General features: G+C 60.0%; 29 protein-coding genes. 18 read left to right on the top strand and 11 right to left on the bottom strand.

Going from position 1 to position 44,364, the window contains the following annotated elements; genetic code table 11:
* Positions 1–115 precede the first annotated feature (115 nt).
* From KGB25_RS25375 to KGB25_RS25360, 4 genes are all read right to left on the bottom strand, one after another.
* Positions 116–2,962, bottom strand: coding sequence for a valine--tRNA ligase (locus tag KGB25_RS25375; RefSeq protein ID WP_008042478.1), 2,847 nt, complete (start codon positions 2,960–2,962; stop codon positions 116–118).
* 223 nt (positions 2,963–3,185) lie between these two features.
* The gene (locus tag KGB25_RS25370; protein ID WP_223437194.1) at positions 3,186–3,575 is read right to left on the bottom strand and encodes a DNA polymerase III subunit chi; all 390 of its coding nucleotides are present in this window, start codon (positions 3,573–3,575) and stop codon (positions 3,186–3,188) included.
* 8 nt (positions 3,576–3,583) lie between these two features.
* Entirely contained in the window at positions 3,584–4,012 is a 429-nt protein-coding gene (locus tag KGB25_RS25365; RefSeq protein ID WP_008026678.1) for a DNA polymerase III subunit chi, read from the bottom strand.
* Between the two features lie 60 nt (positions 4,013–4,072).
* Complete coding sequence (locus KGB25_RS25360; protein WP_192228538.1) at positions 4,073–5,563, bottom strand: leucyl aminopeptidase; 1,491 nt, start codon at positions 5,561–5,563, stop codon at positions 4,073–4,075.
* A gap of 311 nt (positions 5,564–5,874) precedes the next feature.
* On the opposite strand from KGB25_RS25360, the gene lptF reads away from it, so the two are divergent.
* The 8 genes from lptF to pdxJ all read left to right on the top strand — a co-directional run bounded on the left by lptF (position 5,875) and on the right by pdxJ (position 14,408).
* The gene (gene lptF, locus KGB25_RS25355) at positions 5,875–6,993 is read left to right on the top strand and encodes an LPS export ABC transporter permease LptF (RefSeq protein WP_008042482.1); all 1,119 of its coding nucleotides are present in this window, start codon (positions 5,875–5,877) and stop codon (positions 6,991–6,993) included.
* Positions 6,986–8,047, top strand: coding sequence for an LPS export ABC transporter permease LptG (lptG, locus tag KGB25_RS25350; RefSeq protein WP_008042483.1), 1,062 nt, complete (start codon positions 6,986–6,988; stop codon positions 8,045–8,047). Before lptF ends, lptG begins: the two co-directional genes overlap by 8 nt.
* A gap of 251 nt (positions 8,048–8,298) precedes the next feature.
* Positions 8,299–10,098 carry a translation elongation factor 4 gene (gene lepA, locus KGB25_RS25345; protein ID WP_008026688.1) on the top strand — a complete coding sequence of 600 codons (1,800 nt, stop codon included), beginning with the start codon at positions 8,299–8,301 and terminating at the stop codon, positions 10,096–10,098.
* A gap of 5 nt (positions 10,099–10,103) precedes the next feature.
* Entirely contained in the window at positions 10,104–10,958 is an 855-nt protein-coding gene (lepB, locus tag KGB25_RS25340; protein ID WP_008026689.1) for a signal peptidase I, read from the top strand.
* A gap of 184 nt (positions 10,959–11,142) precedes the next feature.
* Positions 11,143–11,832, top strand: coding sequence for a ribonuclease III (gene rnc / locus KGB25_RS25335; RefSeq protein WP_032828632.1), 690 nt, complete (start codon positions 11,143–11,145; stop codon positions 11,830–11,832).
* Positions 11,825–12,727: a GTPase Era gene (gene era / locus KGB25_RS25330; RefSeq protein WP_008026691.1), complete on the top strand. Its 903-nt coding sequence runs from the start codon at positions 11,825–11,827 to the stop codon at positions 12,725–12,727. Before rnc ends, era begins: the two co-directional genes overlap by 8 nt.
* Positions 12,728–12,886: 159 nt before the next feature.
* On the top strand, positions 12,887–13,570 hold the full coding sequence (recO, locus tag KGB25_RS25325; RefSeq protein ID WP_008026692.1) for a DNA repair protein RecO: 684 nt from the start codon (positions 12,887–12,889) through the stop codon (positions 13,568–13,570).
* 91 nt (positions 13,571–13,661) lie between these two features.
* Positions 13,662–14,408, top strand: a complete 747-nt coding sequence (pdxJ, locus tag KGB25_RS25320; RefSeq protein ID WP_223437192.1) for a pyridoxine 5'-phosphate synthase — start codon at positions 13,662–13,664, stop codon at positions 14,406–14,408.
* Positions 14,409–14,535: 127 nt separating this feature from the next.
* On the opposite strand, the gene mltF is transcribed toward pdxJ, so the two are convergent.
* On the bottom strand, positions 14,536–15,996 hold the full coding sequence (mltF, locus tag KGB25_RS25315; protein WP_032828633.1) for a membrane-bound lytic murein transglycosylase MltF: 1,461 nt from the start codon (positions 15,994–15,996) through the stop codon (positions 14,536–14,538).
* Between the two features lie 274 nt (positions 15,997–16,270).
* On the opposite strand from mltF, the gene purL reads away from it, so the two are divergent.
* On the top strand, positions 16,271–20,167 hold the full coding sequence (gene purL / locus KGB25_RS25310) for a phosphoribosylformylglycinamidine synthase (RefSeq protein WP_223437190.1): 3,897 nt from the start codon (positions 16,271–16,273) through the stop codon (positions 20,165–20,167).
* A gap of 5 nt (positions 20,168–20,172) precedes the next feature.
* Entirely contained in the window at positions 20,173–20,484 is a 312-nt protein-coding gene (locus KGB25_RS25305; RefSeq protein ID WP_032828634.1) for a YqfO family protein, read from the top strand.
* Positions 20,485–20,724: 240 nt separating this feature from the next.
* Here the strand turns inward: KGB25_RS25305 and KGB25_RS25300 are convergent, their stop codons facing one another.
* Together KGB25_RS25300 and KGB25_RS25295 are read right to left on the bottom strand one after the other, a co-directional pair.
* Positions 20,725–23,133 carry a glucose/quinate/shikimate family membrane-bound PQQ-dependent dehydrogenase gene (locus KGB25_RS25300; protein ID WP_223437188.1) on the bottom strand — a complete coding sequence of 803 codons (2,409 nt, stop codon included), beginning with the start codon at positions 23,131–23,133 and terminating at the stop codon, positions 20,725–20,727.
* 211 nt (positions 23,134–23,344) lie between these two features.
* Positions 23,345–24,727: a carbohydrate porin gene (locus KGB25_RS25295; RefSeq protein WP_317850756.1), complete on the bottom strand. Its 1,383-nt coding sequence runs from the start codon at positions 24,725–24,727 to the stop codon at positions 23,345–23,347.
* Between the two features lie 387 nt (positions 24,728–25,114).
* Between KGB25_RS25295 and KGB25_RS25290 the strand changes: the two genes are divergently transcribed.
* Entirely contained in the window at positions 25,115–25,345 is a 231-nt protein-coding gene (locus KGB25_RS25290) for a VF530 family DNA-binding protein (protein WP_008043269.1), read from the top strand.
* A gap of 2 nt (positions 25,346–25,347) precedes the next feature.
* The gene (locus tag KGB25_RS25285) at positions 25,348–25,998 is read left to right on the top strand and encodes a Pr6Pr family membrane protein (protein ID WP_032832785.1); all 651 of its coding nucleotides are present in this window, start codon (positions 25,348–25,350) and stop codon (positions 25,996–25,998) included.
* Between the two features lie 103 nt (positions 25,999–26,101).
* On the opposite strand, the gene KGB25_RS25280 is transcribed toward KGB25_RS25285, so the two are convergent.
* Positions 26,102–26,887, bottom strand: a complete 786-nt coding sequence (locus KGB25_RS25280) for a siderophore-interacting protein (RefSeq protein ID WP_207286052.1) — start codon at positions 26,885–26,887, stop codon at positions 26,102–26,104.
* Positions 26,884–27,459 carry a PadR family transcriptional regulator gene (locus KGB25_RS25275; protein ID WP_223437185.1) on the bottom strand — a complete coding sequence of 192 codons (576 nt, stop codon included), beginning with the start codon at positions 27,457–27,459 and terminating at the stop codon, positions 26,884–26,886. Before KGB25_RS25275 ends, KGB25_RS25280 begins: the two co-directional genes overlap by 4 nt.
* 506 nt (positions 27,460–27,965) lie before the next feature.
* Between KGB25_RS25275 and KGB25_RS25270 the strand changes: the two genes are divergently transcribed.
* The 5 genes from KGB25_RS25270 to KGB25_RS25250 all read left to right on the top strand — a co-directional run bounded on the left by KGB25_RS25270 (position 27,966) and on the right by KGB25_RS25250 (position 33,685).
* Positions 27,966–28,457: a CS1 type fimbrial major subunit gene (locus KGB25_RS25270; RefSeq protein WP_223437183.1), complete on the top strand. Its 492-nt coding sequence runs from the start codon at positions 27,966–27,968 to the stop codon at positions 28,455–28,457.
* A gap of 109 nt (positions 28,458–28,566) precedes the next feature.
* Positions 28,567–31,089 carry a CS1-pili formation C-terminal domain-containing protein gene (locus tag KGB25_RS25265; RefSeq protein ID WP_223437181.1) on the top strand — a complete coding sequence of 841 codons (2,523 nt, stop codon included), beginning with the start codon at positions 28,567–28,569 and terminating at the stop codon, positions 31,087–31,089.
* A gap of 39 nt (positions 31,090–31,128) precedes the next feature.
* Positions 31,129–31,869 (top strand): hypothetical protein, encoded by a 741-nt coding sequence (locus KGB25_RS25260; protein ID WP_008043444.1) that lies wholly within the window; start codon positions 31,129–31,131, stop codon positions 31,867–31,869.
* A gap of 5 nt (positions 31,870–31,874) precedes the next feature.
* On the top strand, positions 31,875–32,366 hold the full coding sequence (locus KGB25_RS25255; protein WP_008043445.1) for a CS1 type fimbrial major subunit: 492 nt from the start codon (positions 31,875–31,877) through the stop codon (positions 32,364–32,366).
* Between the two features lie 89 nt (positions 32,367–32,455).
* A complete protein-coding gene (locus KGB25_RS25250) occupies positions 32,456–33,685 on the top strand; it encodes a hypothetical protein (protein WP_223437179.1) in 1,230 nt (409 codons plus the stop codon).
* Between the two features lie 44 nt (positions 33,686–33,729).
* Here KGB25_RS25250 and KGB25_RS25245 read toward each other — a convergent pair whose 3' ends face one another.
* Entirely contained in the window at positions 33,730–38,556 is a 4,827-nt protein-coding gene (locus KGB25_RS25245; RefSeq protein WP_411740740.1) for an NEL-type E3 ubiquitin ligase domain-containing protein, read from the bottom strand.
* Between the two features lie 408 nt (positions 38,557–38,964).
* Positions 38,965–42,081: a transglycosylase domain-containing protein gene (locus KGB25_RS25240; RefSeq protein ID WP_223437175.1), complete on the bottom strand. Its 3,117-nt coding sequence runs from the start codon at positions 42,079–42,081 to the stop codon at positions 38,965–38,967.
* A 600-nt stretch (positions 42,082–42,681) separates the two neighbouring features.
* Here KGB25_RS25240 and KGB25_RS25235 point away from each other — a divergent pair.
* Complete coding sequence (locus KGB25_RS25235; RefSeq protein WP_223437173.1) at positions 42,682–44,103, top strand: amino acid permease; 1,422 nt, start codon at positions 42,682–42,684, stop codon at positions 44,101–44,103.
* The last annotated feature ends 261 nt before the right edge of the window (positions 44,104–44,364 follow it).

Below are 44,364 nucleotides of genomic sequence, written 5' to 3'. Positions count from 1 at the left end.
CGGTGGATCAGATGCACCGCGCCGCCTGGATCGCCAGCAAGCCGGCTCCTACAGGACTGCGGGGGAATGAAAAAGGGAGGCCACTTGGGCCTCCCTTTTTCATTGCGATCTGCCGTTACAGGCTGGCAATCCGCGCATGCTGCTCGGCCAGTTTGCCCAAAGCCTGTTCGGCTTCAGCCAGCTTGGCGCGTTCCTTCTCGATGACTTCGGCCGGAGCCTTGTCGACGAAACCTGCGTTGGACAGCTTGCCGCCCACGCGCTGGACTTCGCCCTGCAGACGCAGGATTTCCTTGTCCAGACGCGCCAGCTCGGCGTCCTTGTCGATCAGGCCGGCCATCGGCACCAGCACTTCCATCTCACCCACCAGCGCGGTGGCGGACAGCGGTGCTTCTTCGCCGGCAGCCAACACGGTGATCGATTCGAGACGCGCCAGTTTCTTCAACAGGGCTTCGTTCTCGGTGAGACGACGCTGATCTTCGGCGCTGACGTTTTTCAGGAAAATGTTCAGCGGCTTGCCCGGGCCGATGTTCATCTCGCCACGGATATTGCGCGTGCCGAGCATCAGTTCCTTGAGCCACTCGATGTCGTTCTCGGCCGCCGGATCGATGCGCTCTTCATTGGCCACTGGCCAAGGTTGCAGCATGATCGTCTTGCCTTCGATACCGGCCAGCGGCGCGATGCGCTGCCAGATTTCTTCGGTGATGAACGGCATGAACGGGTGCGCCAGGCGCAACGCGACTTCCAGTACGCGCACCAGCGTGCGACGGGTGCCGCGCTGGCGCTCGACCGGTGCGTTTTCGTCCCACAGCACAGGCTTGGACAGTTCCAGGTACCAGTCGCAATACTGGTTCCAGATGAACTCATACAAGGCTTGTGCCGCGAGGTCGAAGCGGAACTGGTCGAGTTGACGGGTCACTTCGGCTTCGGTGCGTTGCAGCTGCGAGATGATCCAGCGATCCGCCAGCGACAGTTCGTAGGCTTCGCCGTTCTGGCCGCAGTCTTCGCCCTTGTCCAGCACGTAGCGCGCGGCGTTCCAGATCTTGTTGCAGAAGTTGCGATAGCCTTCGACGCGGCCCATGTCGAACTTGATGTCGCGACCGGTGGACGCCAGCGAGCAGAAGGTGAAGCGCAGGGCGTCGGTGCCGTAGCTGGCGATGCCGTCGGCGAACTCATCGCGGGTCTGCTTCTCGATCTTCTTCGCCAGTTTCGGCTGCATCATGCCGGAGGTGCGTTTCTGCACCAGGTCTTCCAGCTCGATACCGTCGATGATGTCCAGCGGGTCCAGGACGTTGCCCTTGGACTTGGACATTTTCTGGCCCTGGCCGTCTCGCACCAGACCGTGAACGTAAACGGTCTTGAACGGAACCTGCGGCGTGCCGTCTTCGTTTTTCACCAGGTGCATGGTGAGCATGATCATCCGGGCAACCCAGAAGAAAATGATGTCGAAGCCAGTCACCAACACGTCGGTGGAGTGGAATTTCTTCAGGAATTCGGTCTGCTCAGGCCAGCCGAGCGTCGAGAATGTCCACAGGCCCGAACTGAACCAGGTGTCGAGTACGTCGTTGTCCTGTTGCAGCGCAACGTCCGGACCGAGGTTGTGCTTGGCACGCACTTCGGCTTCGTCGCGACCGACGTAGACTTTGCCCGACTCGTCGTACCAGGCCGGAATCCGGTGGCCCCACCACAGTTGACGGCTGATGCACCAATCCTGGATGTCGCGCATCCACGAGAAGTACATGTTTTCGTACTGCTTGGGCACGAACTGGATACGGCCGTCTTCAACAGCGGCGATCGCCGGTTCAGCCAAAGGCTTGGTGGACACGTACCACTGGTCGGTCAGCCACGGCTCGATGATGGTGCCGGAACGGTCGCCTTTCGGCACTTTCAGCGCGTGATCGTTGACGCTGACCAACAGGTCGGCAGCGTCGAACGCAGCAACGATTTGTTTGCGCGCTTCAAAGCGGTCGAGGCCGACGTATTCAGCCGGGATCTTGCCGTCGATGCTTTCGTTCAGCGTGCCGTCGAGGTTGAACACCTGGCAGGCCGGCAGTACGGCGGCGTTCTTGTCGAAGATGTTCAGCAGCGGCAGGTTGTGGCGCTTGCCGACTTCGTAGTCGTTGAAATCGTGGGCCGGGGTGATTTTCACGCAACCGGTGCCGAATTCAGGGTCGCAGTAATCGTCGGCGATGATCGGGATGCGGCGGCCGACCAGCGGCAGCTCGACAAATTTGCCGATCAGGGCTTTGTAGCGTTCATCGTTCGGGTTAACCGCGACGGCGGCGTCGCCGAGCATGGTTTCCGGGCGAGTGGTCGCGACGATCAGGTAATCATTGCCTTCAGCGGTCTTGGCGCCGTCGGCCAGCGGGTATTTCAGGTTCCACAGGAAACCTTTCTCGTCGTGGTTTTCCACTTCGAGGTCGGAAATCGCCGTGTGCAACTTGGTGTCCCAGTTGACCAGACGCTTGCCGCGATAGATCAGGCCGTCTTCGTGCAGGCGCACGAACGCTTCTTTCACCGCTTCCGAGAGACCGTCGTCCATGGTGAAGCGCTCGCGGCCCCAGTCCACCGACGAGCCGAGACGGCGGATCTGACGGCTGATGTTGCCGCCGGACTGATCCTTCCATTCCCAGACTTTCTCGAGGAATTTTTCACGGCCCAGGTCGTGGCGATTCTGGCCCTGGGCTTCGAGTTGGCGTTCCACCAGCATTTGCGTGGCGATACCGGCGTGGTCGGTGCCCGGCTGCCACAGGGTGTTGCGACCCTGCATGCGGCGGAAACGGATCAGGGCGTCCATGATCGCGTTGTTGAAGCCGTGACCCATGTGCAGGCTGCCGGTGACGTTCGGCGGCGGGATCATGATGGTGTAGGACTCGCCCGCGCCTTGCGGGGCGAAGTAATTCTCAGACTCCCAGGTGTTGTACCAGGAAGTTTCAATGGCGTGCGGCTGGTAGGTCTTATCCATGCGCGGCGGGACCCTATTGGCATTAATTCAGGAAAAGCCGACGAGTATAGCGGGGCATGGGGCGCAGGGCGAGCGGGGGCGGACAGGGCGCAGTATCAAAAACGGCACGAAACCAATGTGGGAGCGGGCTTGCTCGCGAAAGCGGTCTGACATTCAACATTTGTGCTGACTGATACGACGCCTTCGCGAGCAAGCCCGCTCCCACAGGGGATTTGTGTCGGGTTCAGTCGTTGTACTGGCTTAGCAACCGCTCAAGACGCGCGCTGAGGCGGCGTTTGATTTCGGTTTCGATGTGCGGGGCGAAGTCGTCGATCACGTCTTGCATGATCAGTTGCGCGGCGGCGCGCAGTTCGCTGTCCAGGTGCAGCAGGTCGTCTGGACCTTTGGTTGCAGCGGGTGCCGGTTGCGCGGCAGCGGCGACTGGCGTCGGTGCGACGGTGGGCTGACTGGCGCTGACCGTGTCGAACAACATCGGAATCTGTTCCTGCTCTCCATCGTCGACCGTGTCGGTCAGCAGCGGTGGTTGCAGGTTGTCATCGCCGAGCAATTGGCGGATCGACTCAAGGTCGTCCAGCAGGTGCGCGGACTTTTGCAGCGGTTTTGGAGTGTCCATCGGAATGCTCAGAGTCGCTGTAAACGGTGATCTTGCAGAGGATAGCCCTGTTCGCGGTAGAAACGGAAACTCTCCCGCGCAGCCGTGCGTATCGCCGGATCCTCCACCACCACTTCCGCCACCCGGGCGAATTTGTTGGCAAAGGCCGGGACTTTCAGGTCGAGATTGACCAGCAAATCCTGATGTTGACCGCAGTCATCGCCAAGACCCAGCACAATCAAACCGTCCGGCTCGCTTTCGGCGGGGCCGTGGGGCACGAAGCTTTCGCCCTTGAAGGCCCACAGGCGCGCATCGAGATCGTCACGCTGGGCGGCATCGCTGCAATGCAGGTAGATGCGATGGCCCATGCGCCAGGCTTTATCGGTGAGCTTGCAGGCGAAATCCAGCCGTGCCGAAGGGTCGGCGCTGGGCAGGATATAGAAGTCGACTTTGGTCATTGCGGTTCCTGAGCCCCAGGCGGCGTCGCCCGAAAGCAACGCCGCCCGAGGTCATCGGTTTCAGGCTTTGGCGCGGTCCAGCAGGTACTGGGTCAGCAATGGAACCGGACGGCCAGTGGCGCCCTTGTCCTTGCCGCCGCTGGTCCAGGCGGTGCCGGCGATGTCCAGGTGCGCCCAGTTCAGGTTCTTGGTGAAGCGCGACAGGAAGCAGGCAGCGGTGATGGTGCCGGCTTTCGGGCCGCCAATGTTGGCGATGTCGGCGAACGGGCTGTCCAGCTGCTCTTGATACTCGTCGAACAACGGCAGTTGCCAGGCGCGGTCGTCAGCCGATTGGCCGGCGCTCAGCAGTTGGCCGATCAGTTCGTCGTTGTTGCCCAGCAGGCCGGAGGTGTGCGCACCCAATGCAACGACGCAAGCGCCGGTCAGGGTTGCGATGTCGATCACGGCTTGCGGCTTGAAGCGCTCGGAGTAGGTCAGGGCGTCGCACAGCACCAGACGGCCTTCGGCGTCGGTGTTGAGGATTTCCACGGTCTGGCCGCTCATGGTGGTGACGATGTCGCCCGGACGCGAAGCGTTGCCGCTCGGCATGTTCTCGGCGCAGGCGAGGATGCACACCAGATTGATCGGCAGCTTCAGTTCGAGCACGGCGCGCAGGGTGCCGAAGACGCTGGCGGCGCCGCCCATGTCGTACTTCATTTCATCCATGCCGGCGCCCGGCTTCAGGCTGATGCCGCCGGTGTCGAAGGTGATGCCTTTGCCGACCAGGGCGTACGGCTTCTCGGATTTCTTGCCGCCGTTGTATTGCATGACGATCAGGCGCGGCGGCTGGGCGCTGCCCTGGCCGACGGCGTAGAACGAGCCCATGCCCAGTTCCTTGATTTTCTTCTCATCAAGGACTTCGACTTTCAGGCTTTTGAATTCTTTACCGAGGTTTTTCGCTTGCTCGCCGAGGAACGTCGGGTGGCAGATGTTCGGCGGCAGGTTGCCCAGGTTGCGGGTGAACGCCATGCCGTTGGCGATCGCGGTGGCGTGGGCCACGGCGCGCTCGACTTCAGCCTGGGCCGCCTTGATGGTCACCAGGGTGACTTTCTTCAGGGCGCGAGGTTCGGCTTTCTGGCTCTTGAACTGATCGAAGGTGTATTCGCCGTCCACCAGGGTTTCGGCCAGCAGACGCGTCTTGCCGTAGCTGTCGCGCCCCTTGACGATCACTTCGTCCAGCGCCAGCACAGCATCGCTGCCGCCCAGGCCTTTCAGGGTGTTGAGGACGCCGGCGATGATTTTACGGAACGGGCGGTCACCCAGTTCTTCGTCCTTGCCCACGCCGACCAGCAACACGCGCTCGGCTTTCAGGTTCGGCAGGCTGTGCAGCAACAGGCTCTGGCCAACCTTGCCGGCCAGGTCGCCACGCTTGAGCACTGCGCTGATGGCGCCGCCGCTCAGTTCGTCGAGTTGTTTGGCAACGGCGCCGAGCTTGCGGCCTTCGCCGACGGCGACTACCAGGGTGGAGGTTTTCAACGTTTCTGGGTTAACGCTTTTTACAACCAGTTCCATGTCCGGGTCCCTGAATGATGGGTCAACACGCAAGTGCTCGACGACAGACGTTCGAGCCTGCTTATTTATAGAGTGAAAGACGCAAGTCACGGCTTGCGACAAAGGCCGCAGTTTGAACCTCGCTACCGGCGCCTGACAACCCTCGGTTGTACGATCTTCTGCGCTTTGGCCGCCTGCGTAACCATGCGCAGTGACAGGCGCGTCCAATCACAGGATAATGCGCCAACTTTTTTCGGCGGCTCTGTCTTGCGGGCTGCCTGATACGTTTGCTTGTTTGGCCGCCTTAGCCTGACAACCCTGGAGTGTCTGGTTTGATCGTCTTCCGTTACCTATCCCGCGAAGTCCTGTTGACCTTGAGCGCCGTCAGTGCCGTGCTGCTGGTCATCATCATGAGCGGACGCTTCATCAAATACCTCGCCCAGGCGGCGGCTGGCCTTCTGGATCCGGGCTCGCTGTTCCTGATCATGGGCTTTCGCCTGCCAGGCTTTCTGCAACTGATCCTGCCGCTGGGCCTGTTCCTCGGGATCCTGCTGGCCTACGGTCGCCTGTACCTTGAAAGTGAAATGACCGTGCTCTCCGCCACGGGCATGAGCCAGCAGCGCCTGTTCACCATGACCCTGTTTCCGGCCACCCTGGTGGCACTGGTGGTGGCATGGTTGAGCCTGAGCCTGGCGCCACAAGGGGCCAATCAGTTTCAGTTGCTGCTGAACAAGCAGGACGCGCTGACCGAGTTCGATACCCTCGAGCCGGGCCGCTTCCAGGCCCTGCGTGACGGCACCCGGGTGACCTACACCGAAACCCTGTCGGATGACCGCATCCACCTCGGCGGCGTGTTCATTTCGCAAAAGAACGTCTCGTCGGACAAGAAGGATCGCGGGATTTCCGTGCTGGTGGCCGAGAAGGGCCGTCAGGAAATCCGCCCCGACGGTAACCGCTACCTGATTCTCGACAACGGTTATCGTTATGACGGTAATCCGGGGCAGGCCGACTATCGTGCGATCAAGTACGAAGAGTACGGCGTATTGCTGCCTAAGCCGGACGTCAGCGACGAAGTCACCGACCGTGATGCAATGCCCACCAGTTCGTTGCTCGGCAGTGATGACCTGCGTTCGCGCACCGAGCTGCAATGGCGCCTGTCCTTGCCCTTGCTGGTCTTCATCGTGACCCTGATGGCGGTGCCGCTGTCGCGGGTCAATCCGCGCCAGGGCCGTTTCCTCAAGCTGCTGCCGGCGATTCTTCTTTATATGGCTTACCTGAGCATCCTGATTGCCGCTCGCGGCGCCCTCGAAAAGGGCAAGATCCCGCCCGCGCTGGGCTTGTGGTGGGTTCACGCAATCTTCCTGGCCATCGGCCTTGGCTTGCTCTATTGGGAACCCTGGCAGTTGAAGCGGGCGAGTCGCCGCAGCGCGCTGGAGGTGGCCCGTGGTTAAGCTCGATCGCTACATCGGTAGCAGCGTCTTTATCGCGATCCTGGCGGTACTGGGGATTATTCTCGGTCTGGCCACGCTGTTCGCTTTCATCGACGAGATGGGTGAAGTCAGCGATACCTACACCCTGGTCGATGTCTTGAGTTACGTCCTGCTGACCGCGCCGCGCCGTCTTTACGACATGTTGCCGATGGCAGCACTGATCGGCTGCCTGATCGGCCTCGGCAGTCTGGCCAGCCACAGCGAGCTGACCATCATGCGCGCGGCGGGCGTGTCGATCGGCCGGATCGTCTGGGCCGTCATGAAGCCGATGCTGATCCTGATGGTGGTGGGCGTGTTGATTGGCGAGTACATCGCGCCGGCGACCGAAAGCACCGCGCAGGCCAACCGCTCGCTGGCTCAAGGCAGTGGTGATGCGCAAAGCGCCAAGCATGGCCTGTGGCACCGTCAGGGCGAGGAGTTCATCCACGTCAACTCGGTACAACCCAACGGCGTGCTGTACGGCGTGACCCGCTATCGCTTCGACGATCAGCGGCACATGCTGTCCTCGAGCTTCGCCAAACGCGCGAAATTCGACCAGGATCACTGGCAGTTGAGCGATGTCACGACCACGCTGTTCCATGACAAGAGCACCGAAGTGGTCACGGCCCCGGTCGAGCGCTGGAACGTGGCGCTGAGCCCGCAACTGCTGAGCACCGTGGTGATGTCGCCGGATTCGCTGTCGATCACCGGCCTGTGGAGTTACATCCACTACCTGGCGGATCAGGGGTTGAACAATGGCCGTTACTGGCTGGCATTTTGGGTCAAGGTGTTGCAGCCGCTGGTCACTGCCGCCCTGGTACTGATGGCGATCTCCTTCATCTTCGGTCCGCTGCGCTCGGTTACCCTCGGTCAGCGGGTATTCACCGGCGTGCTGGTGGGCTTCACCTTCCGTATCGTCCAGGATTTGCTGGGGCCTTCGAGCCTGGTGTTCGGGTTCTCGCCGCTGTTTGCGGTGCTGGTGCCGGCGGGTGTATGTGCCCTGGCAGGTGTCTACCTCCTGCGCCGAGCCGGTTGAAACACGCGAACCTGTAGGAGCCGGCTTGCTGGCGATAGCGCATCACCGCGGTCATCCAGACCTACCGCGACGCCCGTATCGCCAGCAAGCCGGCTCCTGCAAAAGCCTTCAAAAACGCCCCTGTCGCAAGACCGGGGCGTTTTTTGTAGGTGCCGTCTGACCTGCGAACGTGACGCTTGCGCCGTGGATCAGGTACAATTCCCGGCTATTTTTCGGCGGGCCATGCCTGCAGCCTTTTTGAGTGTTGATCCGTGAGTGATTTGAGTCATATCCGCAATTTCTCCATCATCGCCCACATTGACCATGGCAAGTCGACGCTGGCCGATCGCTTCATCCAGATGTGCGGCGGCCTTGCCGAGCGCGAAATGGAAGCCCAGGTGCTGGACTCCATGGACCTGGAACGTGAACGCGGGATCACCATCAAGGCCCATAGCGTCACCCTCTATTACACCGCTCGCGATGGCATCAAGTACCAGCTGAACTTCATTGACACCCCGGGCCACGTTGACTTCACCTACGAAGTCAGCCGGTCGCTGGCGGCCTGTGAAGGTGCCTTGCTGGTGGTCGATGCCGGTCAGGGCGTTGAAGCGCAGTCGGTTGCCAACTGCTACACGGCGATCGAGCAGGGCCTGGAAGTCATGCCGGTCCTGAACAAGATCGACCTGCCACAGGCCGATCCGGACCGCGTCAAAGAAGAAATCGAAAAAATCATCGGCATCGATGCCACCGACGCGGTCACTTGCAGTGCCAAGACCGGTCTGGGCGTCGATGAAGTGCTGGAGCGCCTGGTCACCACCATTCCGGCGCCGACCGGCAACTACGACGATCCGCTGCAAGCGTTGATCATCGACTCCTGGTTCGACAACTACCTGGGCGTTGTGTCCCTGGTGCGCGTGCGCCACGGTCGCGTGAAGAAGGGCGACAAGATTCTGGTCAAGTCCACCGGGAAGATCCACCTGGTGGACAGCGTCGGTGTATTCAACCCGAAACACACCCCTACCGCCGACCTGAAGGCCGGTGAAGTGGGCTTCATTATCGCGAGCATCAAGGACATTCACGGTGCGCCAGTGGGCGACACCCTGACCTTGAGCTCCACCCCCGACGTTGACGTGCTGCCAGGTTTCAAACGCATTCAACCGCAGGTGTACGCCGGTCTGTTCCCGGTCAGCTCCGACGACTTCGAAGATTTCCGTGAAGCCCTGCAAAAGCTCACGCTCAACGACTCGTCGCTGCAGTACACCCCGGAAAGCTCCGACGCCCTGGGCTTCGGCTTCCGTTGCGGGTTCCTCGGCATGCTGCACATGGAAATCATCCAGGAGCGCCTGGAGCGCGAGTACGACCTGGACCTGATCACCACGGCGCCGACGGTAATTTTCGAGCTGTTGCTGAAAACCGGTGAAACGATCTACGTCGATAACCCGTCGAAGCTGCCGGACCTGTCCACGATCGAAGACATGCGCGAGCCGATCGTGCGGGCCAACATTCTTGTGCCGCAAGAACACCTGGGCAACGTTATTACCCTGTGCATCGAGAAGCGTGGCGTGCAGCACGACATGCTGTTCCTCGGTACTCAGGTTCAGGTGACCTACGATTTGCCGATGAACGAAGTGGTCCTGGACTTCTTCGATCGTCTGAAATCCACCAGCCGTGGCTATGCTTCGCTGGATTACCATTTCGATCGTTATCAATCGGCTAATCTGGTGAAACTGGATGTGTTGATCAACGGTGACAAAGTCGACGCCCTGGCGCTGATCGTGCACCGTGACAATGCGAACTACAAAGGTCGCCAGTTGACCGAGAAGATGAAAGAACTGATTCCACGGCAGATGTTCGACGTGGCAATCCAGGCCGCCATTGGCGGTCAGATTGTGGCGCGGACAACCGTCAAGGCACTCAGAAAGAACGTATTGGCCAAATGCTACGGTGGTGACGTCAGCCGTAAGAAAAAGCTGCTGGAAAAGCAAAAGGCCGGTAAGAAACGCATGAAGCAAGTCGGCAACGTGGAAATTCCACAAGAAGCCTTCCTTGCAGTGCTCAGGTTGGATAGTTAGGTCCTATGTCACTAAATTTCCCGCTGTTGCTGGTCATCGCCGTGTTCGTCTGCGGCCTGTTGGCGTTGCTTGATCTGGTTTTCCTGGCGCCGCGTCGGCGTGCCGCCATCGCCTCCTATCAGGGCAGCGTCAGCCAGCCGGATGTGGTGGTGGTCGAGAAGCTGAACAAAGAGCCGCTGCTGGTCGAATACGGCAAGTCGTTCTTCCCGGTGTTGTTCATCGTGCTGGTCCTGCGTTCGTTCCTGGTGGAGCCGTTCCAGATTCCTTCCGGCTCGATGAAACCGACGCTGGATGTCGGCGACTTCATTCTGGTGAGCAAGTTTTCCTACGGGATACGCCTGCCGGTGATCGACAAGAAAGTCATCGATGTCGGTGACCCGCAGCGCGGCGATGTGATGGTGTTCCGTTACCCGAGTGATCCGAACGTCAACTACATCAAGCGTGTGGTCGGCCTGCCGGGTGACCAGGTTCGCTACACCGCCGACAAGCGCCTGTTCGTCAACGGCGAGTCGATTGCCGAGCAACTGGTCGGCTCCGAGCCGGGCACGCTGGGCAGTGCCGAGCTCTACAAGGAAAAACTCGGTGCCGCCGAGCACCTTATCCGCAAGGAAATGAGCCGTTATCGCGCATCGCCTGACCATACGTGGACCGTGCCTGCCGGGCACTACTTCATGATGGGCGACAACCGCGACAACTCGAACGACAGTCGTTACTGGGATGATCCGACTATTCCCAAGGATCTGCTGGGCATGGTTCCCGACAAGAATATCGTCGGCAAGGCCTTCGCAGTCTGGATGAGCTGGCCGGAACCCAAACTCAGTCACCTGCCGAATTTCTCGCGGGTTGGCCTGATCAAGTAATCACACACGGCGCTGTTGAACACAGCGCCGAATGCATTTCTGGAACTGCCACAATCGGCGCCAGACGCATGAAAACAATGATATTCAGGACGTAATTTTTGAACACAGCGTTAATTGTCCCAAGCCTGCGCCGCACCACGGCGATGGCGGTGGAATCCAGCCACGAACTCAGCGTGGGTAAACCGTGAGCGTCTCCTTAAGCCGTCTAGAGCGTCAGCTCGGCTACACCTTCAAGGATCAGGAACTGATGGTCCTGGCCCTGACTCACCGCAGCTTTGCCGGGCGCAACAACGAACGCCTGGAATTCCTCGGTGATGCCATCCTCAACTTCGTCGCTGGCGAGGCGCTGTTCGATCGCTTCCCGCTGGCCCGCGAAGGCCAGTTGTCGCGTTTGCGCGCACGTCTGGTGAAAGGTGAGACTCTGGCTGTACTGGCCCGCGGTTTCGATCTGGGCGATTACTTGCGTCTGGGTTCCGGCGAGTTGAAAAGCGGCGGTTTCCGTCGCGAGTCGATTCTGGCCGATGCCCTGGAAGCGCTGATCGGTGCGATCTACCTGGACGCCGGCATGGACGTGGCGCGCGAGCGCGTGCTGGCCTGGCTGGCCGGCGAGTTCGAAGGCCTGACACTGGTCGACACCAACAAAGATCCAAAAACCCGCCTGCAGGAATTCCTGCAGTCCCGTGGTTGTGAGCTGCCGCGTTACGAAGTGGTGGATATCCAGGGTGAGCCGCATTGCCGGACGTTCTTCGTCGAATGCGAAATCACCTTACTGAATGAAAAAAGCCGAGGTCAGGGTGTGAGTCGTCGTATTGCCGAACAGGTAGCGGCCGCCGCAGCACTGATAGCCCTGGGTGTGGAGAATGGCAATGACTGATTCAACCGCAACACGCTGTGGCTATGTTGCCATCGTCGGCCGTCCCAACGTGGGCAAGTCCACGCTGCTGAACCACATCCTCGGCCAGAAGCTGGCGATCACTTCGCGCAAGCCTCAGACCACCCGCCACAACATGCTGGGCATCAAGACCGAAGGCGCCGTCCAGGCGATCTACGTCGACACCCCGGGCATGCACAAGGGCGGCGAAAAGGCCTTGAACCGCTACATGAACAAGACCGCTTCGGCGGCGTTGAAAGACGTCGACGTGGTGATCTTCGTGGTGGATCGCACCAAGTGGACCGACGAAGACCAGATGGTGCTCGAGCGCGTCCAGTATGTGACCGGCCCGCTGATCGTGGCGTTGAACAAGACCGACCGCATCGAAGACAAAGCCGAGCTGATGCCGCACCTGACCTGGTTGCAGGAACAGCTGCCGAACGCGCAGATCATGCCGATCTCGGCCCAGCACGGGCATAACCTCGACACGCTGGAACGAGTGATCGCCGAGCACCTGCCGGAAAACGATCACTTCTTCCCGGAAGACCAGATCACCGACCGCAGCAGCCGCTTCCTCGCCGCTGAGCTGGTGCGTGAGAAAATCATGCGTCAGCTGGGCGCCGAGCTGCCATACCAGATCACCGTGGAAATCGAAGAGTTCAAGCAGCAGGGGAAAACCCTGCACATTCATGCGTTGATCCTCGTCGAACGTGACGGCCAGAAAAAAATCATCATTGGCGACAAGGGCGAGCGCATCAAGCGCATCGGCACCGAGGCGCGCAAGGACATGGAGCTGCTGTTCGACTCCAAGATCATGCTCAACCTTTGGGTGAAAGTGAAAGGCGGCTGGTCCGACGATGAGCGCGCATTGCGTTCGCTGGGTTACGGCGACCTGTAAACCTGAGCCCAGGTGATAAAACTGTGGGAGCGAGCCTGCTCGCGATAGCGGTCTGTCAGTCAACAATGTTGTTGAATGTCAGTCCCTCATCGCGAGCAGGCTCGCTCCCACAGTGGTTTTGGGGTGTTAGTAAAATCGCGATCCGTCATTGAGAGCTCCATGTCCCAGCCCATCGGCCAACCCGCCTACGTCCTCCACTCCCGCGCCTACCGCGAAAACAGCGCATTGGTGGATTTCCTCACGCCGCAAGGTCGGCTGCGGGCGGTGTTGCGCAGTGCGCGGGGCAAGGCCGGGACGTTGGCGCGGCCGTTCGTGCCGCTGGAAGTCGAGTTCCGGGGGCGGGGCGAACTGAAGAATGTCGGGCGCATGGAAAGTGCCGGTACGTCGACATGGCTCATCGGTGAGGCGCTGTTCAGCGGGCTTTACCTCAATGAGCTACTGATTCGCCTGTTGCCATCAGAAGATCCCCATCCCGCTGTCTTCGATCACTACGCCGCGACTTTGCTTGCGCTGGCCGAAGGCCGTCCGCTGGAGCCGCTGCTGCGTTCCTTCGAATGGCGCTTGCTCGACGATCTCGGTTACGGCTTCGCGCTGAACACCGACATCCACGGCGAACCCGTCGCGCCGGACGGTCTGTACCGTCTACAGGTGGATGCCGGCCTGGAACGGGTCTACCTGCTGCAACCCGGTCTGTTCAACGGCACCGAACTGCTGGCCATGGCCGACGCCGACTGGTCGGCCCCCGGCGCGTTGTCCGCCGCCAAGCGTTTGATGCGCCAGGCATTGGCCGTTCACCTGGGCGGTCGTCCCCTGGTTTCCCGAGAGTTGTTTCGAAAGCCGTAGGGGCTTGATCTTCGCTCCCACCAAGGATCAACAGACCTTGTTGCCCCGTGTATGCTGTGCGCCGAACTTTCTCTTCTTCTGGAGCGCTTCCGTGACCACCAGCAATCGCATTCTTCTTGGCGTGAACATCGACCACGTTGCCACCCTGCGCCAGGCCCGGGGCACTCGCTATCCCGATCCGGTCAAGGCCGCACTGGACGCGGAAGAGGCGGGCGCTGACGGCATCACCGTGCACCTTCGCGAAGACCGTCGGCACATCCAGGAACGTGACGTGCTGGTGCTCAAGGATGTGCTGCAAACCCGCATGAACTTCGAAATGGGCGTCACCGAAGAAATGATGGTGTTCGCCGAGCGCATCCGCCCGGCGCACATTTGCCTGGTGCCGGAAACCCGCCAGGAACTGACCACCGAAGGCGGTCTGGACGTAGCGGGGCAGGAAGCGCGGATCAAGGCGGCAGTGGATCGCCTGGCGAAGATCGGTTGCGAAGTGTCGCTGTTCATCGATGCGGACGAGCGGCAGATCGAAGCGTCCCGTCGTGTCGGTGCTCCGGCGATTGAATTGCACACCGGTCGTTATGCCGATGCCGAGACACCGACGGACGTGGCTGAAGAGCTCAAACGTGTGGCCGATGGCGTGGCATTTGGTCTGGCGCAGGGTTTGATCGTCAACGCCGGTCACGGTTTGCACTATCACAACGTCGAAGCGGTCGCGGCGATCAAGGGCATCAACGAACTGAACATCGGCCATGCGCTGGTGGCGCATGCGTTGTTTGTCGGGTTCAAGTCGGCTGTTGCTGAGATGAAGGCATTGATCCTGGCCGCAGCGCTAAAAGGCTAAGACCGCGGCGCTGCTATCGCCGGCAAGCCGGCTCCTACAGGATCGTGTTGTACACATAATTTGCGCAACGACACGGTCTTGTAGGAGCCGGCTTGCCGGCGATAGCGTCCTCAAACATCACACAAATCTAAAGCTGCGGGGTTTCCTGGCTCGGCTTGGTCTTGTCGACCCCCGGCACATGCAGATTGCCTTCGGCCACCTGATTGCCTTCCAGCTGAGGCTGCGTCACCCAGGTCAGGATGTCGTAGTAGCGACGGATGTTCGCCACGAAATGCACCGGCTCGCCGCCGCGGGCGTAGCCGTAACGGGTTTTGCTGTACCACTTCTTCTCGGACAGGCGCGGCAGGATTTTCTTCACGTCCAGCCACTTGTCCGGGTTCAGCCCTTCCTTGGCCGCCAGTTTGCGCGCGTCATCCAGGTGACCGCTGCCGACGTTGTAGGCCGCCAGCGCAAACCAGGTACGGTCCGGTTCCTGGATCGACTCATCCAGCTGTTCCTTCATGTAGGCCAGGTACTTGGCGCCGCCCATGATGCTCTGCTTCGGATCGAGGCGATTGGACACGCCCATGGCTTGCGCGGTGTTCTGGGTCAGCATCATCAGGCCACGCACGCCGGTCTTCGACGTGACGGCCGCTTGCCACAGGGATTCCTGATAACCGACCGCCGCCAGCAGGCGCCAGTCGACCTTCTCTTTCTTGGCGTAGGTCTTGAAGTGTTGCTCGTACTTGGGCAGTCGTTGCTGCAAATGCTGGGCGAAGGTGGTGGCGCCCATGTAGCCGAGTACGTCGACGTGCCCGTAATAGCGGTCCTTCAGGCGTTGCAGCGTGCCGTTCTTCTTCACCTTGTCGAGGTAGGCGTTGATCTCGTTGAGCAGGCTGTTGTCGTCGCCGGCGGCCACGGCCCAGCTCTGGTCGCTGGCGTCACCGAGGTCGAAGGCGACCCGAATGTTGGTGAAGTAGACCTGGTTCATCGCCACTTCGTTGGAGTCGACCAGGGTCAGGTCAATCTGGCCTTCATCGACCATGCGCAGCAGGTCGACGACTTCAACCGCGTCGGACTCTTCGTATTCAATGCCGGGAAACTTCTGTTTCAACTCCGCCAGTTGCCCGGCGTGGGTGCTGCCCTTGAGCACCATGATCTTCTTGCCCACCAGATCCTTTGCATCGGTCGGCCGCGACTGGCCGTTGCGATAGATGATCTGCGGGGTGACTTCCAGATAAGAGTGGGAAAACCGCACCTGCTGTTTGCGCGCTTCGCTGCTGACCAGGCCGGCCGCAGCGATCACCGGACCGTTGGGCTTGCCCACCTGGCTGTACAGGTCGTCAAGGTTGTCGGCGGTTTCGATCTTGAGTTCGACCCCCAGATCGTCGGCGAAGCGCTTCACCAGCTCGTATTCGAAGCCGGTTTCACCGTTGCGATCCTGAAAGTAGGTGGCGGGGCTGTTTCGGGTAACCACCCGCAGCACGCCATCCTCCTTTACGCGCTCCAGCGTGTTGGGTTTATCAACACAGCCACTGAGCATCAGGAAGAGTCCGGTTGCGATCAGCCATTTGGCGTACCGCGGACGCAAAGCCGTTGGGGAAAACATCTGCGCAGTATACGCAAAGGACCACGAGCGCCATATCTCGACAGCGAAGGCCTTGTCTGCTAGGGAGCGAAAAACCGCTCTGGAGCCCGCAGGAATGGGCTCGAACGGCTTTTTGTGACACAAAAAATAACACCTGGCCGGCCGCTGTTTCAGGTCCGGATACCCGGCCCGACGTCCGGGTGACGCCGCCCGTACCGTTTCGGGTGATGTCGCGGGCGGTTTAGGCTAGAATGCACGGCCTCAAAGCACACCCCTTCCCGAGGCTGTCCCGAAGATGTTGATCCTGCGCGGCGCTCCTGCCCTTTCTGCCTTTCGCCACAGCAAACTCCTTGAGCAACTGAGCCAGAAGGTTTCGGCTGTCAGCGGCTTGTATGCTGAATTCGCTCACTTCGCCGAAGTTACCGGCGTCCTGACCGGCGACGAACAGCAGGTGCTCGCGCGCCTTCTGAAGTACGGTCCAAGCGTACCGGTTCAAGAACCGACCGGTCGCCTGTTCCTGGTGTTGCCGCGTTTCGGCACCATCTCGCCGTGGTCCAGCAAGGCCAGCGACATCGCTCGCAATTGCGGCCTGAGCAAGATCCAGCGCCTGGAGCGCGGTATCGCGTTCTACGTCGCCGGCCAGTTCAGCGACGCCGAAGCGCAGCTGATCTCCGATGTTCTGCATGACCGCATGACCCAGATCGTCCTCGCCAACCTTGAACAGGCCGCCGGCCTGTTCAGCCACGCCGAACCGAAGCCGCTGACCGCGATCGACGTGTTGGGTGGCGGCCGCGCCGCGCTGGAAAAAGCCAACACCGAGCTGGGCCTGGCCCTGGCCGAAGACGAGATCGACTACCTGGTCAACGCCTTCGTTGGTTTGAAGCGCAACCCGCACGACATCGAACTGATGATGTTCGCCCAGGCGAACTCCGAGCACTGCCGTCACAAGATCTTCAACGCCAGTTGGGACATCGACGGTCAGAGCCAGGAAAAAAGCCTGTTCGGCATGATCAAGAACACTTACCAGATGCACAGCGAAGGCGTCCTGTCCGCTTATAAGGACAACGCTTCGGTGATCGTCGGTAATGTCGCCGGCCGTTTCTTCCCGGACCCTGAAACCCGCCAGTACGGCGCGGTACAGGAGCCGGTGCACATTTTGATGAAAGTCGAAACGCACAACCACCCGACCGCGATTGCCCCGTTCCCGGGTGCGTCCACCGGTTCCGGTGGCGAGATCCGCGACGAAGGCGCTACCGGTCGTGGCGCCAAGCCAAAGGCCGGCCTGACCGGTTTCACCGTGTCGAACCTGCAGATCCCTGGCTTCGAACAGCCGTGGGAAGTGCCGTACGGCAAGCCTGAGCGCATCGTCACCGCGCTGGACATCATGATCGAAGGCCCACTGGGTGGCGCCGCGTTCAACAACGAATTCGGTCGTCCGGCCCTGACCGGTTACTTCCGTACCTTCGAACAGTCGATCACCACCCCGCGTGGCGACGAAGTTCGCGGTTACCACAAGCCGATCATGTTGGCCGGCGGCATGGGTAACATCCGTGCCGAACACGTACAGAAAGGCGAGATCACCGTCGGCTCCAAGCTGATCGTGCTCGGCGGCCCGGCGATGCTGATCGGTCTGGGCGGCGGCGCGGCTTCCTCCATGGCCACCGGCACCAGCTCGGCTGACCTGGACTTCGCTTCGGTTCAGCGCGAAAACCCTGAGATGGAACGTCGCTGCCAGGAAGTCATCGACCGTTGCTGGCAACTGGGTGACAAGAACCCGATCAGCTTCATCCACGACGTGGGTGCGGGCGGTCTGTCCAACGCCTTCCCGGAACTGGTCAACGACGGCAACCGTGGTGGCCGCTTCGAACTGCGCAACATTCCAAACGACGAGCCGGGCATGGCCCCGCACGAAATCTGGAGTAACGAATCCCAGGAACGCTACGTTCTGGCCGTCGGCCCTGCTGACTTCGAACGCTTCCAGGCGATCTGCGAGCGCGAGCGTTGCCCGTTCGCCGTGGTCGGCGAAGCCACTGCCGAGCCGCAACTGACCGTCACCGACAGCCACTTCGGCAACAGCCCGGTGGACATGCCACTGGAAGTGCTGCTGGGCAAAGCCCCGCGCATGCACCGTTCGGCCGTTCGTGAAAACGAGCTGGGCGACGATTTCGATCCGTCGACCCTTGAGATTGCAGACTGCGTCGAGCGCGTTCTGCATCACCCGGCCGTGGCGAGCAAAAGCTTCCTGATCACCATCGGCGACCGCACCATCACCGGCCTCGTGGCCCGTGACCAGATGGTCGGCCCGTGGCAGGTTCCGGTGGCCGACGTTGCCGTCACCGCCACCAGCTTCGACGTCTACACCGGTGAAGCCATGGCCATGGGCGAGCGCACTCCGCTGGCTCTGCTGGACGCTCCGGCGTCGGGCCGCATGGCCATCGGCGAAACCCTGACCAACATCGCCGCTTCGCGCATCAACAAGATCTCCGACATCAAGCTGTCGGCGAACTGGATGTCCGCTGCCGGTCACCCGGGTGAAGACGCGCGTCTGTACGACACCGTGAAAGCGGTCGGCATGGAACTGTGCCCTGAGCTGGGCATCACCATTCCGGTGGGCAAGGACTCCATGTCCATGGCCACGCGCTGGAGCGACAACGGCGAAGACAAGACCGTCACCTCGCCAATGTCCCTGATCGTGACCGGTTTCGCGCCAGTGGCTGACATCCGTCAGACCCTGACCCCGGAACTGCGCATGGACAAGGGCACCACCGACCTGATCCTGATCGATCTGGGCCGTGGCCAGAACCGCATGGGCGCCTCGATCCTGGCCCAGGTTCACGGCAAGCTCGGCTCGCAAGCGCCGGACGTCGATGATGCCGAAGACCTGAAAGCCTTCTTCGCAGTGATCCAGGGCCTGAACGCCGACGGTCACCTGCTGGCCTACCACGACCGTTCCGACGGTGGTCTGCTGACCAGCGCCGTGGAAATGGCCTTCGCCGGTCACTGCGGCCTGAGCCTGAACCTCGACGGTCTGGCGGAAACCTCCGCTGACATCGCCGCGATCCTGTTCAACGAAGAGCTGGGCGCCGTGATCCAGGTTCGCCAGGACGCGACCCCGGACATCCTCGCGCAGTTCAGCGCCGCTGGTTTGGGTGAGTGCGTGTCGGTGATCGGTCAGCCGATGAACAACGGCGAGATCAGCATCACCTTCAACGGCGAAACCGTGTTCGAAGGTCAGCGTCGTCTGCTGCAACGTCAGTGGGCTGAAACCAGCTACCAGATCCAGCGTCTGCGTGATAACGCCGACTGCGCCGAGCAAGAGTTCGACGTGCTGTTGGAAGAAGACAACCCGGGCCTGAGCGTCAAGCTGAGCTACGACGTCAACCAGGACGTCGCCGCGCCTTACATCAAGAAAAACATCCGCCCACAGGTTGCCGTGCTGCGTGAGCAGGGCGTCAACGGTCAGGTGGAAATGGCGGCCGCGTTTGACCGCGCCGGTTTCAACGCAATCGACGTGCACATGAGCGACATTCTGGCCGGCCGTGTCGACCTGAACGACTTCAAGGGCATGGTCGCTTGCGGCGGCTTCTCCTACGGCGACGTACTGGGCGCCGGTGAAGGCTGGGCCAAGTCTGCGCTGTTCAACAGCCGCGCCCGTGATGCGTTCCAGGGTTTCTTCGAACGTAGCGACAGCTTCACCCTTGGCGTGTGCAACGGTTGCCAGATGATGTCCAACCTGCACGAGCTGATTCCGGGCAGCGAGTTCTGGCCGCACTTCGTGCGTAACCGTTCCGAGCAGTTCGAAGCCCGTGTGGCGATGGTTCAGGTCCAGGAGTCGAACTCGATCTTCCTGCAAGGCATGGCCGGTTCGCGCATGCCGATCGCCATCGCACACGGTGAAGGTCATGCCGAGTTCTCCAGTGAAGAAGCGTTGCTGGAAGCCGATCTGTCGGGTTGCGTGGCGATGCGTTTCGTCGACAACCATGGCAAGGTCACCGAGAAGTACCCGGCCAACCCGAACGGCTCGCCGCGCGGGATCACCGGTTTGACCAGCCGCGACGGTCGCGTGACGATCATGATGCCGCACCCGGAACGTGTGTTCCGCGCCGTGCAGAACTCGTGGCGCTCGGAAGACTGGAACGAAGACGCGCCATGGATGCGCATGTTCCGTAACGCTCGCGTGTGGGTGAACTAAGCGCCGTGTACAAGCTCAGCTTCTTTGTTCCGACCAGCCATGTCGAAGTGGTCAAAAGCGCTGTGTTCGCTGCCGGTGGCGGGCGAATCGGTGCTTACGAGCACTGCGCATGGCAGGTGTTGGGCCTGGGTCAGTTTCGTCCAATGGAGGGCAGTCAGCCGTTCATTGGCGAAGCAGGGCAGGTCGAACAGGTTGAGGAATGGAAAGTTGAGCTGGTGGTGGCGGATGAGTTGATCCGTTCGGTGGTGGCGGCTTTGAAACAGAGCCATCCCTACGAGACACCGGCTTATGAAGTGTGGCGGCTGGAGGATTTCTGATCCGCTGGCCGCTGTAATGAAAAACCCGCTACGGCGGGTTTTTTGTTGCCCACAAATTTATAGATCAACATGCAAACCCTGTAGGAGCTGGCTTGCCAGCGATAGCGTCCTGTCAGCCAACATCAATGTTGAATATCAAACCGCAATCGCCGGCAAGCCGGCTCCTACAAAGGATTGCGTCACCCACAAAAAAGGCGACCCCCTCGCGGGAGTCGCCTTTGCTTTAACCGTCGCTAAAACCTACTCGGACAGTTTGTACGCAATCACATAGTCACCTTGCTTGGTGCCCAGCGATCCATGACCGCCCGCCACGACGAGCACGTATTGCTTGCCGTCCTTGCCGGTGTAGGTCATCGGGGTGGTTTGCGCGCCCGCAGGCAGGCGACCTTCCCACAGTTGCTTGCCGTTTTTCACGTCGTAGGCACGCAGGTACTGGTCGAGGGTGCCGCTCAGGAAGCCAACGCCACCGGCGGTGGTGAAGGTGCCGCCCAGGCTAGGCACGCCCATGCTCAGCGGGATCGGAACCGGCGAGCTGTCGCGCACGGTGCCGTTCTTGTGTTTCCACAGGACTTTGGTGGTGGTCAGGTCGATCGCCGCCACATAACCCCATGCCGGCGCCTGGCACGGCAGGCCCATTGGCGACAGCAATGCTTCGAGGACTACGCCGTACGGCGCGCCTTTGTTGGGCTGCACGCCTTCGGTTTCGCTTTTGCGCGGGCCTTGGGCTGCGATTTCGGCGGCCGGGATCAATTTCGATTTGAACGCCATGTAGCTCGGGTTCACGAAAGCGATCTGACGCACCGGGTCAACCGAGATGCCGCCCCAGTCGAACACGCCGAAGTTGCCTGGATACACGATCGAACCCTGCAGCGACGGCGGGGTGAACGGGCCGTCGTAGCGCATGGACTTGAAGTCGATCCGGCAGATCAGTTGGTCGAACGGCGTCACGCCCCACATGTCGCGCTCTTGCAGCGGCGGCGGCATGAGGTTGAGGTCGGATTTCGGTTGGGTCGGCGAGGTGTGATCACCTTCGACAGCGCCTTGCGGAACCGGCACTTCGTTGATCGGCACAATCGCCTGGCCAGTGCTGCGGTCCAGTACGTAGATGCTGCCTTGCTTGGTGGACGCGAGTACCGCCGGCTTCACGCCGTCTGCGGTTTTCAGGTCCATCAGGGTTGGCTGGCCACCAACGTCCATGTCCCACAGGTCATGGTGGGTGAACTGGAAGTGCCAGCGCACTTTGCCGGTGCCGATGTCGAGGGCGGTCAGGCCGGCGGCGTGCAGTTCCGATTCCGGGGTGCGAGCGCCACCGAACTGGTCCGGCGTCTGGTTGCCCATCGGCAGGTACAGCATGCCGAGTTTTTCGTCGACGGCGAACATGGACCACATGTTCGGCGAGTTGCGGGTGTAGACCTTGCCTTCGGCAATCGGCGTGGTGTCGTCCGGGTTGCCGCTGTCCCAGTTCCACACCAGTTTGCCGGTGTGCACGTCGAACGCGCGGATCACGCCGCTCGGCTCGTCGGTGGAGACGTTGTCGGTGACGTGGCCGCCAATCACCACCAGGTCCTTGGTGACCGCTGGAGGCGAGGTGGAGTAGTAACCGCCGGCGGTGAAACCACCGATGTTGGCGCGCAGGTCGACCTGGCCTTTGTCGCCGAAGTCTTCGCACATCTTGCCGGTGTCGGCGTTCAGGGCGATCAGTCGGGTGTCGGCGGTCGGCAGGAAGATCCGGCGTGGGCAGACGCTGGCGACAGGCGCGCTGGCGCTGCCGGTCGGGCTCTGCTCGGAGGCGTAAGCCGCGTCATCGTGATACGTCACGCCACGGCAGGTCATGTGCGCCCAACCCTTGAAGTTCGCCGCGTTTTGCGTGGAGAGCTTCGGATCGAAACGCCAGATTTCCTTGCCGGTGTCCGGGTCCAGTGCGATCACCTGGCTGTGCGGCGTACACACATAGAGCATGCCGTTGGCTTTCAGCGGAGTGTTTTCAGCGGTGGTTTCACCCGGATCGTTCGGCCCCGGCAGGTCGCCGGTGCGGTAGGTCCAGGCCGGAACGAGCTTGTTGACGTTCTGCGGGGTGATCTGCGCCAGCGGCGAGTAACGGTCACCGTGAGCGCTGCGGCCGTAGGAGTTCCAGTCACCGTCGGGCATGGCCGGGGCGGTGTTGGTCATGCCCGGTACGCTGTCGCGGTCCAGTTGGCCTTTGATTTCACCGGGGTTGGTGAATTGGCTGGCCAGTGCGGTCACGCCCGCGAGCACCACGGCCACGCTCAGTGCGCCGGTGCCTTTCGGTGCAGCGCCTTCGCGCAGCAGCGGACGACGGAACCACGGCAGCAGCATGACGATGCCCAGCGCGAACAACATTGCCAGACGCGGCACCAGTTGCCACCAGTCGAGGCCGACTTCCCACAAGGCCCAAACGGTGCTGGCGAACAGCACCAGCGCGTACAGGCCCAAGGCTGCGCGGCGGGCAAGGATCAGCAACACGCCGGTCAGCGCCAGGCCGATACCGGCCAGCAGGTAATACAGCGAGCCGCCGAGCATGCTCAGCTTGATCCCCCCGGCCAGCATGGCCAGGCCCATTAGCAGAAGCAGAATGCCGAGCAGGGTCGGCAATAGACGGCTTCGACTCAAAGCACCATCAGTGCTCATAGTGTGGTTCTCCGTGACGTTTCAAGTAGTCCCGCGCAAGTTCACTGTAGATGACGATCTGGCGCGGGCAGGGTTCATGTAAAGAAGTTCGGCTGATGCGGTCCCTGTAGGAGCCGGCTTGCCGGCGATAGCGGTGTGTCAGTCGACATCTGTTTGGCTGATACACCGCCATCGCCGGCAAGCCGGCTCCTACAGGGTTTTGCGGTGTTTGTTAGAACTGCGACTGGATCTTGATCCCGCCAATCAGCGCGTCATCGACCTTGTCCACGCCACCGGGGTGGCGGATGTATTGCAGGTTCGGGCGCACGGTCAGCCAGTTGGTGACGTGCACCCCGTAATAGAGTTCGGCGCTGTATTCGGTGTCCTGCGGCGGCAGGAAGGACGGATCGTCGAAGTCGGAGACCGCATGGGCCTGATTGCTCGCCTCGGCGTTCTTGCGATAAGCCGGGTTGACGTGAACACGGGCGAGGGCGAAACCGATGTCGTCCTTGGCGCGCGCATCGAACAAGCCTTTGTAGACGACGCCCGCCTGGACATAGTTGTCGATGGCGTTGGTCTTTTTGTCGTGCATCGTGCCGTTGGCGAACACGCTCAGGCCACGGGAATAGTCGCTGGCGCGGCTGGTGATCTGCTGCTGCACACCCAGCCAGACGCCGTGTTTGCTCGACGCGCTGCGGTAGGCCTCGCCACTCAGGGCGGCGGGCTGGCCATTGCTGTCCTTGTAGGCATCGGTAGCGTTGGCGTTGCTGTAGTAGTAACCGGCGCGGTATTCGCCCGGCAGGCCGTTGAGCTTCGGCGTCCACACCAGCTCCACCGGCAAAATTGCGCCTTGGGTGCCGCTGCCGCTGAGCTTGAAACCATTGCCGCGATCAAGGTTCGACGGGTTCTGCTCATACGCGCCGACCTGCGCGTACAGCTCTGGTGTCAGGTGATACTTGACCCGCATCGCCCACTGGCTGACCGGCCAGTTGTACCAGATGCCCCCGACCCAATTACCGACCTGGGAGCCGCAGAACGCCAGGTTCTGGAAGTCGCAGGGGAAACTGTTGAAATCTTCGCCTTCGCCGAAACGACCGACCTTGATGTCGAGTTTCTGGTCGAAGAATTTCTGCTGATACCACATCTGCGTCAGGCGCCAGGTTTGCCCGCGACCCCAGACTTCTTGCGCTGAAGTGAAACCGCCGACCCGCGGATCGTTGATCCGGTCGTTGCTGATGTTGTTGCCGTTACGTTCGGTGATGGTCAGCTGAAATTCAGCGTCGTCCCAACCGAGGATCTTCTGCAGATCGAGATGCGTGCCGAGGCCGAACTGATCGCTGTAGCGCGCGGTGCGATCATGGTCGTAGCCGCCGTGCAGATTGCTGCCCATTTCACCGGTGTAATCGACTTTGAAGTCGTAGCCTTTTTCCGAAAGTTCGGTGCGCGTACCGTTCCAGTCGCCGAGCATCCACGGCGATTCGCTATCGAAGGCCGGGGCGGCCTGAGCGCAGGTGGCGAGGCCCAGCGCGGTGAATCCGCCGATCAGGTTGAGGACTTTTCGCTGGGAAACAGGCATGCAGACAGCGCTGTCTCGCAAAAATTGAACATAAGGCATAGAGGAGAAATTCTTGATCTTTTTCTGGGGAGTGAGGGGCGAAGCGGCTAGCGGAAGCGTTTCAGCAAGTTCGGGCGTAAGGATAATGTTCTGTTACAAATAGAGAAAGGCCTTTTGCCGAGATGAATTTTTGTTGATTCGGTAACAGTCCACAGATCACCGCGACCTGTAGGAGCCGGCTTGCTGGCGATAGCGGTCTGTCAGGCAATATCAATGTTGATTGACACACCGCCATCGCCAGCAAGCCGGCTCCTACAATGAATTGCGTTCAGATGATCCGTTACCTTTGACCTACATTTAGCAGATAGCGCACAGACGCCTTTCCCCCAAGGCGGCCCTCGGCTAAGGTGCGCGGCTTCCAATTCATCTATCGCTCGAAGGCCCGGCATGACCGAACAGAACAACAACCCGCTGCATGGCGTGACACTGGAGCAGATCCTCAACGCGCTGGTTGAACATTACGAATGGTCGGGGCTGGCCGAGCGCATCGATGTCCGCTGCTTCAAGAGTGATCCGAGCATCAAGTCGAGCCTGACCTTCCTGCGCAAGACCCCGTGGGCGCGGGAGAAGGTCGAACGCTTGTACGTCAAGTTGATGCGTACCAAGCGACCGCTCTGAACATGATCATGCAACCTGCCGTGCGCCGTCGTTTTGTGGCCGTGGCTGCTGTCCTCGGCTGGGCGGGATTGAGCATTCAGCTGTACCTGATTTTCTATTCGCGCTGGACGCTGGGCGCCAGTCTGCTGGGCGGTCTGGTGAGTTTTTTCAGCTACTTCACCGTGCTCAGCAACACGCTGGTGGCGACCGTGCTGACCTGCGCGCTGACGTCCCGCGAGTCGGCTGCGCGACGCTGGTTTTTGCAGCCGTGGGTGAGCAGCGGGGTTGCCGTGAGCATCGCCGTGGTCGGCCTTGCCTACAACATTCTGTTGCGCCATCTGTGGCATCCCGAAGGCTGGCAATGGCTGGCCGATGAGCTGATGCACGACGTCATGCCGTTGCTGTTTCTGGCCTGGTGGTGGTTGTGTGTGCCCAAAGGCACCCTGCGTCTGCGGCATATTGCGCTGTGGGTGATTTACCCGTTGCTGTACTTCGCTTACGCGCTGCTGCGCGGGCATCTGCTGGCGGTTTATCCCTATCCGTTCATAGATGTCGACAAGCTGGGTTATCCACAGGTGTTTGCGAATGCAGGCGGATTGTTGGCGGGGTTTGTGGTTATTGCGTTGTTGGTGATCGCGCTGGATCGGTGGCGGCTGAGTCACACGGACCTGTAGGAGCGGCCGGGCGGCGTTCCGTTTGCCGGCGATGGCGGCCTCGAGATTGATACAAGATTCAAGGGTCCCATCGCCGGCAAGCCGGCTCCTACAAGGTCTGTGTTTATTCCTCGTCGCTGTCGTCCAGGCGCCAGTAGCCGACGGCTTTGACGAACTGCTCGTTCAGCCCGTGCTCGTCCAGCAGCACCCGACGAATCTGCCGCGACACTTTGGTCTCGGTCGCCACCCACGCGTATAGATTGCCGCTGGGCACTTGCAGCTGTTTCACGGTGGTCAGCAAGTTGTTCTTGCCACCTTCGCGCAACACCCAGATCACATTGACGTGCGCCGGGCTTTCGAGCTTTTGCTGTTCCGCGCCGTTCTCCACTTCAATGATCACCAGCGCCTGGCGATTGGCCGCCAAACCCTCCAGCCGTCGCGCAATCGCGGGGATTGCCGTCTCGTCACCAATCAGCAAATAGCTGTCGAACATGTCCGGCACGATCATCGATCCCCGTGGCCCGCCAATGTGCAGGAACTGTCCCGGTTTGGCCTGTTCCGCCCAGGTCGAAGCAGGGCCGTCGCCGTGCAACACGAAATCGATGTCCAGTTCCAGCGTGTCGAGGTCGTAGCGACGCGGCGTGTAGTCGCGCATCGCCGGCATCGGGCCGTTGTCCTTGCCGGCACCGAGCACCAGGGTTTCCAGCGCCGCTTGTTCTGCCGCGTTCTGCGGGAACAGCAGTTTGACGTGGTCGTCTGTGCCGAGGCTGATGAAACCTGCCAGCTCTGGCCCACCCAGGGTAATCCGGCGCATGCGCGGGGTCAGGTCAACCACGCGCAACACTTGCAGGCGACGGCGTTTGATTTCATGCATGACGCGGTGAATGGTGTGCTCGATCACTTCAGTCATTCAGCTTTCTCCTGAGCGGGTTGAACCAAGGGGCCGTCGACGATGGCTTTGGCGGTGTTGTTGAGCAGGGCGGCGACCCGGATGATTTCATCCGCGCTCCAGCGACCGTGGTGCAGTTGCAACGCATGACGCAGGTTATGCACCGCTTCGTGGATCTCGGGCGGACGGTCATGGCCGCGCAATGAGCGCTTGCTGACATCGATGCGCATCCGCACACCGTCCAGTGCAACCGCTTGCTCACTTAAAGACAGACGACCGGCGTCGGTCACGCTGTAGCGTTTTTTTCCGCCTTCGGCATCGCCCTGGATCATTTCGCTTTCTTCCAGAAAGGTCAGGGTCGGGTAGATCACGCCGGGGCTGGGGCTGTAGGCGCCGTCGAACATGCCTTCGATCTGGCGGATCAAGTCGTAGCCATGGCAGGGCTGTTCGGCAATGAGCGCCAGCAGCAGCAATTTCAGATCGCCGGGGGCAAACACCCGTGGGCCGCGACCGCCGCGTTCGCGGCCGGGGCGTTTCTCGAAGCCGTCGCGGCCGTCACCGTGTTCGCGGTGTGGGGAATGATGGTCTCTCATTTTTCCTTCTCTCTGTCGTGTTTAGATACAACTTAAGATATATCTTATCGAGAGGGCAAGCGAACAGGACCAACGGTCGTCGGCGAAGGACGTCGTGGCGGATTTCAGTGCGGGACGGGAAAAAGCCTTTTTGTGGCTTGCTGTTTTAGAGTGATTGATCTAATTATGTGTAACTAACAGAGACTGATTATTAATAATTAGACCTAAGTAGTCTTTGTCTTACAGAGACTGTATTTAGTTTGACTGTGTGCTTTTTTCGTTAAAACTGTTTGTAGTATGTTTCTGTCGGGTGAACGGTTTAATTATTGATTTTTCGGGTTTTTTCTACTGGGCCGCGGGCGGTTGTTACTACATGTTCTTCGGAAGTTGCGTACTTACTTTCTCAAGTAATTGGCCGATCATTCTCCTCGTCGAAAGTTGAGCCAAATTGCCACTATTTAAACCGGCGATAGGGACGATTCACGCTTTCCACGGACCAATCCTTTGAAAAAGACAGGTACTAAACAATGTTCAAGAAGTTTGCAATCGCCGTTCCGATGACCCTCCTGGCCCTGAGTGCTTCGATGGCGTTCGCTGCGGATGAATCGCGCACCTCCATCAACATCACTGCGGAAATCCCGAGCAAAGTGTTTCACGCTCAACCCGTGGACCTGAACTTCGGTAAAGACGAAAGAATGCAGTACCAAATTGGCGCCGGCACCCTGTCGGAGGTCCGTGGCACCTACGATATCCAGCACACCAACGGCTCGGTGGGGGCATACGTCGTCGGCGGCCCGACGCCGCTGTTCAACGGTAATGCGACCTTGAACATTCCGCTGACCTACACCTTCAACGGCACCGTACTGACTGCCGATTCGAAGGAAGTGGTCGGCGACGTCGAGTCCAACGGTGGCATGCGCGCCGACCTGGTGATTACTGCAGAAAAGCCGGGCAACAATCAGGTGGGTATTTACACCGCCAACCCCGTCGTCATGTTTGATGCCATTCCGCGCATCTGAATGACAGCGTTCTGTCAGCAAGTTCTTGCTTGATAACGCGCACCGATCGATAGGGTTGTAATCCCTGTCGATCGGGTTTCACCGTCTTTATCCACAGAGTATTTCTTTCATGTTCCCGATGACTCCCATCGCGACGGCGCTTGCCTTGTGTTTTTGCGCAACTGCCCTGGCCGCGCCAGCGGATAACGGCCATACACCTCGAAGTTTGCTGGCGCAGGCCAAGGGTTTACCGAGCGAGTTCGAAGAACACTTCTTCGATGTACCGTTGGCGGTGCGCGTGGAACTTGATCAACAATTTCTGGGGGAGGCGATGGTCGTATTAACCCGCGACGACCGCATCACCCTCGTTGACTTCACCGATGTCAGTGACAGCGCGATCAAAGCCAGTGAACGCGACACCTGGTCTAGCTATTTGAAGCAAGGCGTGGCGCTGGGCAACTGCGAGGCGAAATGCCCCGAGTCGCTATTGGCCGTGCACTACAGCCTGGAAAACTCGCTGGTGTCGATCCTCACGGAAAACGCCGAGCGCGACGATCAGGTCCAGCGTTATTACAACCAGCCCGAAGGCGGCAGCACCGGCTTGATCGTGCGCAACCAGTTGAACCTCAACGGCGGGCAAAACCAGGACCTTGGCGGGCGCTATGGTCTTGAAGCCAGCAGCAGCCTCGGTAACTGGACTCAAGCGGTGAACCTGCAACTGTCGCGACTGGGCGGTGTGGATAACCAGACCTATCACGCCGTGCATGAGCTCTATACCCAGCGTGAACTGGAAGGCAGCTTTGTGCGCCTGGGCTATTTCACCCCCACCTCCGAAGGGCTGACTCGCCAGCCGCGCTCCTTCGGCGCGAGTCCCGACACGGCGCTGGGTGTGATGTACGGCAGCTCCGACAGCCTGGCCATCAATCAGCCGACGCCGGCGGTCTACCCGATCTACGTCACCGCCAATCGCCAGGGCTCGGTGGAGATCTACCGCGACGGTTTGCTGATCAATACGCAGGCGATGCCCGCCGGCCTGCAAACTCTCGACACGCGGCCGTTGCCCGGCGGTATCTATGAAGTGGAAGTGCGCCTGATCGAAGACGGCCAGATCACCTCCAGCACCCAGGAGCTGGTCTACAAACCGAACAACTGGCGCAACCACGACGAGCAATGGCGCTACAACCTGTTCGCCGGGCGTGAATCCAAATTTCTCAGCAACTGGGACGATCAGAACGACGGCGACATGACGGCCGGTGCCGCCTTCAACTTTCTGCTGCACCCGCGAGTCATCCTCGGCCTGTCGGGGCGACAGGTGCGTGACAGCCTGCAATACGGCACCTCGGTCGATTGGGCCGTCGTCAACAATGCCAGCGTCTATGCCAACGTCTACAAGACCGAGGACCACGGCACCGGTTTCGACGTGCAGGGGCTTTATTCCTACGGCAGCGGCAGCATCGTCGCCAGCCACAACCGCAGTTGGCTCGACACGACCCGGCTCTACGACACGCTGCCGGACGGCACGCGAGTACGACAGCGCAACGTATTTATCGGCCAGACCAGCAACTCGTCGTTGTCGCTGAACCATCGGCTCACCAGCAAAAGTTCGGTCAATGCCAGGGTGTCCCACAGCGAGGGCAACACCGAAGGCGTCGGCGTGGATCTGGGCTGGAGCCAGCGCGGCCGATTGTTCGGCAGCGACGCCAACTGGCGCTTGTCGCTGTTCGACAGGCCGAGCAGTTTCAGCTCGGGTAATGACCGCAATCGTGGTGTCGACCTGAGCGTCAACATCGCCTTGGGCGGGCCGGGCGAACAGATCTCCGGCAGCATCGGCACCCGCACCGATCGCGACGGCGGACGCGATAACAATGCCTCGGTCACCTACCGCAAAGACTTGCAGGATCACCTGCTGCAAAGCGTTTCCGCCACAGCAATCACCGACACCTATGGCATCGGTATGAACGCGATGGCGACGATGCAATCGGAGCGGGTCAACGCTGACGGTTTTATCCAGCGCTCCTCATTCAACAACGACTTTACCGGTGGCCTGAACCTCGACAGCACCGTCGCCGTCGGCGGGCAAAAAATGGTCGTGACCAGCCAGTACCACCGCAACGGTGCCGGCATGATCATCGATGTCGAATCGGACATCGATGACATCGCCCTGCGCGCCGACGATTTGAGCGGTGGCAGCGCGGTGCTCAGGCCGGGGCGCAATTTCGTGCCGATCACCGCCTACAAAAGCAGCTCGGTCAGTTTCGATTTCGAGGGCAATCACGTGCCGGCCGCGACCATCCAGCCGGCCCGCTCCAGCTATCACCTGAACAAGGGCGGCGTCGAGTATCGCCAGGTTCGCGTGATGAAAACCCTCACCGTGCTCGGTCGCCTGGTGGACTACCAGGGCAGCCCGCTCAAGGGCCATCACATCATCAACCACGCCAGTCGCGGGGTCAGTGAAGTGGACGGCTTCTTCTCCATGGAAATGAACGCCGGTTCACCGACCCTGGAAGTGCGCCACGGCAACCAGTTGCTGTGCCAGTTCCGGCTCGACCCGAGCCGTGGCCGCACGGAAAACAATGTGCTGATGATCGGCGACCTGCGTTGCACGCCGGATACGTTGGCTGACGCAGCGACAGGGACGCCGACGGCAGGCTGATGCCCGGCAATACGCACTTTATCTACGAGGTAAATGACGATGAAACGTCGGTTGGCACTGATTGGTTTTTGTTTGTTCACGCAGACGGCACACGCCGGGCCGAGCATCAATATCGGCACGGTTTACGACTACCTGGACGGTGATAAAAGTACCTATTTGAAACGTGTCTTCAATGGCGGCGACAGCACCGCTTTCGTCAAGGTCAACATCCTGGAAATCCTTTACGACGCTGACGGAAAGTCGCAGGAAGTACCGCTCAAATCCAGTGCCGACGGCAGCGCCCGGGACGGCTTGATGGCCAGCCCGGCGCGGCTGATCGTGCCTGCCAGTGGCATGCAAGGCACCCGGTTGCTGTACATGGGCGAGCGCGACCGCGAGCGCTATTTCCGCGTGCGTTTCGTGCCGGTGGTGCCGGAGAAAGAAGACGAGTTCGCAGTCTCTGGCGAAGAGCGTGAGGAATACAAGAAGACCCTGTCCGCCGGGGTCACGGTGCTGGCCGGGTATGGCGCGGTGTTTTTCGTCCGGCCCAAGGACACGCGTTACGCCAGCATGATCGAGAACGGCGCGAAGGATTACCGCATCCGCAACGACGGCAACACCGTGGTGGTGATCGATGAGTTCAAGGATTGCTCGGTCAAGAACGAGCAGGAGTGTATGCCGACCACCAAGCATCACATCCTCGCGGGCCGCAGTTTTCAGTTCGAAAAACAAGCCGGTCGCGAGTATCGCTTCACACTGGTTGAAGGCGAGAGCAGCAAGAAACTCGATGTGAAGGGCTGATGACCATGTTCAAAAAACTGATGGTTCTGATGGTGTCGGCAGTGGCCTGCCATTCAGCGTTTGCTGCCCGCGAAGTGCACCACTTCGACGTGTTCGTGACGATTCCGAACCAGGCGTTCTACGTCATTCCCGCAGACCCCGGCTGGATTCACCGCGAGCAGCGGTTGCCGTGGAATCTGGCGACCTCGACCCTGGGCGGCTTGCGCAAGTATTTCGATGTGAAGAATGAAGCCGGCTCCATCGAAGCCCGGCTTGAGGGCCGGCCTTACCTGTCCAACGGGACCGCGGCCGATGACATTGGATTGCGCGTGCTGTTCAACGGCAAGTTGCTGAGCGAACTGGAGAGTAGCGAGGTGGTGTCGATGAGCGAGGCCGCGCCGGGTAAACGTGTGTTGCTGGAGATCGCGCCGGTGCCGCCTGTCGATGGGGTTTATAAGCCGGGCAGTTATTTCGGCAGCGTCAACTTGCTTTTCAACGCAGTGTTGCCGGGGGCATAGATGTTTGGTTTTGTCGCAGCAGATGTTTTCGTATGTTTATGCCGGGAAAGTGCTGGCATGGTTCTAATGGGACGGTGGAGTTCGTATTGATGAAATCATCCAAACGATTGCGATCGTTAATCTTGTTTGCCCTGGTGAGCTTGATTGTTGGAGCTACGGGTTCGGCTTTCGCAGTCACCCTGGAAATGAGTGCCGTGTTTCGACCTGATCCGGCAAACCCCATGCGTAATGCTTTCGAGAACACCACACCGCAAGGTGGTCATTGCAAAGAGCACCCAACGTACTGTGGGCCTGGTGTCTTCAGTATTGGGGTGCCGATCCGGTTCAGGGCTGTAGCGCCCATTCAGGCTTTGCACGAAGAACGCCAGGGGCCTATGTTTCGGCTTCCGTCCTCATGGAAGGACACGACGGTCATTCATGATGAAACGGGTGAGTCTGCGACGGTCAGAATGCGTTTCAGCGGAATCGGGGCGGCCTATACAATCAAGACACCTCTTGACTCTAGCACCTGGATCGACCACTGGGGATGGCCGTCGCCACCCTGTGTCAAGGGTGGAACGAGCTACGGCAACGCCTATTATTTCGCTTTTTTCTGGAGGATCCCGGCGGATGGAGGTGTTTGTTCGAAGCAAGCTCAGTTGCCGATAACGCAAGACTATGGTTTTGCCTATGAAAATATGAGCTTTTCATACGAGCTGGCAACGCCCAATCCCTTGCAGATGTCGACGGGAACTTACAGGGGTGTTTTGAATTATGTCGTGGGTCCTCTTGGCGATTTTGATATGGGCGATATCATGTTGCCTGATGACGATTTGATAAGCCTTAATTTCACTCTAAGTGTCGAACATGCGCTCAAAGTGGAGATTCCACCGGGCGGCAATCGCGTCGAATTGGTCCCGAAGGGTGGCTGGCAAGCCTGGCTGACACAGGGGCGCAAGCCGACACGGCTGTTCCGGGATCAGACATTCAATGTGTCATCGTCAAGTCGCTTCAAAATGAGTCTGGACTGTCAGTACAGCCTGGATGGCAATCGCTGCGCGGTGCGTGATCCGGTTTCAGGACATGTCGTGCCGCTAGACGTCAGCGTGACCCTGCCCAATGGCCTGGTGGATGCCGCCGCGCAACCGGTCAGTCACCGGCCGTTGCGGCGCGACGGCAGTGGCACCGAGCTGTTCCAGCCGCGCTTTTATGTCGATCGCAAACCGGGAACGCTGCATTTCGAGGTCGCGCAGGACGAAGTCGACGAAATGCTCAAGCCCGGTGTCGCCAGATCTTATTCGGGCAATGTCACGGTGATCTGGGATTCCGAAGTGGGTTAAGGCATGAACCCTGATGCATCGTCCGATGCATCAGGGGTTGCCGATTATTGCTCTGCGGCTTTCTGCAGCGCTGCGCGGGTCAGTTTTCTGCTCAGCTCTTTTTCTTCGTAGCCCATGTCGTGAAGCAGTCGGAAGTAGACCTCATCACTCATGTCTTCATCGGTGAGCACCACACTGTCATCGACATCCAGGCGGCGGGCGAGGTCTTGCAGGCGCTGCTTGAGCGCACGTCGTTGCGCAATCTGTTGGTTTTTGGAGCTTGCCCAGGCGTGCTGAGCTTCGCGCAACTCATCCAGCAAATCGCTTTTGCTTTCGTACAGTCGGGCATTGCGCCTGAACTCGTTCGGGTAAGTGTCACGCAGGTATTTCTCCCAGAACGGCTGTTCGAGCATGTCGTTGATCAAACCGTCGCCGGCCTCCATCGCCATCACTGTATCGAAAGCCGTGTCGAGGGTCTTGGCGCTCACGCGGGCCAAGGGGCGATGCAGCATCGACTCCGATTGCCACGGCAAGCCGAGGCGTTGAGCCAGGCCGGTTTCGTAGGCGAGGTAAACCTCCACCTCATCGGGAGTGCCTTCACGGCCGCCGAAATCCGCACGGGCGATGTCATCCACGCGGGCGAGGCGAGCGGCACCTTTTGCCAGGTTCACCAGTTTGTTTTCGAGGACGGCGTTGGACGTCGACAAGGCGTAGGCTTCGGAGGCGAGCACCTTGATGCCCATGTGGTTGAACACTTGGGCCCCGGCATCGGCGCAGGTGGTGGGCGCCTTGGCCATTTCGAACAGTTCGTTGCGTAACGGAGTGTCCAGGTCGATGGCCTCGACCATGCGCCATACCCGGCTGCTGAGTTGTTGGCGCAATTCACCGCCGGCGCGGTAATCGGCGGAGAGTGTCTGTTTCTGGATCAAGGCAAAGAAATCTTCGGAGCCAGGCTCGGTCATCAGATCGTGCCAGGCGTCCTCGCGGAAAGTACCCAGCCCTCCGACCTCGGGACTCCACCAGACAGAGTCGTCCTTCGTCGGCCATTGGTGCATCGTGTTGGCGGCCGCATCGACATAGGGCTGGTCGGGAGCAATGCCGACCGAACGCCGATAGGCTTTGAACGTGATCTGGTTTTCCTGCGAAAGTCTCTTTGGAAACAAGCGGGTCCGCGCCACGAGGAAGGCCTCCTCCGAGCCTGGCACGACCGTTGGAATGACGCTGATCGGGTTCTCCTGCAAATCCAGATAGAAGCCCCGTGGTCGACGTTTGCTGAAGGGCCCGAACAGGCCATCGGGCCAGGTGGTTGCCCCTGTGTTGCTCAAACTCAGGATTCTCAGTTTGGGCATGCGTCCGACGTTCGGAAGATTGCCCAGCCGCGTGTTGTCATCGAGCCTGATGGTTTCCAGGTAAGTCAGGTTTCGCAGTTGCTCGACGGCCGACGGCGTCAACGTGATGTCATTGTTCATCAGCCGCAACGTCCGCAGGTGGTGCATCTTGCCGATGGTCTCGGGAAGTCGCGTCAACCCGCAGTTGCGGGCGCTCAGTTGACGAAGGTGCGGGAATTCGCCCAACAGGCCGGAAGAGGTTTCGGAAAAGTGGGTGCGATCCAGATTCAGGGTGCTGATCTGATCGACGTAATGTTTGATATCCGGCGGCAGTTCCTTCCACCAGCGTTCGAGGTCGGGCACATCGAACTCTACGGACAGGTCCAGCGCATAACCGCCGTCGACCGTGGTACTGCGCTCACCGAAAACGGTGGATTTTCTTTTGAAACAATCGATGAGCCGTTCGGCAATGTGCTGTCCTCCACCGCGTACGAACCCTTGTCGATCAGGCCCCCATGTCTCCGGCCGCTGGTATTGCCACCGATTGAGTATCACGCGCAGGTCATCGAGCTCTCGATCCAGCCTCGTCAGCGTCTGACGTCCTTGCTCTGGCGAACCCAGGGATCGAACGAAGGTAGCGACCTCTCGTTCGTTGAAGTGCGGGTACACATCCTGCACCCGTTCGGTGAGCGTGGCGGCAGTGATGGAGAAGCCGGGACCGCGCAACAGCATCATGTCTTCGTGGTTCGCCATCGGGCGGATCGGCGGGGCGGCGAGTGCGGTGCGGCGTTCGGCCGGAGTATCGGTCCTGGCCATGACCCATTGCTTGAAAAACGCCCCCTGGCCTGGCCGATAACCCAACTGCGCCTGTTTGTTTTTCGGTAACGCCGTGAGCACGGCTTCGAAAAAATCAGCGGCGTCGTGCAGTTTGTGGTTGTCGGCGTCCCAGACTTCGAACCGGTTGGCGTCGTCCTTGACCAGCACCCGCACCGTCGCCGCATCATGTGCCCCCACGCTGCCGCGCAGTGGTCCGGCATCGTTGCCTTCACGCACCTCGATACGCAATTGCGCGAAGGTGTCGGTATGAATCCTGAGCGCATTCAGCACCAGGCTTTCGGTTTGCGCCACCCACTGCGCGCCGTCATGAAAGCCCTCGTACGCATGGTTGGTCCGGGCTTCGAAGGCGGCTTCACGGGCGCGGCTCTTTAGGCTCAACGGCAGGCGTCGTTCCTGGGTCATGCGCGTGAGGTCGGCCGCGTCGGAACTGTTCAGCAGCGTCTGTGCCGCGCGGGTCGGCAGCTCGGGGAATGTCTGGCGAATGAGTCGGACCTGCGGGTCGTCGGACGCTTCTGCACCTTGGTAAAGCTGATTGACGATGTCTGCGTTCAATCGATTGGCTTCGTCCGCCAGTCGATTGCGCAGGGCTTGCACCTGTTCACTTTTGGCGGTTGACCGACCGAGCATCGCTTGCAGCTCTTCTTCACTGAGAAACTCGACAAGCCTCGGCGCAAACTGTTCGCTCATGAGCTGCGACTGGCTGGTGGACAGTGTCTGCGCCTCGCTCGCCTCGGGATTGCCGTACTGGCGAAAGCGCCCGGTCATGTCGGCGTCTTCGTAAACCTTCAGGGCTTTATCCACAGGCCAGCCGTCCAGGTAAGTCGCCAGAGATTCAAACCACCAGGAGGCAGGGGCCAGAGCTTGACCTGTTCGAATCCGTTCAATGGCCTCGCGGGTCTGGCGCTGGATTTTCAAGCGTGTGAGGCTGTCGTCCAGTAGCGGTGGCGGGGTCGTGTTGTCGACGTACATCCGGCGCAGCGCAGCGTCGTCGGTGCCGCTGGCGATGCGCACATGGTCCAGTTCTGCGTCGCTGAAGCCGTCCACGGAATGGCCGAGGCGACGCATCAACGTCGGGCGCTGCCACGCTCGCGGGTTCTCGGCTTCGTGGGTCCAGGCGCCCTGGCCGTTATGTTTCAACTCGGGTAAATAGGCGTTGTCGCGGTGCGGGTGCTTGACGCGGTAGTTGCCGGTTTGCGGATCTTTTTGCACGGCATAGTGTTTGTCATCCAGCGGCAAAATGTCCTGGCCTTCGTGGGCATGGAGACCCAATGCGTCAGGTTTCGCTTTAGCGGGCAGTTTTACATCCGGCCTCTCATAAGGCTTGAGATCGGGATGCCAAAGCCGTGGTTCGCCATTGGGCAGAGCCACCGGTTTCATGCCTTCGATCAGCGGCGAAAGCTTCAGGCGCGCAACGTTGCCGATCTTCACCCCGGCGGCGAACGCTACCAACTGAATGACGTCAGTCACTACGCCGATGATGTGTTCGGCAGCTTCAGTCCACAGCCCCATGGTCATATCCAGGATGCCTTCGATGACGTCACTGGCCATCTGATACGCCGTGTAGACCATCATCAATTCACCCAGCCCCGGAACGAACGGCGTGACGACCATCAGCGCGACGTTGAAGATGTCCGAGACTATTTTCTTGAAGTTTTCCCACCAGGCCCATCGGGCATTGCTATCGCTATCGGCGGTGGACACGGCAATGTGTCGGGCGTCATTCAGGACTTTATTGAGCTTCTGCTGAAAGAGGTATTCCCAGAGTTCGCTTTGGATCGGTGCCGCCTTGAAATGCAGATTGGGTTTGTCGACGGGCACTTCCCGCCAGCTCGGGCCCTGCTCCAGCGGCGCTTTCTGATGCCATTTCACCTCGAACAGACGTTGCTGCAGCCCGCCGAAAAAATGCCCGCGCTCCGATTGATCGACGAACCGACTGAAGTACTGCTGGTAGGTCATGCCGGTGGATGAAACGACGTTGTTGTCGCGCAGCTGGCGCGTCAGTTCATTCATGAACGCGACGGTCGAGGGGTACTCTTTCAGTGGGTGCTCAGGGTCCTGGGGGACGTAAACAATCACCGGCGTCACCTCACGGATGTGTTGTTCCGGCCTGGGTGTGATCAACACGATTGCGCTCAGCGGGCTGTCGAGAATCGACAGTTCGGCAAATTGCATCACCCGGCCTTTACGGGTGAGGTTGCGCTGGCCATCAAGCATTTTCAGGATCAGGTCACTGGCCTCGGCGTCGATGTCGCCCTTCAGAACAGCCAATTGGGCGGCGGCTTTGAACGCGGCTTTCTCGCTCTCGACGATTTTTAACTTCAATAAACCTCGGGCGAGGCCGTCACTGGGCAGCAACTGTTCTTCGAGGTATTTCGTGTAGCGCGCGCCGATGTCCAGTTCGCGGCAGAGGTTCTGGAACTGGGCAATGGACATTTTGTGTTTGATCGGCAGGACGTCGAAGTGCCCGCGTGCGTCGGGCTGGCTGATGAAGACCGAGTCCGGTTCGCAGGTTTCGTGACGTGCGAAGTTGTGCAGGGCGGCGTCCAGCAATGAGACGGTTCGGGTAACAACACCGCCGGAGACGTCGAAGACATACCACGGGCGTGCTTTGGGTAAGTACAGATGCAGGAACGTGCGGGTGACATCGACATCGACGTTGAATTTTTTTTGCAGTGCGTCGGTGAGTAACGGTTTGGCGAACGTGTAAACGTCCTGCACTTCATCCATGAACCGGTCGACTGCATTCTGCGCGGACCAGAGGTCAAGATTGGCTTTTTGTAACGGCGCATGGTCGAAGTCTGTGACGCTTCGGACCCAATGTCCTGAAGCCGTTTGTGTGCGGCTCAGTTCATGAGCCCGTCGCACTGAAGCGCCTTTGAAAACGGGGTGGATACGGTTCTTGATGAACGCGTAATGGTGACCTTTATTGTCGTCGGCCACGGGTGACGGTAGCGCTGATATACGTCCGTGTAAGTCAGTCATGCTTTCAATAAACCTTGAGCATTAAGTGGAGTGACCAGCCTAACGCCCGAGGTTCAAAGTAAAAGTCTGAATTCCAGCTGCTTGAAACGCGTTCTTCCCGGCAAAGCATTGGAATTTTCAATGCCGAAAATAACTATTTACCGCCATCGTTTTTCAGCGTCGTGCGACCTCCACGGGCAGGCATTGCGTATGTGTGCCCGGTTGCAGATACGGCGTGAGAATCGGTGCCATGCCCTTGAGCACTTGCACCGGTAAGGCCGAGGTGAACTTGAAGGCTTCGGCCGTGCGACCGGGTACGAATGCGGTCAACGTACCGAAGTGGCTATCGCCGATATAAAACACAAAGGTGGCCGTGCGGTTGATCGACTTCGAACTCAAGATTCGCCCTCCGGAACCAATGGCTTCGATGCGGTTGTCACCGGTCCCGGTCTTGCCGCCCATGGCCAGCGGCTTGCCATCGGGGGTGATGAAACTGCCGGAAACACGTTTGGCCGTACCCGCGTCCACCACGTGCGACAAGGCCTCGCGCATGGCCGTGGCCACTTCGGACGGCATCACCCGTTTACCCACATCCGGGTCGTTGATCAGCTTGGTTTCATAGGGCGTATTCGCCGCGAAATGCAGGCTGTCGATACGCAGCGTCGGCATGCGCACGCCGTCGTTGAGGATGGTGCCGATCAACTCCGCCAACGCGGCCGGGCGGTCGCCGGAACTGCCGATGGCGGTGGCCAGCGAGGGCACCAGGTGATCGAACGGATAGCCGACTTTCTGCCAGCGCGCGTGAATGTCGAGGAAGGCCTCGATCTCCAGCATGGTGCGGATGCGGCCATCACGGGCACCCTTATGCTTGCTTTTGAATAGCCAGCTATAGACTTCCTGGCGTTCAAACTGACTGGCCTTGACGATTTCGCTCCACTTGGCGTCAGGATGATTCAACAAATAACCGATCAGCCACAATTCCAGCGGGTGGACCTTGGCGATGAAGCCCTGGTCCGGCAAATCGTAGATGCCTGGGCTGTAATTTTCGTAAAGCCGTTGCAGGCGTTCGTCGGTGAGTTTCTCGGTGAGCTTGGCGCCTGAGAGGTGCGAGCGCACGAAGGTGTTGAAGCTTTCCTGACTGGCTTGCGGCAACAGGTAGCGATGCACCGCAGCCATGCGAATCGGCGTCGGGCGCATGCTGTCGAGGAAGGTTTCGAGCCGTGCCTGGGTGTCCTTGTTTTTGTAGCGCTTCCAGAACTTCAGCAGGAACGAAGTGCCCTCGCGGTCGGCGAACTCGGCCAGGTATTCCTGACGCCGAGGATCGCGGTCGTCCCCAAGCAGGGCGGCGCTGTTGTTCGGGCCGGAGTAGGTGGTGTAGCGCACCAGATCGCGCATCAGCCGAATGAACGGCAGGTTGATCGATTCGCGCAGGGCATCGCGCAAGGTCGGTATGCGACCGTTGTCTTCCTTGCGGAAGTTGACGAAGGTATGCAGCCCGCCGCCGGTAAAAAAGGCTTCGCCGGGGCTGGCCGAGTATTTGCGGTCCAGCGCGGCGCTGAGCATGGCCGACAGGTTGTGGTCCTTGTTCTCGATCAGGTAATCGACGGCCCAGCGGCTCAGGCGATCCTGATCCGGGACGTCGACTTTCTTCAGTTCCGGGACGGTCATTTCGGCGTACTTGTCGTGCAGCTCGGCAATGATTTGCAGGTAAGTCGTCAGCACCCGCATTTTCGCGGTGGAGCCCAATTCCAGTTTGCTGCCTTCGTTGATATCGAATGGCTGATCGGTGCTGTCGGTCTGCACGCGCACCCGCGAACCGTCCGGGGTCAGTTCGAACAGCGTGAAGCTGTAGCGCACTTGCGTGGTGCTGGTGGGGGTGAGCAGGCGTTCGCCCATCAAACCGATCTGCGTTGCAAACGCCGGGTCGGCCAAGTGCTTGAGGTACTCGGTGACCTGGGTTTGCAGTTCGCCTTGCAGGGTGCTGGTGGCGGAGAGATCGAGGCGGTCGAGGTCGTACAGCGGACGATTGAGCAACCCGCCCAGGCGACTGCGCGCCACGCTGATGCCTTTGTTGGTTTCGATCGGTTGAATGGTCGGCTGGGTCTGCCAGTCGCGATAGGTCACTTTGCTGGCCAATGCGGCGGCGGCGAACGGCGCGTCGATCACAAAGTTTTGCGCCAACAGGCGAATGTGACTGTCGGTGAGGTCGGCCAGCTCATCGCGGCCCTTGGTCAGGTAGTGGGAAGGGCGGCGCTGGGCAATCATCAATGAGAGCATCTCACGCAGGGCCAGGCCTTTTTCCGCCATGGCCTTTGGATCCGTGTCGGTACTGGCCAGCCGTTCGTTGGCCTTGTTGAAGTCGGCGCCGTACCAGACACGCAAACCTTCGGCCATGCCGTGCACTTCCCCGTGGCCGGGCACGGCGGACAGGGGCACGCTGTTGAGGTAATCACGCACCACGTTCTGGCGCGCCGCAAGCGTTTCCGGCCCCGCTTGATAGGCACGAACGCTGGCGGAAATCATCTGGCGGATTTTTTCCCCGCCGGACACGGTCAAGCCGTCGGGCGAGTGTCGATACTTCTCGAGTTGCGTCGCGAGGGTACTGCCGCCCGCCGATTGGCCAGGCATGTGCAGCATTTTGGCGACCTGCGACCACGCCGCCATGCCGAAACGTGGCCAATCCACGGCGGGGTTGGCCCGGGGCTGACGAGGGTCGAGCAGGAAGCGGTTTTCGATGAACAGCAAACTGCTGACCACCACCGGCGGAATCGCGTCAAAGCTTGAATAGAGCTGCTGCGGGTATTTGTACTGATAAAGCGGCGCCGCATGGCAATCGGTGATCGACAATCCTGCCTGGATCTTTTCCGCATAGGGTACGAAAAAGCCTTTGTCGGTGTAGTCCATCAACGGTTGGGAGAAGCGGGTCTGTGCCGCAACGACGTAGTCGCGCTTGATCAGGCGCGGCAGGAATTCACCCAGAGAGCTGTAGCCCAGACGCAAGTCAAAAGGGCCGGCCCCTGGATAGCGAATGGCATCGCTTGGGCCTGGCTTCAGTTCGTAACTCAGGGTAGCGGCATATTTGCTGGCTTCCCGGGATTGGAACTTCGAGGTACGCATTTCCCTAGCAGCGGCCAACCCCAGAGCAATCAGGATAATCAACACCAGCAACCAAAACGCCTTCCACCCGTGTTTGGTACGACTACGACGGGGTTTTTCGGGGATAGGCGCTTCATCCACACGTTCAGTCGGGACCACAGTTTTACTCGTATCGGTTTGCCATAACGCGCCCATAGTCGACTGATCCATTCACGCAGATTGATCGGACTTGTTTGAAGCTTAGACGGTGGATGCTGCCGGTGAAAAAATTGTGAACACCCGGATATCGAATATTCACCCTGACGGGGCGTGAGCGAATGTTCTCTTTGCAGGGGGCTGGCTTGTTGGCGATGGCGGTTTCACGGGCGCCATCGCCAGCAAGCCGGCTCCTACAGGGGGGAGGTGAGCCCGATATTTTGGACAGTGTCCCCGATCCGTAGGAGCCGTACTAGAGCCATCGCCACGTAAATGCTGCCTAGGTAGGGGCATGACGATGCACCAATGCTGTGCAATACTCCGCGCCGCTTTAGCGGTAAAAATTCCTACAAAAAGTTAGGTAATGCACCTCCAAAAACCGCGCTTTTGCCGAGAGTTCTCGCTGAATATTGTGGGTTGTAGAGTGAAATATCCTGCTGGAAGCTTTTTAGACTGCACGTCCCGCTGATCTTGGAGGGTTTTGCCCTGCAGGACGGTTCTGCCCACGAAGCAGGTCCGGTTTCAGGCAAGCAATGGCTTATCGGTCAGCGCTTCGACACTCGGTGGTCATATCCAATAACAAGACGAGGTTGTACCCCTATGCCAGTCGGCAATCACCTGCCCCACGGCGAGACCGCTCAGGGCGGCCCGCTTAAACGCGAACTCGGCGAACGGCATATTCGCTTGATGGCACTCGGTGCCTGTATCGGTGTCGGTCTGTTTCTCGGTTCGGCCAAGGCCATCGAAATGGCTGGCCCGGCCATCATGCTGTCCTACATCATCGGCGGTCTGGCGATCCTGGTGATCATGCGCGCCCTCGGCGAAATGGCTGTGCACAACCCGGTCGCCGGCTCCTTCAGCCGTTATGCCCAAGACTACCTTGGCCCGTTGGCGGGGTTCCTGACGGGCTGGAACTATTGGTTCCTGTGGCTGGTGACCTGTGTCGCGGAAATCACCGCAGTGGCGGTGTACATGGGCGTCTGGTTTCCCGAGGTCCCGCGCTGGATCTGGGCACTCGCCGCGTTGGTCAGCATGGGCTCGATCAACTTGATCGCCGTAAAGGCCTTCGGTGAATTCGAATTCTGGTTCGCCCTGATCAAGATCGTCACCATCATTGCGATGGTGATCGGCGGCGTCGGCGTGATCGCATTCGGTTTCGGCAACGACGGCGTGGCGTTGGGGATTTCCAATCTCTGGGCTCACGGCGGCTTCATGCCGAACGGCGTGCAAGGCGTGTTGATGTCCCTGCAAATGGTGATGTTCGCCTACCTCGGCGTCGAGATGATCGGCCTGACCGCCGGTGAAGCGAAGAACCCGCAGAAGACCATTCCCAACGCGATCGGCTCGGTGTTCTGGCGGATTCTGCTGTTCTACGTCGGCGCGCTGTTTGTGATTCTGTCGATCTACCCGTGGAGTGAAATCGGCACCCAGGGCAGTCCGTTTGTGATGACCTTTGAGCGTCTGGGCATCAAGACTGCCGCTGGCATCATCAACTTCGTGGTGATCACTGCTGCACTGTCGTCCTGCAATGGCGGCATTTTCAGTACGGGGCGCATGCTCTACAGCCTGGCGCAGAATGGCCAGGCCCCGGCCGGTTTTGCCAAGACGTCGAACAACGGGGTGCCGCGTCGCGCGCTGTTGCTGTCGATTTTCGCCTTGTTGCTGGGGGTGCTGCTCAATTACCTGGTGCCTGAAAAGGTTTTCGTTTGGGTGACGGCCATTGCTACTTTCGGCGCGATCTGGACCTGGGTGATGATCCTGCTGGCTCAGCTCAAGTTTCGCAAAGGTCTGAGCGCCAGCGAGCGGGCCGGGTTGAAATACAAGATGTGGTTGTACCCGGTGAGTTCGTATCTGGCACTGGCGTTTTTGGTGTTGGTGGTTGGGTTGATGGCGTACTTTCCGGACACTCGGGTGGCGCTGTATGTGGGGCCGGCGTTTTTGGTGCTGCTGACGGTGTTGTTTTATGTGTTCAAGCTGCAGCCGACTGGTGTGTCGCAAGGTTCGGTGCGTTCGGCTTCATAGTTTTTGGGGATTGGATGGGGGGCATATCCGTTGCTGCGGTGACGGCGGCTGGCGGTTTCGCCCTTACGGCGAGTCCCTTTTCCAAACGCCGAAAAGGAACCAAAAGGCTTTGCCCCTGACGTACGGTGGCTCGCTAATGCTCGCCATGCCCTCGCTCCGGTCCTGCTCCGTGGGCCCGCCGCCATCGGCCATCCATGGCCGGGGGCGGCTAACCCGGCATCCATGCCGGGTTGCCCACTGCGCAGAACCTCCACTCGGCCT

It is taken from the genome of Pseudomonas sp. BF-RE-21 (genome assembly GCF_019947305.1).
GTDB classification, from domain to species: domain Bacteria; phylum Pseudomonadota; class Gammaproteobacteria; order Pseudomonadales; family Pseudomonadaceae; genus Aquipseudomonas; species Aquipseudomonas migulae.
Note: the sequence above shows the minus strand (reverse complement) of the source record. Positions and strands in the feature narration are given on the sequence as shown.

Coding starts and splice junctions, on each gene's coding strand:
- KGB25_RS25375 (WP_008042478.1), bottom strand. CDS start 2,962: ATGGATAAGACCTACCAGCCGCACGCCATTGAAACTTCCTGGTACAAC.
- KGB25_RS25370 (WP_223437194.1), bottom strand. CDS start 3,575: ATGGACACTCCAAAACCGCTGCAAAAGTCCGCGCACCTGCTGGACGAC.
- KGB25_RS25365 (WP_008026678.1), bottom strand. CDS start 4,012: ATGACCAAAGTCGACTTCTATATCCTGCCCAGCGCCGACCCTTCGGCA.
- KGB25_RS25360 (WP_192228538.1), bottom strand. CDS start 5,563: ATGGAACTGGTTGTAAAAAGCGTTAACCCAGAAACGTTGAAAACCTCC.
- lepB (WP_008026689.1), top strand. CDS start 10,104: ATGTCACTAAATTTCCCGCTGTTGCTGGTCATCGCCGTGTTCGTCTGC.
- era (WP_008026691.1), top strand. CDS start 11,825: ATGACTGATTCAACCGCAACACGCTGTGGCTATGTTGCCATCGTCGGC.
- recO (WP_008026692.1), top strand. CDS start 12,887: ATGTCCCAGCCCATCGGCCAACCCGCCTACGTCCTCCACTCCCGCGCC.
- mltF (WP_032828633.1), bottom strand. CDS start 15,996: ATGTTTTCCCCAACGGCTTTGCGTCCGCGGTACGCCAAATGGCTGATC.
- purL (WP_223437190.1), top strand. CDS start 16,271: ATGTTGATCCTGCGCGGCGCTCCTGCCCTTTCTGCCTTTCGCCACAGC.
- KGB25_RS25300 (WP_223437188.1), bottom strand. CDS start 23,133: ATGAGCACTGATGGTGCTTTGAGTCGAAGCCGTCTATTGCCGACCCTG.
- KGB25_RS25295 (WP_317850756.1), bottom strand. CDS start 24,727: ATGCCTTATGTTCAATTTTTGCGAGACAGCGCTGTCTGCATGCCTGTT.
- KGB25_RS25290 (WP_008043269.1), top strand. CDS start 25,115: ATGACCGAACAGAACAACAACCCGCTGCATGGCGTGACACTGGAGCAG.
- KGB25_RS25285 (WP_032832785.1), top strand. CDS start 25,348: ATGATCATGCAACCTGCCGTGCGCCGTCGTTTTGTGGCCGTGGCTGCT.
- KGB25_RS25280 (WP_207286052.1), bottom strand. CDS start 26,887: ATGACTGAAGTGATCGAGCACACCATTCACCGCGTCATGCATGAAATC.
- KGB25_RS25275 (WP_223437185.1), bottom strand. CDS start 27,459: ATGAGAGACCATCATTCCCCACACCGCGAACACGGTGACGGCCGCGAC.
- KGB25_RS25270 (WP_223437183.1), top strand. CDS start 27,966: ATGTTCAAGAAGTTTGCAATCGCCGTTCCGATGACCCTCCTGGCCCTG.
- KGB25_RS25265 (WP_223437181.1), top strand. CDS start 28,567: ATGTTCCCGATGACTCCCATCGCGACGGCGCTTGCCTTGTGTTTTTGC.
- KGB25_RS25260 (WP_008043444.1), top strand. CDS start 31,129: ATGAAACGTCGGTTGGCACTGATTGGTTTTTGTTTGTTCACGCAGACG.
- KGB25_RS25255 (WP_008043445.1), top strand. CDS start 31,875: ATGTTCAAAAAACTGATGGTTCTGATGGTGTCGGCAGTGGCCTGCCAT.
- KGB25_RS25250 (WP_223437179.1), top strand. CDS start 32,456: ATGAAATCATCCAAACGATTGCGATCGTTAATCTTGTTTGCCCTGGTG.
- KGB25_RS25245 (WP_411740740.1), bottom strand. CDS start 38,556: ATGGATGAAGTGCAGGACGTTTACACGTTCGCCAAACCGTTACTCACC.
- KGB25_RS25240 (WP_223437175.1), bottom strand. CDS start 42,081: ATGGGCGCGTTATGGCAAACCGATACGAGTAAAACTGTGGTCCCGACT.
- KGB25_RS25235 (WP_223437173.1), top strand. CDS start 42,682: ATGCCAGTCGGCAATCACCTGCCCCACGGCGAGACCGCTCAGGGCGGC.